This window comes from Virgibacillus sp. Bac330, assembly GCF_003667845.1.
GTDB lineage: Bacteria > Bacillota > Bacilli > Bacillales > Amphibacillaceae > Virgibacillus > Virgibacillus chiguensis.
The window spans coordinates 2,595,212-2,652,882 of the sequence record NZ_CP033048.1 but is presented as its reverse complement, the minus strand read 5'-3'; the positions used below and the strand labels follow the sequence as shown (position 1 = coordinate 2,652,882).

Annotated in this window: 58 protein-coding genes and 1 pseudogene (2 of these 59 running past the window's edge); 32 read left to right on the top strand and 27 right to left on the bottom strand. The window is 36.0% G+C overall.

Annotated elements, in window-relative coordinates; genetic code table 11:
* Positions 1 to 199, top strand: partial view of a class C sortase gene (locus tag D9780_RS12310; protein WP_240458679.1) — the 3' end only. It extends 644 nt beyond the left edge of the window; 199 of the gene's 843 nt are visible here — the last part of the coding sequence; its start codon lies off the left edge, out of view; its stop codon occupies positions 197 to 199.
* The gene (locus D9780_RS12305; RefSeq protein ID WP_121640285.1) at positions 196 to 915 is read left to right on the top strand and encodes a class C sortase; all 720 of its coding nucleotides are present in this window, start codon (positions 196 to 198) and stop codon (positions 913 to 915) included. The genes D9780_RS12310 and D9780_RS12305 overlap by 4 nt, the downstream gene beginning before the upstream one ends.
* 308 nt (positions 916 to 1,223) lie before the next feature.
* On the opposite strand, the gene D9780_RS12300 is transcribed toward D9780_RS12305, so the two are convergent.
* The 12 genes from D9780_RS12300 to D9780_RS12245 form a co-directional block, all read right to left on the bottom strand.
* The gene (locus tag D9780_RS12300; protein ID WP_162985864.1) at positions 1,224 to 2,312 is read right to left on the bottom strand and encodes a non-hemolytic enterotoxin subunit C; all 1,089 of its coding nucleotides are present in this window, start codon (positions 2,310 to 2,312) and stop codon (positions 1,224 to 1,226) included.
* A gap of 100 nt (positions 2,313 to 2,412) precedes the next feature.
* A complete protein-coding gene (locus tag D9780_RS12295) occupies positions 2,413 to 3,603 on the bottom strand; it encodes a non-hemolytic enterotoxin subunit B (protein ID WP_121640283.1) in 1,191 nt (396 codons plus the stop codon).
* Between the two features lie 29 nt (positions 3,604 to 3,632).
* Positions 3,633 to 4,754 carry a non-hemolytic enterotoxin subunit A gene (locus tag D9780_RS12290; RefSeq protein ID WP_121640282.1) on the bottom strand — a complete coding sequence of 374 codons (1,122 nt, stop codon included), beginning with the start codon at positions 4,752 to 4,754 and terminating at the stop codon, positions 3,633 to 3,635.
* Positions 4,755 to 5,510: 756 nt separating this feature from the next.
* Positions 5,511 to 6,293 carry an ABC transporter permease gene (locus D9780_RS12285; protein WP_121640281.1) on the bottom strand — a complete coding sequence of 261 codons (783 nt, stop codon included), beginning with the start codon at positions 6,291 to 6,293 and terminating at the stop codon, positions 5,511 to 5,513.
* Positions 6,286 to 7,221, bottom strand: a complete 936-nt coding sequence (locus D9780_RS12280) for an ABC transporter ATP-binding protein (RefSeq protein ID WP_121640280.1) — start codon at positions 7,219 to 7,221, stop codon at positions 6,286 to 6,288. The genes D9780_RS12285 and D9780_RS12280 overlap by 8 nt, the downstream gene beginning before the upstream one ends.
* Positions 7,218 to 7,817 carry a TetR/AcrR family transcriptional regulator gene (locus D9780_RS12275; RefSeq protein WP_121640279.1) on the bottom strand — a complete coding sequence of 200 codons (600 nt, stop codon included), beginning with the start codon at positions 7,815 to 7,817 and terminating at the stop codon, positions 7,218 to 7,220. Before D9780_RS12275 ends, D9780_RS12280 begins: the two co-directional genes overlap by 4 nt.
* 490 nt (positions 7,818 to 8,307) lie before the next feature.
* Entirely contained in the window at positions 8,308 to 8,817 is a 510-nt protein-coding gene (locus D9780_RS12270) for a QueT transporter family protein (protein WP_121640278.1), read from the bottom strand.
* A gap of 136 nt (positions 8,818 to 8,953) precedes the next feature.
* Positions 8,954 to 9,709: a 3-oxoacyl-ACP reductase gene (locus tag D9780_RS12265; protein ID WP_121640277.1), complete on the bottom strand. Its 756-nt coding sequence runs from the start codon at positions 9,707 to 9,709 to the stop codon at positions 8,954 to 8,956.
* Between the two features lie 24 nt (positions 9,710 to 9,733).
* Positions 9,734 to 9,955: a DUF2829 domain-containing protein gene (locus D9780_RS12260; RefSeq protein ID WP_121640276.1), complete on the bottom strand. Its 222-nt coding sequence runs from the start codon at positions 9,953 to 9,955 to the stop codon at positions 9,734 to 9,736.
* Between the two features lie 127 nt (positions 9,956 to 10,082).
* Positions 10,083 to 11,141, bottom strand: a complete 1,059-nt coding sequence (locus D9780_RS12255; protein ID WP_121640275.1) for a non-hemolytic enterotoxin subunit C — start codon at positions 11,139 to 11,141, stop codon at positions 10,083 to 10,085.
* A 211-nt stretch (positions 11,142 to 11,352) separates the two neighbouring features.
* A complete protein-coding gene (locus tag D9780_RS12250; protein WP_121640274.1) occupies positions 11,353 to 12,552 on the bottom strand; it encodes a non-hemolytic enterotoxin subunit B in 1,200 nt (399 codons plus the stop codon).
* Positions 12,553 to 12,578: 26 nt separating this feature from the next.
* The gene (locus D9780_RS12245; protein WP_162985863.1) at positions 12,579 to 13,703 is read right to left on the bottom strand and encodes a non-hemolytic enterotoxin subunit A; all 1,125 of its coding nucleotides are present in this window, start codon (positions 13,701 to 13,703) and stop codon (positions 12,579 to 12,581) included.
* A 757-nt stretch (positions 13,704 to 14,460) separates the two neighbouring features.
* On the opposite strand from D9780_RS12245, the gene D9780_RS12240 reads away from it, so the two are divergent.
* Complete coding sequence (locus D9780_RS12240) at positions 14,461 to 15,486, top strand: NAD-dependent formate dehydrogenase (RefSeq protein WP_121640272.1); 1,026 nt, start codon at positions 14,461 to 14,463, stop codon at positions 15,484 to 15,486.
* A 397-nt stretch (positions 15,487 to 15,883) separates the two neighbouring features.
* On the opposite strand, the gene D9780_RS12235 is transcribed toward D9780_RS12240, so the two are convergent.
* A complete protein-coding gene (locus tag D9780_RS12235; protein ID WP_237342776.1) occupies positions 15,884 to 16,201 on the bottom strand; it encodes a TM2 domain-containing protein in 318 nt (105 codons plus the stop codon).
* A gap of 394 nt (positions 16,202 to 16,595) precedes the next feature.
* Here D9780_RS12235 and D9780_RS12230 point away from each other — a divergent pair, with 394 nt between their 5' ends.
* Entirely contained in the window at positions 16,596 to 17,036 is a 441-nt protein-coding gene (locus D9780_RS12230) for an OsmC family protein (protein ID WP_121640271.1), read from the top strand.
* A gap of 344 nt (positions 17,037 to 17,380) precedes the next feature.
* On the opposite strand, the gene manZ is transcribed toward D9780_RS12230, so the two are convergent.
* The 4 genes from manZ to D9780_RS21135 are packed head-to-tail and all read right to left on the bottom strand — an operon-like array spanning position 17,381 to position 20,008.
* Positions 17,381 to 18,232 carry a PTS mannose transporter subunit IID gene (gene manZ / locus D9780_RS12225; protein ID WP_121640270.1) on the bottom strand — a complete coding sequence of 284 codons (852 nt, stop codon included), beginning with the start codon at positions 18,230 to 18,232 and terminating at the stop codon, positions 17,381 to 17,383.
* 21 nt (positions 18,233 to 18,253) lie between these two features.
* Positions 18,254 to 19,066: a PTS mannose/fructose/sorbose transporter subunit IIC gene (locus D9780_RS12220; RefSeq protein ID WP_121640269.1), complete on the bottom strand. Its 813-nt coding sequence runs from the start codon at positions 19,064 to 19,066 to the stop codon at positions 18,254 to 18,256.
* Between the two features lie 21 nt (positions 19,067 to 19,087).
* Positions 19,088 to 19,576: a mannose/fructose/sorbose PTS transporter subunit IIB gene (locus D9780_RS21140; protein WP_162985862.1), complete on the bottom strand. Its 489-nt coding sequence runs from the start codon at positions 19,574 to 19,576 to the stop codon at positions 19,088 to 19,090.
* Positions 19,577 to 20,008, bottom strand: coding sequence for a mannose/fructose/sorbose PTS transporter subunit IIA (locus tag D9780_RS21135; RefSeq protein WP_162985861.1), 432 nt, complete (start codon positions 20,006 to 20,008; stop codon positions 19,577 to 19,579). It abuts the gene before it with no gap.
* Between the two features lie 849 nt (positions 20,009 to 20,857).
* Between D9780_RS21135 and D9780_RS12210 the strand changes: the two genes are divergently transcribed.
* The 4 genes and pseudogenes from D9780_RS12210 (at position 20,858) to D9780_RS12195 (ending at position 24,107) form a co-directional block, all read left to right on the top strand.
* On the top strand, positions 20,858 to 21,544 hold the full coding sequence (locus tag D9780_RS12210; protein WP_121640268.1) for a hypothetical protein: 687 nt from the start codon (positions 20,858 to 20,860) through the stop codon (positions 21,542 to 21,544).
* Between the two features lie 100 nt (positions 21,545 to 21,644).
* Positions 21,645 to 21,746 (top strand): annotated as a pseudogene (locus D9780_RS12205) (LacI family DNA-binding transcriptional regulator); the annotation flags it as partial.
* 284 nt (positions 21,747 to 22,030) lie between these two features.
* The gene (locus D9780_RS12200) at positions 22,031 to 23,446 is read left to right on the top strand and encodes a M17 family metallopeptidase (RefSeq protein ID WP_121640267.1); all 1,416 of its coding nucleotides are present in this window, start codon (positions 22,031 to 22,033) and stop codon (positions 23,444 to 23,446) included.
* The gene (locus D9780_RS12195) at positions 23,418 to 24,107 is read left to right on the top strand and encodes a copper homeostasis protein CutC (protein WP_121640266.1); all 690 of its coding nucleotides are present in this window, start codon (positions 23,418 to 23,420) and stop codon (positions 24,105 to 24,107) included. Before D9780_RS12200 ends, D9780_RS12195 begins: the two co-directional genes overlap by 29 nt.
* Positions 24,108 to 24,305: 198 nt before the next feature.
* Here the strand turns inward: D9780_RS12195 and cydC are convergent, their stop codons facing one another.
* From cydC to D9780_RS12175, 4 genes are read right to left on the bottom strand one after another with little or no spacing between them, the layout of a single operon-like run.
* On the bottom strand, positions 24,306 to 26,057 hold the full coding sequence (gene cydC, locus D9780_RS12190) for a thiol reductant ABC exporter subunit CydC (protein ID WP_121640265.1): 1,752 nt from the start codon (positions 26,055 to 26,057) through the stop codon (positions 24,306 to 24,308).
* Positions 26,054 to 27,778: a thiol reductant ABC exporter subunit CydD gene (gene cydD / locus D9780_RS12185; RefSeq protein ID WP_121641489.1), complete on the bottom strand. Its 1,725-nt coding sequence runs from the start codon at positions 27,776 to 27,778 to the stop codon at positions 26,054 to 26,056. Before cydD ends, cydC begins: the two co-directional genes overlap by 4 nt.
* An 11-nt stretch (positions 27,779 to 27,789) precedes the next feature.
* Positions 27,790 to 28,809 (bottom strand): cytochrome d ubiquinol oxidase subunit II, encoded by a 1,020-nt coding sequence (cydB, locus tag D9780_RS12180; RefSeq protein WP_121640264.1) that lies wholly within the window; start codon positions 28,807 to 28,809, stop codon positions 27,790 to 27,792.
* Positions 28,790 to 30,193 carry a cytochrome ubiquinol oxidase subunit I gene (locus D9780_RS12175; protein WP_121640263.1) on the bottom strand — a complete coding sequence of 468 codons (1,404 nt, stop codon included), beginning with the start codon at positions 30,191 to 30,193 and terminating at the stop codon, positions 28,790 to 28,792. Before D9780_RS12175 ends, cydB begins: the two co-directional genes overlap by 20 nt.
* A gap of 781 nt (positions 30,194 to 30,974) precedes the next feature.
* Between D9780_RS12175 and D9780_RS12170 the strand changes: the two genes are divergently transcribed.
* Both D9780_RS12170 and D9780_RS12165 read left to right on the top strand, forming a co-directional pair.
* Positions 30,975 to 33,047: a peptidoglycan D,D-transpeptidase FtsI family protein gene (locus D9780_RS12170; RefSeq protein ID WP_121640262.1), complete on the top strand. Its 2,073-nt coding sequence runs from the start codon at positions 30,975 to 30,977 to the stop codon at positions 33,045 to 33,047.
* Between the two features lie 153 nt (positions 33,048 to 33,200).
* On the top strand, positions 33,201 to 33,710 hold the full coding sequence (locus D9780_RS12165) for a GrpB family protein (RefSeq protein ID WP_121640261.1): 510 nt from the start codon (positions 33,201 to 33,203) through the stop codon (positions 33,708 to 33,710).
* Between the two features lie 186 nt (positions 33,711 to 33,896).
* Here D9780_RS12165 and D9780_RS12160 read toward each other — a convergent pair whose 3' ends face one another.
* Positions 33,897 to 34,079 (bottom strand): hypothetical protein, encoded by a 183-nt coding sequence (locus D9780_RS12160; protein WP_121640260.1) that lies wholly within the window; start codon positions 34,077 to 34,079, stop codon positions 33,897 to 33,899.
* Positions 34,080 to 34,352: 273 nt separating this feature from the next.
* Between D9780_RS12160 and D9780_RS12155 the strand changes: the two genes are divergently transcribed.
* Both D9780_RS12155 and D9780_RS12150 read left to right on the top strand, forming a co-directional pair.
* Positions 34,353 to 35,813 (top strand): SulP family inorganic anion transporter, encoded by a 1,461-nt coding sequence (locus tag D9780_RS12155; protein WP_121640259.1) that lies wholly within the window; start codon positions 34,353 to 34,355, stop codon positions 35,811 to 35,813.
* Positions 35,814 to 36,017: 204 nt separating this feature from the next.
* Positions 36,018 to 36,434 carry a universal stress protein gene (locus D9780_RS12150; RefSeq protein WP_073008598.1) on the top strand — a complete coding sequence of 139 codons (417 nt, stop codon included), beginning with the start codon at positions 36,018 to 36,020 and terminating at the stop codon, positions 36,432 to 36,434.
* Positions 36,435 to 36,656: 222 nt separating this feature from the next.
* On the opposite strand, the gene D9780_RS12145 is transcribed toward D9780_RS12150, so the two are convergent.
* The gene (locus D9780_RS12145; RefSeq protein WP_121640258.1) at positions 36,657 to 37,793 is read right to left on the bottom strand and encodes an NAD(P)/FAD-dependent oxidoreductase; all 1,137 of its coding nucleotides are present in this window, start codon (positions 37,791 to 37,793) and stop codon (positions 36,657 to 36,659) included.
* A 195-nt stretch (positions 37,794 to 37,988) separates the two neighbouring features.
* On the opposite strand from D9780_RS12145, the gene D9780_RS12140 reads away from it, so the two are divergent.
* From D9780_RS12140 to D9780_RS12125, 3 genes are all read left to right on the top strand, one after another.
* A complete protein-coding gene (locus D9780_RS12140; RefSeq protein ID WP_121640257.1) occupies positions 37,989 to 38,918 on the top strand; it encodes a manganese-dependent inorganic pyrophosphatase in 930 nt (309 codons plus the stop codon).
* A gap of 210 nt (positions 38,919 to 39,128) precedes the next feature.
* Positions 39,129 to 39,668: a GNAT family N-acetyltransferase gene (locus D9780_RS12130; RefSeq protein WP_121640255.1), complete on the top strand. Its 540-nt coding sequence runs from the start codon at positions 39,129 to 39,131 to the stop codon at positions 39,666 to 39,668.
* A 78-nt stretch (positions 39,669 to 39,746) separates the two neighbouring features.
* A complete protein-coding gene (locus D9780_RS12125) occupies positions 39,747 to 39,899 on the top strand; it encodes a small acid-soluble spore protein P (protein WP_073008587.1) in 153 nt (50 codons plus the stop codon).
* Positions 39,900 to 39,912: 13 nt separating this feature from the next.
* On the opposite strand, the gene D9780_RS12120 is transcribed toward D9780_RS12125, so the two are convergent.
* Positions 39,913 to 40,281, bottom strand: coding sequence for a MazG nucleotide pyrophosphohydrolase domain-containing protein (locus tag D9780_RS12120; RefSeq protein WP_121640254.1), 369 nt, complete (start codon positions 40,279 to 40,281; stop codon positions 39,913 to 39,915).
* A 237-nt stretch (positions 40,282 to 40,518) separates the two neighbouring features.
* A complete protein-coding gene (locus D9780_RS12115) occupies positions 40,519 to 40,809 on the bottom strand; it encodes a MazG-like family protein (protein WP_116277416.1) in 291 nt (96 codons plus the stop codon).
* Between the two features lie 571 nt (positions 40,810 to 41,380).
* On the opposite strand from D9780_RS12115, the gene mscL reads away from it, so the two are divergent.
* The 13 genes from mscL to D9780_RS12050 all read left to right on the top strand — a co-directional run bounded on the left by mscL (position 41,381) and on the right by D9780_RS12050 (position 50,457).
* A complete protein-coding gene (gene mscL / locus D9780_RS12110; protein WP_121640253.1) occupies positions 41,381 to 41,773 on the top strand; it encodes a large conductance mechanosensitive channel protein MscL in 393 nt (130 codons plus the stop codon).
* A gap of 17 nt (positions 41,774 to 41,790) precedes the next feature.
* Complete coding sequence (locus tag D9780_RS12105) at positions 41,791 to 42,390, top strand: GNAT family N-acetyltransferase (RefSeq protein WP_121640252.1); 600 nt, start codon at positions 41,791 to 41,793, stop codon at positions 42,388 to 42,390.
* Positions 42,371 to 42,907 (top strand): DUF4269 domain-containing protein, encoded by a 537-nt coding sequence (locus tag D9780_RS12100; protein WP_240458677.1) that lies wholly within the window; start codon positions 42,371 to 42,373, stop codon positions 42,905 to 42,907. The genes D9780_RS12105 and D9780_RS12100 overlap by 20 nt, the downstream gene beginning before the upstream one ends.
* A 243-nt stretch (positions 42,908 to 43,150) precedes the next feature.
* Positions 43,151 to 43,582 (top strand): spore coat protein, encoded by a 432-nt coding sequence (locus tag D9780_RS12095; RefSeq protein WP_121640250.1) that lies wholly within the window; start codon positions 43,151 to 43,153, stop codon positions 43,580 to 43,582.
* 151 nt (positions 43,583 to 43,733) lie between these two features.
* Entirely contained in the window at positions 43,734 to 44,288 is a 555-nt protein-coding gene (locus D9780_RS12090; RefSeq protein WP_121640249.1) for an SLOG family protein, read from the top strand.
* 203 nt (positions 44,289 to 44,491) lie between these two features.
* On the top strand, positions 44,492 to 45,460 hold the full coding sequence (locus tag D9780_RS12085) for a nuclease-related domain-containing protein (protein ID WP_121640248.1): 969 nt from the start codon (positions 44,492 to 44,494) through the stop codon (positions 45,458 to 45,460).
* Between the two features lie 241 nt (positions 45,461 to 45,701).
* Positions 45,702 to 46,373, top strand: a complete 672-nt coding sequence (locus D9780_RS12080) for an SIMPL domain-containing protein (protein WP_162985860.1) — start codon at positions 45,702 to 45,704, stop codon at positions 46,371 to 46,373.
* Between the two features lie 111 nt (positions 46,374 to 46,484).
* Complete coding sequence (locus tag D9780_RS12075; RefSeq protein ID WP_162985859.1) at positions 46,485 to 46,850, top strand: DnaJ family domain-containing protein; 366 nt, start codon at positions 46,485 to 46,487, stop codon at positions 46,848 to 46,850.
* A 223-nt stretch (positions 46,851 to 47,073) separates the two neighbouring features.
* Positions 47,074 to 47,553, top strand: coding sequence for a GNAT family N-acetyltransferase (locus tag D9780_RS12070; protein ID WP_121640245.1), 480 nt, complete (start codon positions 47,074 to 47,076; stop codon positions 47,551 to 47,553).
* A gap of 154 nt (positions 47,554 to 47,707) precedes the next feature.
* Complete coding sequence (locus D9780_RS21130; protein ID WP_162985858.1) at positions 47,708 to 47,878, top strand: hypothetical protein; 171 nt, start codon at positions 47,708 to 47,710, stop codon at positions 47,876 to 47,878.
* 227 nt (positions 47,879 to 48,105) lie between these two features.
* Positions 48,106 to 48,612 (top strand): GNAT family N-acetyltransferase, encoded by a 507-nt coding sequence (locus D9780_RS12060; RefSeq protein WP_116277426.1) that lies wholly within the window; start codon positions 48,106 to 48,108, stop codon positions 48,610 to 48,612.
* A 269-nt stretch (positions 48,613 to 48,881) separates the two neighbouring features.
* Positions 48,882 to 49,424, top strand: a complete 543-nt coding sequence (locus D9780_RS12055) for a GNAT family N-acetyltransferase (RefSeq protein ID WP_121640244.1) — start codon at positions 48,882 to 48,884, stop codon at positions 49,422 to 49,424.
* Between the two features lie 103 nt (positions 49,425 to 49,527).
* On the top strand, positions 49,528 to 50,457 hold the full coding sequence (locus tag D9780_RS12050) for a phosphotransferase (RefSeq protein WP_121640243.1): 930 nt from the start codon (positions 49,528 to 49,530) through the stop codon (positions 50,455 to 50,457).
* A gap of 257 nt (positions 50,458 to 50,714) precedes the next feature.
* On the opposite strand, the gene D9780_RS12045 is transcribed toward D9780_RS12050, so the two are convergent.
* Positions 50,715 to 51,068, bottom strand: a complete 354-nt coding sequence (locus D9780_RS12045; protein WP_073008544.1) for a carboxymuconolactone decarboxylase family protein — start codon at positions 51,066 to 51,068, stop codon at positions 50,715 to 50,717.
* Positions 51,069 to 51,563: 495 nt separating this feature from the next.
* Between D9780_RS12045 and fosB the strand changes: the two genes are divergently transcribed.
* Entirely contained in the window at positions 51,564 to 51,983 is a 420-nt protein-coding gene (gene fosB / locus D9780_RS12040) for a metallothiol transferase FosB (RefSeq protein ID WP_073008541.1), read from the top strand.
* Between the two features lie 497 nt (positions 51,984 to 52,480).
* Here the strand turns inward: fosB and D9780_RS12035 are convergent, their stop codons facing one another.
* Positions 52,481 to 52,891 (bottom strand): DUF6376 family protein, encoded by a 411-nt coding sequence (locus D9780_RS12035; protein WP_121640242.1) that lies wholly within the window; start codon positions 52,889 to 52,891, stop codon positions 52,481 to 52,483.
* Between the two features lie 355 nt (positions 52,892 to 53,246).
* On the opposite strand from D9780_RS12035, the gene D9780_RS12030 reads away from it, so the two are divergent.
* The 3 genes from D9780_RS12030 to proB form a co-directional block, all read left to right on the top strand.
* Entirely contained in the window at positions 53,247 to 54,011 is a 765-nt protein-coding gene (locus D9780_RS12030) for a hypothetical protein (protein WP_121640241.1), read from the top strand.
* A gap of 851 nt (positions 54,012 to 54,862) precedes the next feature.
* Entirely contained in the window at positions 54,863 to 56,287 is a 1,425-nt protein-coding gene (locus D9780_RS12025; RefSeq protein WP_121640240.1) for a DHA2 family efflux MFS transporter permease subunit, read from the top strand.
* A 453-nt stretch (positions 56,288 to 56,740) separates the two neighbouring features.
* Positions 56,741 to 57,671, top strand: partial view of a glutamate 5-kinase gene (gene proB, locus D9780_RS12020; protein WP_121640239.1) — the 5' portion only. The gene runs 161 nt beyond the window's last position; the window shows 931 of its 1,092 coding nt (coding positions 1-931); it begins with the start codon at positions 56,741 to 56,743; the stop codon falls past the right edge of the window.

Here is a 57,671-nt window from a genome sequence, read left to right as displayed (position 1 = left end):
TTATATGTTGAATACTCACCGGATGCTAGTAAAAGGCAAACGTGTACCTTATGATGAAACAAAAGCAGAAGAAACAGAAACAGTAACGGATACGTTTAACTATTGGTATATTGCAGGTGGTGTTGGCCTAATAGTAATTTTAATCCTTGTTTGGTGGTTGAAACGTCGTAAAAATAAGAATAAGGTGGAAAGCTCATGAAGGGAAAAAAAGCAATCATCTTATTATTTCTAGCAGGTATTTTAATTTTTTTATATCCGCATGCAGCCAAACTCGTCAACAGTTACTTACAAAAACAACAAGTCGACCAATTTCAGGCTGGCTTAGAAGAAAAACCCCAAGAGGAAATAAACAAGCTTATGGAAAAAGCTTCTGCATGTAATAAAGAAATCTTTTATGATAGTTCTGGTTTTCGTGATCCATTTCTTGATAATGAAGAAAAGCTGGCTGAATTCAAAAACTGTCTAGGAATTGGCGATGATGAGGTGTTTGCAGCTATTGAAATTCCGAAACTAGGAGAGATGATTCCCATTTTTTTAGGAGCTACAGAAGAAACCCTAGATAAAGGGATTGGGCAAATTGAAGGCTCTTCATTGCCAGTTGGTGGTGAGAGCAATCATACCGTGTTAGCGGGGCACCGAGGTATGGGAACGAAAGCCATGTTTCGTAATGTTGATGAATTAAACAATGGCGACATTTTCTATATCCATACTATGACCGATACGTTAACTTATCGTGTGTATAGTCAACAAGTCGTTGCTCCTGATGAAACCGACCCACTTGAAATTCAAAAAAATCGGGATTTAGCTACTTTATTCACCTGTCACCCGTATCCTACGGACCGGGAAAGGTTGTTAATACAAGCCGAGAGAGTGGAAGACAAGGAAAAAGAGAAACAAGCAGAAGATAAGGAATAAGATTTTCTTAACGTTATTATTTGGTACTGTGATTCTTCCTATTCGAGTGTTAACGTAATCAGCTATTTAACAATTTTAAAATGGAGATGAAATAGTATGCTTTGCACTCTATTGATATGTTCCGTTTACTATGTTGCTAAACGTGTGTTTTTATTCTTTGTTCCACTAAAGTATAGGAAAGTAAATAATGTAAGGCTTATCGTGTAAAGAGATAACGATTTTTTGCCAACTAGAATCGGGCATTAGCTATGTTTTAAAGCTATAAAAAAGGAGCAGGCTTGGCTTCTCCTGCTCATACACTTTTTCAGTTATTTTGCACTGTCTAGAACATCGTTTTGATTTAAACCTTGATTAATAGCATCAGCAAATTGCTTCAATTGATTCCAACTTTGCTTTGCTATTTGCAAGTCCTCTTTCAATAATTCAAAATCTTGCTCTTCCATGACAGACACATTGTCTAATAGATTGTTATACTTTGCACCCATAATATGCCAATTATTAGACATGCTTTGTAAAGAAGTAATTGCCTTATCAATGGTACTTGCCATATTTGTAAACTTACTTTGGATATCTGTTAATACTGCTATCTCTTTTTCTATCCCTGAGATTTTTGCTTCTAAATTAGCAATTTGTTCTTCAGCTTCATTTTTTTCATCAACTGCATTTTTAATCATTGGACCACCTGCAAGACATAAGATCCCTGTTGCGCAAAGAAGTGAACCAGCCGCTATTTTTCCATTCGCTGCATTGATAACATCATTATAATAAGCGATTTGTTTTCGCATTAATGGGATGTCTGCATTTGTTGTGGCGAGATTAATTTGTAACTGGTTAGCGTTATTTTTAAAACTTGTTACATCCTTATTCATATTGTTTCGAAATGTAATTAAATTCTTTATTAAATAATCTACTTGTTTATTGCTTGCTGAGATGTGTTCGTATAATTGTTCAATTTCTGATTGTAATTTCTTTGCGTCTTTTTTATCGATAGCAGCTAATATATTTTCATGGTGGTGTTGAAAAGTAGTATTAAAATCAATTGTTTGCTGAATGGATAGTCTCATATCTGGCTTTACTTGATCAAACCATTGATTCGCATTATCTTTGGCTTCTTTTAAATTGTTTTGCATATGATTCTTTAATGAATTATCAATAGACTGTAGATCATCCAACTTAGGTAGTTGTTTGGTTTTAATATATTGTGCATAACTATCAATAATTGCAATATTAGCGCCAACGTTCTCAATGGATTTTTGGAATTCTTCAGAAACAAGATTTTCTGCTGCGTTGTTTGCTTGTTCTTGAGCGAAAACGACTGGCTTTGGAACAATATAAGTTATGGTAAATACAGCGAGTATAATGATGACAAACCATTTGTTTATATTTTTTTTATTCATATACATCACCCACCTTATTTTGGCGGGAAGGCTTTCTTCTCCCCGCCAAGAGTAAAAACAGCTGACCTTTACGACAACCCTCTAACGTTACGTCTGTTATCTACAGATTATCGACAACTTTGGTATCTTCTACATATAACTTCTCAGCAAATTCTTTAATATTTCCCCAACTCTTTTTAGCAATAGTTAAATCTTCTTTTAGTAAATCAAAATCGTCTGGAGACATAATAGCAATATTGCTTAGCAAACTTTTATATTTTGCATCCATTGTATTCCACTGTGTTGAAATGCTTTGTAAGGAATCAATCGCTATATCGATTGTCTCTGTTAAATATTCCATTTGCTGTTTTATGCCTGTTACACCTGCAAGTTGAATTTGTGCATCTGTTACTTTTCCTGTTAAGTTCTTAATTTCCGCTTCTGCTTCATCAATTCCTTTTTTCGCTAGAACAACGCCTGTTATGCCTCCGCCAGCTAGTCCTACTCCACCAGCAATAAGCCCTATTCCTAGCGGGGTGCCAGCTCCAGTAGCAAGAACTGCTATGCCTCCAACAATAATAAGAGGACCTGCGGCAGTAGCGACAGAAGAAGCTATTAAAATATTATTATACTTGCTAATTGCTTCATAATATGTTTCAATTTGCTTCTGTAAAAGTGGAATACCTGCATCTTGACTTGCAAGCAGCGTGGATAGTTCATTGGTATCCCCTTTTAAATTTTGTGTGTCAGACTGTAATTTCTGCCTAAACTCCTTTAAATCGACGATTAGTTTATCGACAGCGGCTTTATTATCAGAAACGCTGTTGGCTAACCGGCTTAATCTGGCAGCTAAAGCTTTGGTATCTTTGTTTTCAGCCGCTTCTACTAATCTATCATAATACCCTTCAAATTTATTGTCATAATTAATAATATTTTGATTGGTAGTAATTAATTGCGGCTTTAAATCATCCAACCACGTTTTGGCATTTCCTCGAGCATTCTTTTGATCACGTAAGATCTTTTTTTGTAATGGATTATCCACGATATTGACATTGTTAAAGTTAATATCGGGTTGTTTAATAACAGTTAGCGCGTATAAATCCATGACTAGTGCGTTAGACCCAGTTGTTTCTAATGCATCTCGAAGTCCGTCTGGACCTAGCTCAAATTCTTTATGCTGATCGACTTGAACTGGTTGTTGTTTTACAGCTGTTTCTGCATAAGCGTAGGATGGAGCTATATTGCTAAAAATGACTGTTGCTGCCATTGCAGATAATAAAATTGGTTTAACTTTTTTTGTTTTCTTTGTCACTATTGTTACCCCCTAACATAGAGCAAGTTTTATTTAATGCTTGTTGTAAAGGCCTCAAATTGCTTAGTTTGTTTATTCATATCATGGACAATTGTTTGCAAATATTTTAGTTGATTCTGTAATTCCTTATTGTCTATTTTTCCAGAAATAACTTCTTGTTTTAGATTTGTGAGTAGGCTGTTGAAGGTTGCGAAGTTATTGGCTAAGTTGTCAAAAACAGCTACCTCTCTTTTTACCATTTCTGCAAAGCCTAAAATTTGATCTTCTACAACGGTAACTTCTGTTGCTTGGCGCTCAGCATCCGTTAATTTCTTAAATAAAGCAGTAACTTCTTGCTGTTTTTGTTGAATAGTAGAAGCGGATTCTTTGGTTTGAAAATCACGAGCATTCATAATTTCTTTACCGATTGCTTCCACAGATGCAACATCAATGGTTTTATTTTCACCGCTTGTTTTTACTAAATCATAAAGTTGTTGACCAAATTTAAATGAAAAATCATACACTTCATTTGGGTTGTTCAATATTTTGATTAGCTCATCTTGAATTTCAGCAAGTAATTCTTTTATTTGCTGTCTTAACTTTGTTGCTTCGCCATTTTCACCATTTAACGATTCAATTGCCTTCTCTGCTTTTTCAGAGAATGATTGGGCATCAGCCAATATAAGATTTTTGTAAGCGTTTAAATCATTTGATGTTCGTTCCAGAATAAATTGTGTATTTTCAAAGTTGTTTTCAAGTCGATTAAATCGATTTAAAAAGTTGGATTTAGCTTGTTCACTTTCGTTAATTTGCCCTGCTAAATCATATAGACTTTTGTAATACTGATCTACTCTTTGCGTTAGTCCATACATATTTTCATTAACGTAGATGAGTTTTGGACTATATTCATCTAACCATTCATGCACGTTTCTTCTTGCTATTTTTTGGTCATTTGTAAGGCTACTCATGTTGTTCACGGCAAGATTTGGTTGTTTTAATATGACGAGTCCGTAAGATTCTAGTAAAGGGTATTGGGAACCTAAAGTTCGAATCCAATTAGAAAATGTCACACTTCTTAAATCATCATTTGATTTAGCAAAAACATTTTTCGGTACAAGACCACTAAAAATGATAGCTAAAATCATTAAAGTTATAAGTATTTTTTTCTTCATGAAGAAAACCTCCTTTTATCATGGAAATCTACTAATATAATTCTTCATATGGCTAATATGAAATAGTTTATTGAATCAGATATGGAAATGAAAGGTGTATAATTAATCACCTTATGAAAGTATTTAATTGTGGATTATTTATACAAACCTTTTTTCCGTTAGGATATATTATTATCAAGTAACAATTGGTGAAGATAGCTCATCGCAATATATTTTCATTTGTTTTTTCTTTATTTATCAAAGAATGGTATAGAAATATATTGGTTTGCAAATACTTCACATGTACATGGTTTGATGTAAAAGTTCATTGAAACTGTGTTGCTTTCACTCCCTTTCTTTATTGCTTGTCCATACTATACAATGACTTAAATTGTAGCGTCAACCTTATTTAAGTGGTTGTTTTTACCAATTTAACACTTGAAAATAGGTAGTGGTGTATATTTTTTAACATTTTGTGGTGTGAATACGAATATTCAGTTACATTTTTGTAACTAATTTTACATTTAAGTTACAAAATGATTTCAAAAAATATGGTGTTTTTTTGCGAAAAGCCGAGTTTTGTAAACATTTATTATTTCTCTCTAGTGGATACTATGATTTTTTGTTTTTCCAAAAAGCAAGTAGCTGCAAACGTAATATATTACGATTGTAGCTACTTCATCCTTTAAAGAAAATCAATGTTTGTGATGTATGATATACGTATTAACGATAAGAATTTTTTCCTACGTATTTATATCAGCACAGTTGTCAATTTTATTAGCATTGATCTGCTAATCGCCACCAAAGCATCGTACTTAGTAATCCAAACGCACTAGTGAAGAGTAAAATAATTAAGCTTAGTCCTTCAACGATCGATGCTTTGTTGCCGGCTGCTCCACTAGCAAGGGCGGGGATAGACCATGGGAAATACGCACCGTATCCTGCTACTGCAACAATTTGCGCTAAGATGAGTGTGAAAATCATAAATCCAAGGGGAGATAAGTATCCGCGACCAATACTTGCAACCAAAGCGACGGGTGTAGAAAGAAGTACGGTCAATGTGGCACAAACTGCAAAGACGATGATGCCTTCAGTCACTATTCCCTTTGATTCTTGCGGTAAATCAAGCATCATTCCTACAAGTAGTCCAACCAATAAAACAAATAAAGATAACATAAGACACCAAATAAAGGATGTTAAAAACTTTGCCAATACAATGGTACTTCTAGATAGTGGTAGAGCTAATAAATCTTTTATCGTTCGATCGGAGTATTCTCTGCCAAAGATCCAACTTATAATAAAACCGAAAATAATTAATCCGCCAATGGAAATTGCTTGTGCAAGTAAGCTAAGATAAGAGGGCCAATCCGCTGACCCCATTATTTGTGCTTTGGTAGAAATAAAACCAAGACTTTCAGCAAAATCCGGATGCTTTAACACGAACATGAAAAAACCACCAATAAACGGTATGAGCATAAATGTAAGCAAAGTTATTAAAGGGATTTTTGAGTGGAATAATTTTTTAAATTCGACGGAAATGCTGACGAAAAGTTTATTCATGTTGATCGCCTCCAAATTCTCGAATGGTTCTTAGAAAATACCTTTCTAAATCCTCTTTTACTACTTGTAGCAATGTTGGTGGGTACCCAGCATTTACAAGTAATGTCGCAATTTTCCCAGGGTCATGTACTGCATTTGCTTCCTTCATTTGAAGTGGTGAGTTTTCTTCATTATCCGTAGAAACCTTATAACCTGCTGTCAATAGAGTGTGTTTGATTGCTAACCTATTTTTTCCATCAAGTAGTAAAGTTTTGTGCAACTGTTTTTCCAGTTGTTCACCAGGTATTTTTTTGATTAGTATGCCTTGATGTATGATGGCTATATTTGTAGCTATTTTTGAAATTTCATCCAACTTATGGCTAGAGATGAGAATGGTTACGCCTTTGTTTTGGGCTAATTCCTTCAGAAGTTGACGAACTTCAACGATGCCAGCAGGGTCTAATCCGTTCGTTGGCTCATCTAATATTAAAATAGGAGGATGGTGAAGTAGCGCTTTTGCTATTCCAAGTCTTTGGTTATTTCCCATAGATAGGTGTTTTGCTTTTTTAGCAGCGTAGGCTTCTAACTGTAAGTTTTTAATAATCCAATCGACACAACTTCTGTCTTTAATCCCTCTTAGTTTGCAGATAACGTCAAGGTTTTCTCTTACCGTTAACTCTGGATAGGAATAGGGTGTTTCCACCATATAACCGACATGACGCCAAATGTCCTTATTTTTAGAATGAACTTTTTCTCCATGGAGGTAGCATGTTCCAGAAGTAGGTGTGATCATACCTAATAGCATTTGGATTGTTGTCGTTTTTCCAGCACCGTTTAAACCTAAAAAACCATAGATTTCGCCTTTCGCAACAGATAAATCAACGTTATTAACTGCAAAGGTTTGCCCATATGCTTTTGTTAGATTTTCTGTATAAATAACGTCATTCATGTCTCAACCTCCTCTATAATTTGTAGAGCGATCCCTTTAATTAAAAGCTTTAGAACTTCATCAAATTCTTGCTCGCCGATTTCTTCCCTGTACATCATGCTCATGAAAATGGATCTTAATGAAGCTGCGACAACACGCTTATTTACATGGTCTTTTATCTTTATATAAGAAAAAACTTGCTCCATAAACATATCATCTAATGAGTGGTGATTCATAATGAATTCTGGCGGTACTTTTCTCATGAGGTACTCTAATTCTTGCTGTTGAATAAGATTCATCAGAAAAGATTGTCTTACATTTTGATATAACTGAAAAATGAAATCAGTAAACTGTTCCACTCCTATGTTAGCTTCTTTCTCAAGTCTGTTTGCTAATTCTTTCATGAGTGATTTTTGATAGTCTTCTAAGACGTAAAAAAACAGGATTTCTTTTTGGGGATAAAATTTATAAAAGGCGCCCTTTGATATGCCGGCTATTTGGACAAGGTGATCGACGGTCGTTTTCCTAATACCGTACTTCCCAAGGCATTCCTTTGCAGCCTGTTGCAGTTTTCCTCTAATTATTTCTTTTTCGTTATTGGAGAAAGCGGTAGCCAAAATTTATACCTCCTTGCGTACTATGTGACTGAAATTGTTTGTTTAGTCATATAGTACACATTAGGCTTTTTGTTGTCAACACAATGCTGTGAGAATAACGGCATTCGAGGCTAGCCTTTGTTCATGTCTAGGAAATTATAAAATTTAGCAGCTGTGAATAAACTTACTAAGTTATTTAGCCACGTCCGGCTCCAGCGCCAGAAACTAGGCGACTTCACTCCCTTGTCCTACGATAAGTTATTATCAATGTTTAAAGTCGCTAGTAGGTTAGTTAAAACAGGACAAAATTTGCATTTCAAACTATCGTCCTAAGCTTTTTTTGGAAGGAATTACAACGAATCAAAACTTTACAGATAGAATAAATTATGGAGCTAGCGTATCTTTGTATTATTGTAGATATCATCCTTTTAAATTTATTCTGCGCCTATTTAAAAAACAAGCCTTTCATTTAGGAAGGCTTGTTTTCGTAAAAGGAATCTTAAGCTGTCTATTATTTTGTAAAATCTACTCTCTTTGCTAACAAGTATATCACTATTCCACCGATCGTCATGGATAATAGTTCCCCGATACCGACGGTTAACCATGTATAAAAGAAAGGCAAGTCAAATAGGAGCGTTAATTGTGCTGCAATTGTGAACATGGAGACAGCAAAAATAATAGTTGTTGTAGCTATTTTTAGTAGGGCATTTTTCATCTGCTGGGTTACATGTCTACAAAAAATTAACACAAGAAAAGTAGAAATGCTACCAATTGGAACATCCAGAAACCAAGTAGGGGACATGAAATTGGCAATAACAACTCCGAAAGTGACGGCAATAACGTAACGCTTATGATACAATGCTAGAAAATTAAACATTTCAGATAAACGAAACTGAATAGCACCAAAACTAATTGGAGCGAGAGAAATGGTAACAATCACATAGAGGGAACTAATAATGGCAATTTTAGTTAGCTCGGAGATCATCGTTGGTGAAGAAGTTTGGGATATTAACTTATGCATTTATATGTCTCCTTTGTAAAATAGCATCTAGCTATTTTAGTAATAACTGCAACCAAAGAAGGAAGTGTTGCAGTACATCTTTGTTTTGTTTGCTACACTATTATATTAGAACGAAACAGCTTGCGCAATGATAGAATTATTTATTGGTCCATCCGCCGTCAATAGGAATAACGACACCATGCATATAATCAGCAGCCCTACTTGCTAAAAAAAGCGTGAGCTCGCCTACTTCTATGGGGTCTGCCCATCTCCCGGCAGGTGTCTGATTCGCTACCCATTCGGCGATTTTTCCATCTCCAGAAAAATCGGCTTTGTTCATTGGCGTTTTAATCGCACCTGGTGCAATTGCGTTAGCTCGAATTCCTTTTCTACAATAGTCATAATCTAATTGTTTGGTATAACCTATAATGGCATGCTTAGAAGCTGTATACGCAGCACCACCTCCACCAGCGACAAAGCCTGCAATGGATGACATATTGATAATAACTCCGCTTTCTTGCTGAAGCATATAAGGAAGTACAAAGTTGGTTACAAGGTAGGTTCCTTTTACATTTGTATCCATAACCTTATCCCATAACCATTCTTCTGTTTCTAATGTAGTTACATATCCATCCAGTATCCCCGCAGTATTTAGTAAAATATCAATGCGTTTAAATTTATGTAATGCGTATTGCACAGCTCTTTGAACAGACGCTTTATCGGTAACATTTCCTATCGCATAGGTGAATTGTCCGCTATATTGTTCTTCCATTTCTGCTAAGTTTTTTTTCGCTTTATCGAAGACAAATACATTAGCGCCATTTTTTAGAAAACAGACAGCTTGCGCTTTTCCTATACCCGAAGCGCCACCAGTGATAAAAACAGTTTGTCCTGTATATTCATCAAACTTCATATACAACCTCCAAAAACAATCATATTATTCAATGATGTTCCAGTCGTCAGCAAGAATATCACATACAGTAGGGGTGAACATAGTATAGCCTTCTCCAGAGACATTGATTAAAAAGTAAGGGTTAAGCTTTTTTCCCTCGTGCTTACTTTCTCCAACGAGCTTCACATATAATTCAGCACCATGCCATCCACTGCGAATTACTTTCTTACCAGATTTTAATTGAGGTAATACTTCTTCAAATGTCATATGTGTTTTTCTCCTTTAATTCTGTTATCGCCACTTTGAAGTGAGGGAAAAAACCCTCACTGCTTACGTGTAATAAAGTGACATCAAAGATTTTAATAGAAATAAATGTGTGTATCGTGCTATTGTTCTATTTTAATGCTTGAGCTAGGTTTTTGGCAAACTGTTTAATTTGCTCCCAACTTCTACTTGCAATTTGCATATCCTCTCTTAAAAGATCTAATTCTGCTGGATTTAATATACGGACATCATCTAGCAGGTTTTGGTATTTAGAGTTCATGAGGTACCAGTAATTTGTTAAATTTTGGATGGAATCGATAGCTGTATCAATTTTTTGCACCATATTTGTTAGTTTACTTTGTATGTCTGTTATCGTAGCTATTTCTTTCTCAATTCCATCTATTTTTGCTTTAAGTTTGTCTATTTGATATTCTGCATCTCGCTTATCACTTGTAGCGTTATCAATCTCAATTCCTCCCCAAATACAGCCAATCAGGGAAGCGCACGCTAAGGAACCAGCAGCTATTCTATAATCAGTATTATCAATGACATCATTATAATAATTAATTTTTCTCTTTAAAACAGGTATATCAGCTTGTGAAGATGATGTGGCTTGGACTTCTAATTGATTAGAATTATTTTTGAAACGTTGTGTATCCTTCGTTACATTATCTCGAAATTGGGTTAAATTTTTAACTAATCTTTCTGCGTTTTCGTTTTGTCTTACAATATTATCATTAAGCTGTTCTACCTCATCACGTATCTTTGCTTTGTCTTTATTCGCCAAAGCAGCTAATAATGCAGAATGACTCTCTTGAAATACATCGTTAAAATGTCCAATACTTTCTAGAAATGTTCTCATGGAAGGCTTTAAACTTTTTGACCAATACGTAGCATTGTTTTTAGCATCGGCAAAATGATTGTTTATGTTGCGTTTTAATTCGTTACTTACAGAACTTAAGTTTGTCAAATTGGGCTTTGGTTCGTTTTGAATGGTTGTTGCATAAGAGTCTATGCTTGCTATACTAGTAGCCAATTCTTCTAAATTCTTTAATATCTTTTCTGAATCGGGTTTCATTGTTTCTGTTTGTTCAGCTGCATAAATCATTGTTTGTGGTAACGAATAGGTTACTAAAAAAATAGTTAGAATGGAGCAAATCCATATTTGTTTTATTACTTTCGTTTGCATGTTTATCACCTATTTTTCTCGGTTATAAGGTGCTGTAATCTGCTTTTAGGTTACACACTACTAATTTAAGTGGAAGATAACAGCATGAACTGCGTGTTGTTAGCATTCTTTAGATTTTAAAATATAAGCAAAAATTTAAGCTACCAACAATCAGTGGAGGAGGGTTAACCCCTGGACTGATTGTTGGTTCACTTATATTCTTGGTGGTAGTTTATTGATGATCGACAACTTTAATTTCTTCTACATATAATTTTTGCGCATAGTCTCGAATATTACTCCAACTCATTTTAGCAATAGATAAATCTTCCTTAATAAGATCAAGGTCTTCAGGACTCATAAAATCAATATCGCTAAGTAAACTTCTATATTTTGCATCCATCGTACTCCACTGCGTTGAAATATTTTGTAAAGAGTCAATTGCTAGATCAATCGTCTTGGTTAAATTATTCGTCTGCTGTTTTATTCCTGATGCTAACGCTAATTGAATTTCTGTATCTGTTAATTCTTTAGTTATAGATTTAATTTCTGACTCTGCTTCATCAATTCCTTGTTTGGCTAATACAATGCCCGCAATTCCTCCACCAGTTAGACCAGTTCCACCTGCAATAAGAGCAACACCGAGTGGTGTTCCAGCGCCTGTAGCAATTACAGCGATTCCCCCTACAATAGCTACAGGTCCTAATGATGTAGAGACAGAAGAGGCTATTAATACTTTGTTATATTTACTAATCGCATCATGGTAAGATTCAATTTGTTGTTTTAAAAGCGGTATACCTGCATCTTGGCTTGATAAAATAGAGGAAAGCCTATTTGTATCTACTTTTAAATTTTGTGTATCAGACTGTAATTTTTGTCTGTAGTCTTTTAAATCGACAATTAATTGGTCGACTTCTTGTTTGTTTTTGGAAACGCTCCTTGATAGTCTTTTTATTCTAGCTTCTAAGGCATCTTTATCTTTGTTATCTGCGGCTTCTATTAGCTTATCATAGTACCCTTCGAAACGATTATCATAATTTATAATATTTTCATTCGTTTTAATTAATTGTGGTTTTAATTGATCTAACCATACTTTTGCATTCTCTCTTGCAATGCTTTGATCCGATATGATTTTATTTTGTAAGTTATTGTCGATGATAACAACATTAGTAAAATTGATATCTGGCTGTTTTAAAACTGTTAAAGCATATAAATCCATCACCAACGCATTAGATCCTGTTGCCTGGAGTGCTTGTCTTAGTCCTTCTGGACCTAGCTCATATTTTTTATATTGATTGGCTAAGTCACTAACTTTATCTACTTGATGGTTGTTATCAGATAGATTAGCAGAAGCATAGGAAGGAGCAACGCTACTAAATACTAAAGTTGTTGCGACTGCTACTTGTAAAATAGGTTTTAAAAATTTTTTTGCCATTTGTAATCCCTCCCATTATAAAATGATTAGTATTTAACTGAAGTAGTAAATTCTTCAAATTGTCCTGTTTGTTTGTCTATTTCATCCATTATATCTTTGTAATATTTAAGTTGTCGCTTTATTTCAGCTGGAGTAATGTTGCCTTCCATAATATCTTCTTTTAAATTGCCCATAATATGATTCAGTTCAGTAAATTCATTGACCATATAATCAAAAATCGTAATTTGGCGTTTAACCATAGAAGTAAACCCAAATAATTGATCTTCTGCAATAGTAACTTCTGTTGCTTGATGTTCAATTTCCGATAGCTGTTTCATTAATGAAGTAACGGTTTTATGTTTTTGACGAATAGTAGAATAAGATTCTTTTGTATTCAGATCTTCGGAACTCATTAATGTTTTTCCTAAAGCTTCAATAGACGCTACATCTACCGTTTTGGTTTCCGCACCCGTTTTCACCGTGTTGTAAATCTCTGTACCTAGTTTAAAAGAGAAATCATATACTTCGTCCGGGTTATTAAGTATTTTTACTAGTTCATTTTGAATATCTTCTAAATTTGCTTTGATAGCTGATCTTATTGTTGCGGCTTGGCTATCTCCGCCGTTCAATGAAGCAATTGCTTGATCTGCTTTTTTGGAGAAGTTGTTGCTATCTTCTACCAATAGGTCATAATAAGCTTGTAAATTCATGGAAGTTCTTTCCATTTCGTATTGTACATCATCCATGACTGTCTGTAGTCGGTTATATCGACTTAAAAAGGAATTTTTAGCCTGTTCGTTACTATCTATTTGTTCCGATAAATCATAAAGGCGGTCGTAGTAATAATTGACTCTTTGTGTTAATCCTTTCATATTTTCATTAATGTAAATGAGTTTTGAACTGTATTCATCTAGCCATTCACGAACGTTATTCCTTGCTATATACTGGTTATTGGATAAGCTACTCATATTTTTGACGTTTAGATCTGGCTGCTTTAAAATTACTAATCCATAAGCTTGAAGCAGTGGGTATTGAGAACCTAATGTTCTTATCCAATTGGAAAAAGTCACGCTCCGCAAACTCTCTTTTGATTGTGCAAATGCGCTTTGGGGTATAAAGGCAGTAAATAGAACAACAAGAATCAATAAACATGATAGTATTTTTTTCTTCATAAAAAACGCTCCTTTCAAGTTGGCGGTTTCTGGATTAACGTAAAAAGATATTAAATATACAGTAATCATAAGTAATCACAAAAGTATCGTATTATAATCTTATTAACTACGAAACTTCTATTTGTGTAGTGAATCACTTAACAATTTTTTTTGGTTGAAGAATGGTATTCAGAAATATTAATTCAATTAATTAATTGAAACGGAAATATTTCGAAAATTAACGTTAGTGAATAAGAAAAATATTTGAGTTTTATTTCACCTCCAGTTACTATTAACCTTTGGATTTGCAAGTACACGTAATATTACAAAATAGCTAGATTGTTGATTATTTAAAAAATTGGGGAGACGAAACAATCTAATTCTTGTAAGCAAGTTCCAAAAGTTAAAACCATGTTGTATAACACTTCACATTATAACTTCATTTCACCTCTTTCTTTATCTTTTTATTGTTCAAAATTAATATACAATGGAATAAAAAGGATAGTCAACTACTTTTTGTAGGTGTATAGAACTGTTTTTTGATATTTAATAGTTATATTTACTTATGTTTTTACATATAATTACAAAATATCACAAAAAACATATACAAAGTAAAGATTTTTTTCTGTGTTTTATTGGGATTGCTTAAAATATGTAGAAAGAAAATAGTGAGTAGGATAAAAGTGGATATTTGAATGAAAATGTTTAATAAAAGTAAAAAAGTGGTAAATCTAACATATGAATCAAATTATATAATTTATACGAGGAGGAGTTACAAATGAAGATCCTAGCACTTTTTCCAGAAGCTACAAGTGCTACACAATTATTATCCAAAGAAAAGACATTGGGGCTAGATGAATTCCTAAAGAATACAGAGCACGAATTAACAATTGTTACAAGTGATAAAGAAGTGGACGATTACATTGAAGAGGTGGATGTAGTCATTTCGTCACCATTTCTTCCAGCTTATATTACGAAAGAAAGAACAAATAAAGCGAAAAACTTAAAGCTAGCTATTACGGCTGGAATTGGATCAGACCATGTCGATCTTGATGCTGCCATAGACAAAGGGATTACAGTAGCCGAAATACCTGGGAGTAATAATGTAAGTGTAGCGGAGCAAAACGTTATGGAAGCACTGTTACTACTAAGAAATTATGAAGAAGGACATAGACAAGCTGAAGAAGGGGAGTGGGATTTACCTAAAGTAGGTGCTAAAGCACATGACATGATTGGTAAAACAATTGGTATTTTTGGATTTGGTCGTATTGGCCAATTAACGGCAGAGAGATTAAAGCCATTTGAGGTTCATTTGCAATATAATGATCCTTATCGTAAAGAAGATATAGAAGAGAAGCTAGGAATTAAATACGTTGATTTTGATACTTTAGTAAAAACATCTGATGTAATTATTATTCAATCACCGTTAACAAAGGATACGAAAAATAAATTTGATAAAGACGTCATTTGTAACATGAAAGATAGTGCTGTACTTGTAAATTGCGCTAGAGGTGGAATTGTAGAACGAGATGCCATTGCAGAGGCAGTTAATCGTGGTAAAATTCGATATGGTGGTGATGTTTGGTATCCACAACCGGCACCAAAGAACCATCCTTGGCGTTCTCTTGAACAAACAGGTCTTACTGTCCATTATTCAGGTATGACTGTGGAGGCTCAGGAGAGAATACAAAAAGGCGTTTTTAAAATATTAACAAGCTTTATGGAAAATAATCCAATTGAAGAAACCTATTTAATTGTTGCCAATCATAAGGTAGCCAATAAAAGCTATCAAACCCAAAACTAAGTTTCTAAGAAAGAACAGCGTTAATAAATGGTGATAAATAGCCATCCGTAGTTTTAATGCGGGTGGCTTTGTTTACTCTATAGTAAGTTGAAGGTTGTACTAATGTTTACCGTATTGTAGGTTGTCATGAATTGTCTTGCAGAGAACTCATTTATTAGAATAGGCATTGCACGTACAGGAGAGTTTCTATTCGAGCTGAAAAGATTTGGAGACAAAGATGTTTTTTCAAAGTTTCAAAGAAAGTCGCTGTAAAAGAAAAATAAAGGAGACGGCTTGGATTGCCGTTCACCTTTATTTAAGTATAGGAAAGCATGAATTTTTTAGAGTTTTGACGCTTTATTGTCATAAAGATTTTGGCGATAGCCAAGTTTTATGAAATGTAAATGAATGACATCATTTAACGTAAATTTCGAATGATTTCTTGCTCAATACGTTCATTTTCTTTTTCGACCATACCTGGAACTAAGAATAGATCGATGAAAAGCCATATGCCCACGATAATAAGAGGGATAAACCCAATAAGAATGATTGCTGTAAGCCCACCTACAACACTGAGTATAAGTTGCGTAATAGCAGTCCCTTTTTTGTCAAGGTAGAATCGATGTATACCTAAGGTACCTAAGAAGATAAGTAATACATACGCTAAAAGCATGTTTTTACCTTTTCGGTTCAATTCTGAGCTTACGAGTAGTTTTTCGTGATCTGTTAATGCCAAATTTCTCTCCCCTTTAAGATCTTTATAAATGCTTATATATTATAACATGAAACGAGCTATTATTTTAAATGTTTTTCCGTGTTTTTCCATATTTTTTGTGGCAATGGATTAATGATATAGGAAGGGGAAATCGCTTTAAAATGTCTCTAGCTTAAAAAGAGACTAATGAATATTTAAAGACGAAAAGTATAACCCCATCCATCTTTCCGAGGGGGGAATAATAAAGCATGATAAAAAAAATCGAATGCTACTAATTCGATCCTTTTTCTCTTGTTTTTTTCGATAGACAACGTAAATATTTGGATTTATAGTATAATTAAAACTCTAGATATAGCTTAAAAGATTGTGAGGTAGCGAAGTTTAGGTGTTTGTTATTTTTTATGGAGGTGTAAACATGGCAGAACATCGTTTTCATTTAACGGCAACGTGGCCTGGTGGAAGAAATTCAAGCGGTTATATTACATCAGGAAATTTACGGACTAAAGTATCCATCCCGCCAGAAATGGATGGGCCAGGTATTGGGACGAATCCAGATGAGATGTTGTTAGGAGCAGCGGCAACTTGTTATCTTATTACACTTGCTGCCATGATTGAACGTGCTGCGCTTCCTTTAGAAGAAATGAGCTTAGACTCAGAAGGAATTGTTGATGTTACACGAGGTGTATTTACATTTCAAAAAATTGTTCACCGACCAAAGGTTACCCTAAAGGTAGAAGCGACCGAAGAACAAAGAATTCAGCTGCAAAAGCTTGTTGAACAAGCAGAGAAAAGCTGTATGATCTCAAGAGCTATACAAGGAAATGTAACAATAGAACTAGAGGCAGATCTAAACTAACATATAGAGATCCTCGCTTTTTGCTAGAGGTAAAAAACTGATTACGGGTGAATAACCGATTGGAGGATACATCATGCTCCAGGAGATGTGAACATTTTTGAACGAGGTATTGTAAGCTTCTTACATCAAGTTTCAATAACTTATGAAATAAAGGTTTGTAGCAATTTTTTAAATGAGAGAAACAAAAACCACTATGGATCGAACTTCCGAGCAGCTTTTACGACTTCTATATAGGTTCGTCACGAAGAGAAGGGCCGACGAAAAATGGGTTTGCTACTTAACGTCGGCCTATACTCGTTCTGCTACGTTAGTGAACTATACCCCGGTTCTTTGTTCCGTTTACATTAAGCTAAAATCCCTCCCCAATACCCTAAAATACCAACGACAAACATACCTAAAATAATGGTTATAGGGCTTACTTTTTTTCTTAGTAGCCACATGACGAAAAAAGTTAATAACAGTGGTACTAAACCTGGTATCAATGAGTCTAAAATGTCTTGTACGGTTTGTACATCAACTTTATTGGTTTCTGGATTTTTTATTTTTGACACAACGACTGGTATATTAATTGTCGTCCATTTATTAACTAACGCTCCCATGATAAATAATCCTAAAACAGAAGATCCTACGGTTAATTTTTGTAGTAATCCACCGTCCATGTCTTTTATAATGTCCATTCCTTTTCTGAAACCGTAATCTATCCCCCAGTATCTAAAACCCATGCGTAAGACATTCCATAATAGAAAAAATAGTATAGGACCTAACAAATTTCCATTCATAGCGATACCCGCGCCTAAAGCAGCGATAACGGGGCGAGCTGTCCCCCACCAAACAGGATCGCCAACACCAGCAAGAGGCCCCATCATCCCAACTTTTAATCCATTAATCCCAGCATCATCAATGGAAGCACCTTTTTTCTTTTGTTCTTCCATTGCTGCTGTAACTCCAACAATTGGTGCGGCCATATAAGGGTGTGTATTAAAGAATTCTAAATGTCGTTTCATTGCTTGCTTTCTCTCATCATTATTTTCAGGATACAGTTTTTTGAAAAATGGGATCATCGTAAATAGGTAGCCAAGGGCATGCATCCTTTCAAAGTTCCAAGACCCTTGCCACAAATTTGAACGCCAAAATGAACGCTTTATTTCCTTTTTTGTGATTAGTTTATCTTTATTGGTTAATATGTCTTTCCCCATATTACTTCCCCTCCAATCCTTTTAATCTAGTTCATCATCCAGGTCGTCGTCAGCGGAAATAGTTGTGTTGGTACCAGCTATTTGGATATTATTTTGATTAAACTGTGGACTTAATTGTACAAATAAAATGGCTAGAACTAAGCCAATAATACCTAATCCAACAAGGTTAAAATCTGTAAACGCCGCAATGGTGAAGCCTAAATATAAAAATGGCATAAGGGACCCAGTTCTCATCATATTAATAACCATAGCGTAACCAACTACGACAATCATTCCACCAGCGACATTTAAGCCACCAGTAATAACTTCTGGAATAGCATTTAAGAAAGATTGCACCGCATTTGTTCCTACAGTTAAAGCAACAATTAGTGCAGGTATAGCTACGCGAAGGGCTTGAACCAATAATGCTGAAATATGAAGGAAATCAACCCTTCTAAAGTCACCCTGTTCTGCAGCGTGGTCACCAGCATGTTGAAAAAATATAGTAATAGTCCGCACTAAAATGGTTAACACTTGTCCTGCAGCAGCAAGAGGGATAGCTAGTGCAATCCCCGCACCAATATCTTGATTACCTGCAATAACGAATATCGTTGCAATGATAGAAGCTAAAGCAGCATCTGGAGCTTGAGCAGCTCCAATATTCATCCAACCTAGTGCTATCATTTCTAATGTACCACCGATGATGATACCTGTAGTCATATCTCCTAGTACCAAACCTATTAATGTACAAGCGATTAATGGGCGATGGGTTTGAAATTCATCCAAAACGCTTCCCATACCAGCTATACTAGCAAAAATAAATACGAGGATAATTTGCATAACTGATAAGTCCATTGCCTAGTCCTCCTTTCAGAATTATAGATTTTGTTTGTCTAAAAGCTTCATCATATCTTCTTTGGGATCATTAACTACGCCTCTTACATCAAGTTCAACATTTTTTTCAGCAAGTCTCCTAAAGCAGTTCGCTTCTTCTTTGTTTAGAAAGTTAGATTTATTTACTTTCACTTTACCTTCTTTATATGAAATTCCTCCGATGTTAATAGATGTTAATGGAATTCCTTTTTGAATAACTCGTTCAACGTCAAAGGGATTAGTAAATAGCAACATGACACGGTCATTTTCGTATTTAGGGTTATTATAAACCCGTATCAATTTGTCAATACTTACTACGCTAGCCTTTACTGAAGGTGGAGCTACTTGCTTTAATAATGTTTTTCTTACTTCGTCATTAGCGACTTCATCATTAACTACAATGATTCTGGTAACGTTTGCATGTTTCACCCAGACCGTAGCTACTTGTCCGTGAATTAAACGATCATCTATTCTTGCTAGCCCTATAATCATTTATAATTCATCTCCTTCTAAGTCATCTTTTTCGATGTTATTTTTATTCAATTTTGAAATCCCATTTTTACCAGCAGCTATTGATATTTCAAGTAATTGTTGCAAGGTTTTTGAGTTTCTAGTTATCAAAGTTTCTAATAACATTGGAATATTAACGCCTGTAATAACCTCAATGTGTCGATTTTGCAAAGCTATTTGAGAAGCTGCATTAAATGGAGAGCCGCCAAGTAAATCAACCATTATCAAAACACCGTTAGTACAATCTAATTGTTCGCATAGCAGATGATATTTTTTTATTAAATCTGCGGTGTTTTCTCCAGGTACAAAGTTAGTGGGTAGTATATTTTCTTGTTTACCCATAATCATCTCCGCTGTTTTTAGCATTTCCATTGCTGCATTTCCGTGAGTACAAACGATGATCGCGCTATTCATAATCTCACCTCCTTTTTGGTAAAATTATACATTTAAAAACTGGGTATGTGTGAAGTAGATTGTGAATTTCAATATATTGTAAAACATTTATTACATAATGGTCAAAACGTTTGCGCTTCTGATCTACAAATGTAAAAATATGTTATTATATACATATCTATGCCATGTTATTGAATATTGTTTTTATGGTATGATTGTCCATGATAGCTCTTTATAATTTGGGAGTTGGACAGGACTACCATTTCCTTATTAAAAGGTTTTTTATCCTAGTTAAATATCCTAATATTCCTAATCTTCTCTTAAAATATTTTTCTTAAGATTGTTTACGCAACGCTAGTTTTAATGATGGTATTTGGGAAGTGTGGAAAAGCCTTGAATTAACAGCATTATTTTTTATCATTTTATTCGTTTAAGATGGATTGAAGTTATTTCTCGTTAAGAAGAAAAAGTTAAAAGTAATCGATAATTATATTGAAAAGCTTTTTACAAAGACTTATTTTGTTATAAGATAAGAAAATAGGTACTTTCGGATAATACAAGAACGTAAAAGCAGCGTCTGGCTCCATCTCTCAGTAGCACTAGTTACTTCACTGCATGTCCCACGCTAAGTCACCATCGGTTTATTATTAAAAGGAAGGAGGTTAAAAACGAGTTTGTTGCCAAACATTTCCATCGCCCTGTTGTAGTAACATGACTCCTTTAACTTTAGCTGATTTGCTAGAGCTCTTTCGTTGCTAACTGGGGGTTGGGATCATTTGTTTAATGTTTGACTAGTAACTATTTTTTTAGAACCTTTTGTATGAGTACTGTTAGTGAGGTCTTTCATTGAATAAGGGTAGGAGGCTAAAAATGATGTCTATTAATGTTATTTTGGAAGAATTCTTAAACGAACAGAAACAACGGTTAAAACCAAAAACATTTCGTGATTATGAAAGTGTGGTGTCGTTATTTAGAATCTACTTAAATGATTACGCGCATAACTACTTAGATGATGCGAATTTGGAGTGTTGGGAGAAAGAGATAGAAGAGGATATGGAAAGCTTTACGCGTATATTTGGAGCAAAACAATTGTCTAGTAAAGTTTTTGGCGAGTTTTTAGATTACTTTATTATCCGTAAAGTGATGAGTAGCGAAGATTTTATGAAAAAAGCAGTTCGTGTTATGAAAAAGTTAGTCAAATGGTTATATGATAATCAATATATTCAACAAGCTGTTTATGCAGAATTGAAAGAATATTTCTCAGAGGCGAGTAATTTGCCTACTGTTGAAAAAGTATCCGATCTTATTTACGAAGAAACAAAAAAATCACCACAAGTAATGTATGAAGAAGAAGAGGAAGGGTACTTTTATATTGACCACATTGAAAGCGGGAAGCTGTGGCTACAACCATTGTTTGGTGGGGATAAGGTAATTGGACCATTGTCTGTACCAAAGAAAATAACAGATTTATGTGAGGAAGGCTGGCAACTAAGTGGAGTAGTCGGAAGAAATCAGGGGAAATGGTATTTTATTGAAAGTGGTAACGTCTATCGTTAAAGAAGATACGAATATTTTTTACACTACAGGAAAGAAGAGTAGTGTTTTTCTAAAGCTATAAAGATTAAAAACAGTGTAAAACTGTAGGTAGTATAGCTATTTGGTAACGATGAAGGATATTGCAACAATGGCAAATGTGTCAAGATCAACGGTTTCTCGCGTGCTAAATAATTCAGGCTGTGTGAGTGAAGAGGCTAGAAAAATGTAGAGGAATGAATTGTTCCACTGAAACTTGTTGATGAACAAGCAGTTAAAGGTACGATTGCTCTTGCAGTGAAAAATAAGAGAGTAAGAAAGCTATTAAGAAATATAAGATAATAAAAGACGGCTTATGTGCGTTACGCTACTGGGTCGTCTTTTTTTGTACTATTGGGGAATAAAATTCTATATTCTAAGTATAAGCAAACCTAAAGGCTATTGTCATAAAATATTCAGTAATGAGCCAAGTTTCTCTAATCATTTAAACTTGTACGGGGAGGTTAGAAAATGGAAATTCATGTTTGTCCTCTAGAGCCTAGTCAGCTTTTTAAACATTCATTTGTTGAAAAAGCGTCTTTTGGGGAGATGAAATTATTTTATACGGAAACAACGATCTATTTATTGGTTTGTATCTGTCCGGTAAATAAAAATATGGAAGACATCCGACATCTTGGTGGAGAAATACGAAAGAAGATAGATAAAGAATTTTTGTCTCAAACAGTTACCATCAATTTTAATGGCTTGTTTAAAGCGTTGGAAGATGTAACAGAGGAAAGTGATATCGCAAGTTATGTTACCGCTTTTATGGAAGGATGGTATTTGGCTGGTTATCGCTTTCAGTACTATAAGCGGAATCGTTTAGAGATGGACTATGTGCTAGAATATAATTATTCATCTTATAGCGCATATGTTGCATTGGCGAAAACGAAAAGTGATGCTGTATGTTTAGCTAGAGACTTATGTAATGAGCCTCCTAGTAAACTGACGCCAGAAGTTTATGCAAGCAAAATAGTAGAGATTTTTAGAGATACAGATGTAGACGTGGCTATTTTGGATACTGTTGATCTTACGAAACATGGTTTAGAAGCTATTAAAACGGTCGGAAAGGGAAGTGTTCATCCACCTAAAATGGTCGTTCTTACATTGAACAACACAGTAGGAAAGCATGTAGCGCTTGTCGGTAAAGGAGTGACCTTTGATGCAGGAGGTGTTAATGTGAAAACAGGCACTGGACTTTGGGAAATGAAAATGGATATGGGGGGCTCAGCGGCTGTCGTAGGTGCGATGAAGCTTTTATCTGATTTGAATAGCTCTGTATACGTTACCGCAGTTATTCCATTAGTAGAAAATGTAGTAGGGAAAAATGCATACTTGCCGGCAGATGTAATCTCTTATGCAAATGGAATGCATGTGGAAGTAGGTAACACGGATGCAGAGGGTAGACTAATTTTAGCCGATGGTATTTTATACGCTCAAGACGTAGGGGCGGAAACTATTATTGATATTGCTACACTCACAGGCTCTATTGGTCAAGCTTTAGGGTTAAAAACAGCGGGTGTTTTTACTAATGACGAGAAGGATTTGTGGACATATAAAGAAATTGGCGAAGAAACTGGGGATCATGTATGGCCTATGCCATTAATTGAAGATTATAAAGCCTATTTGCACAGTGATTATGCCGACTTAAATAATAGGAGTGCTTCTAAATACGGCGGTTCGATTACGGCAGCTATTTTTTTGCAACAATTTATAAAGCAACATATGAAATGGGTACATATTGATATGGCAAATACGGTGCGACCTTGGAAGGTGTATGGCTATCATGTCGAAGGGGCTACTGGTTTTGGAGTCCGATTATTAACCAAATTGGTAGAAAAGGAGTTTGAGAGACGAAATGCAGTTGGAATTGATTGTACAGAATAAACACGATGCATTACAAGCGGAAAAGCTAGGAGCAGATCGATTAGAGCTTGTTTCGGCGATACAAGAGGGTGGTTTGACACCAAGCTTTGGAATGATAAAAACAGTCTTACGAAGTGTGCAAATACCTGTTCAAGTCATGATACGGCCACATAGTCATGATTTCTATTATCAAGAAGAGGAATTTGCAGTTATTTGTGAAGATATAAAGGCACTGGAGAGCTTGCAATGTAATCGGATTGTATTTGGTGCACTACATGAGGATCTTACAATTAACGAACGAATGCTTCATGATCTCATTGAACGCTTTCCGGGAGTAGATATTACGTTTCATCGTGCTTTTGATGAAGTGAAGGATATGTATGCAGCGTACAAAACGTTAGTAAAGTATAAAGATCATGTAAAACGTATTCTAACATCTGGTGGAAAGCAAAGCTGTGAAGCAGGAAAAGAACAGCTCGCTCATTTAGTTCAGTATTCTTATGAAACAGGAGGACCTATCATTATGCCTGGTGCAGGCCTCACTCCGGATAATATTGCTGAAGTCAAACAGACAACAAAAGCAGAGCAATATCATTTTGGTAAAGCAGTTCGTGAAAGACAATCATTTGCAAACGCGATTTCAGCGCAAGCAGTGGAGAAAGTGCTATCGACTTTGAAATAAAAAGCAGTTACTTGTATTAGAAACCTTTATGGCTCGTATTGGGGCAGCCACCATCTAATATGAACAGCACTTGTAGGTGAGTTATTTCATGCGAAATTAAGCCAAAACGATAGCTATTGCTAAGTATCCATGCAAAAGCTATCGTTTTTTAAAACTAAAAAAGGCTTCAGTTATTATTTATAACTGAAACCTTCTAAACTAAATTTGCACCATTTTACGAATTGATGGTGGGACGTCTAAATAGTATAAATTTTGATATCGCTGTGAAGTGCTTAGTAGTTTTTGGTGCGAACCTTGCATTTGAATATAGCCGTTTTCTAAAAAGACAACTTCATCCATACGCTGCATACCAGCTAAATGATGTGTAATCCAAATAACGGTTTTATCATCAAGCGTTAAAAAAATGGTTTGTAACAAGTCAGCTTCTGTTTTTGAATCTAAGCCGACTGTCGGCTCATCGAGAATAACGACAGGAGAGCCTTTTAATAATATTCTTGCTAATGCTACTCGTTGTTGTTGACCGCCACTAAAAATTTGTCCTGATTCTTCCATCATCGTGTTATAACCTTTTGGCAGGCTCATAATATAATCATGGAGCTGCACCTTTTTAGCCGCTTCTACAATCTCTTGATCCGTTGCTTTTTGGTTGCCGAGTCGTAGGTTATTAGCAATCGTCGTGTTAAATAAATGAGGTCGTTGATTTAAAATCGATACGATTTCAAATAGAGAATCGCCGTAAGCTGTTGCATCGATGCCGTTAAGTGTAACATTTCCTTTTGTTGGTGCATAAGAACCACAAATTAGTTGGATGATACTTGATTTTCCAGCACCACTTTTTCCCAACAAAGCTAATTTCTTTCCTTGAGGTATCGAAATGGAAACATCTTTTAAAATTTGTTTGGCAAAGCCCGGATATTGAAAGGCAACATGATCAAGCTGAATATCAACAGAGTTAGATGTTTCTGGTAAAGATATGTTTGACTCAGTAGTAACCTTTTCTTGATCTGTTTCTTCGAGCGTTTCTAATCTTGTTAGCGATTCTGTGTATTCTGGAATTTGTTCTAGGGCTTCAGATACGGGCAAAAAAGCTTCTGCAATAGCCAATGTAACTAAAACGAAAGCAGCAATTAATGTCACGTGCATATTTCCTTCAGCTACCATCGAACTTGACCAGTACACCATGGAAATCACCATCGCACCAATGATGAGCTGAAGAAATAAGTCGCGAATTCGTTGCTCACTTTTAACGCGTCGCTCAACAATGGCAACAGCTTGATCTTTTTTTGTATCATGCTTCGTAAATTCATCTGGTTTTCCAGCAATCATCCAATCTTTAATGCCAAGTAATCCATCTGTTAATATATGATATTGATCATAGCGCCCCTGTTTTATTAAAGCTGTACGTTTTCGACTAGTCCACAAAGAAAACAACGGAATGAACACAACGATAAAAAAGAGATGTATTGCCATAAGTGAAGCAAACACCATATCAAACCAGCCTAGACAAGCAATAGCGATGCCGTACATACCAAGCGCAGTGATACTCGGTAAAATCGTACGAATAAATAAATCTTGCAAATGGTCGATATCATCTGATAATACGCCTAGTATCCTACCAGTTTGGAAACGAGAACGAATAAAAGCTGCTTGTGGCTCTAACGTTTGATACAATCTGCTACGCATATTTGCTAGTACGCGCAGAATCGTATCATGGCTCGTTAATCGAGAAAGATAGTGAAATACCGCTCGAAAAATACCAAAGGCTCGCACTGAAACAACAGGAATATAGACCATTAAAATATTTTCAGGTCTTAAGGCGGATTTGGAAATTAAGTATCCAGATGTAAACATAAGCGCTGCACCACAGGCTAGAGCTAATAAACTAATAATAATACTGGCTGCTAGCCCTTTGTAATGCATTTTTACATATGGAATAATCCATGCTTTCATTGTACTCCCTCCAATTGTGATAGCACGAGGTCATAGTATTCTCCGCGACGAAGCAATAATTCATGTGGTGTCCCCACTTCTACAATGACGCCATCTTTTAACACAATAATTTTATCCATTTGCTCCATCCAATGCAGCCGGTGCGTTGCAAAAAAGACTAATTTATCTTTAAATAATGTTGTCATCGTTTGTTTCAATTCGTATTCCGTTTCTATATCCAAATGGGCAGTCGGCTCATCTAATAACAGGATAGGGCGATTACCAAGAAAAGCTCGGGCCAATGCGACACGTTGTTCTTGACCGCCGCTAATTGCACGTGCGCCAGTACCAATTTCTTGTTCTATACCATTTGGAAAGGTATGGATTAACTTATCCAATTCTGCATCTTGAACAGCTTGCCACACATCTTCATCCGATGCATTTGGTTCATAAAATCGAATATTATCTGCAACCGACTGACTAAAAATATATGGACGCTGTGGAATGTATGTGATTTGACGCTGCCAAGCTTCTGTATTTAAGCTATCTAAAATTTGCTGATTGACGCGAAAACGCCCTTGATTAGGTGTTAAAAATCCACCTAATATATCAATTAAAGTCGACTTTCCTGCACCGCTTGCACCAACAATACCAATATTTTCAAAACCTTTTACTTGCATGGAAATGGTAGATAGAGCTTGTAAGCCGTTATCGTCATGGGAATGACTAACAGAAGAAAGCTTTAAGGTACTGTTAGCTGTCCAAGCAATGGAGTTGGTAATAACGGAATGATTCTCAGGAACAGGCTCTGCTAATATCCGATCAATTGCTTTGGCTGCTTCTTGTCCATTTAATGTTGCATGGTAGTCTGCTCCAACTTCTTTTATAGGAAGAAAAAACTCTGGAGCTAAAATTAATACGACTAATGCAATATCTAATAATAGATTTCCTTCAATGAGACGTAATCCTAACCCTACAGCAACAGAGGCAACTGATAACATCGTAAAAAAGTCAAGTGCAAAAGATGAAAGGAAAGCAATTCGTAATGTTGATATAGTGGATTTTCGGTATTCATCACTCACTTTTTCAATTGTATCTCCATGTGATTTACTTTTACCTAAAAACTTTAATGTTTCTAATCCCCGTAAAGAATCAATAAAATGATTGGATAATAAATGATAAGAATGCCATTGACGCTCCATTTTCTTATTTGCAGCTAATCCTAATAAAATCATAAATGCAATAATGATAGGAACGGTTAAAAATAAAATGATACTTGACAGTTTATCTTGAAAGAAAACGTAAATGAGTACCATTGGTGGAATAATACATGCAGCAATCATCTTGGGAATAATTAATTCTAAATAAGTACGTTGTTGGTTTGCGCCTTCCATAGCTAAATTAACTAACTTGGCTGTACCGTGTTTACTCGTGTAGCTAGGGCCAAGCGCAAAAAGCTTGGCCAATAATAGTTTTCTTTTTTCCACTCTTGTTTTTTCAGCAAACTGGAAGGTTATTTTTTTCTTTAATGTACCCATAAGATACCTTGTAACAAAGGCAATAAGAAAAAAAACGCCTAACTTCCATGTTTCTTGAAATAATTCGCCGTTAAATAAGCGAAATAACCATTCTGCTAACCATTTTGCTTGCAGAATGATGGCTATTGCTTCCACGATTGTAATGGAAATAACAATGGCAAGTGTCGGTTTTACCCCTTTGTACGTTAGTAAATGATTACGCATCATTTTCTTCATTAGTATTCTAAATGCTCCTCTTCTTTAATACGTTTACGGAATACATAATAACTCCAGATTTGATAACCAAGTACAAAAGGTAATAAAGTGACGGCTACAATGGTCATGACTTTTAACGAATAGTCTCCTGAAGCTGCATTGTGAATCGTTAAGTCAAAAGTATGATTTAAGCTACTTACCATTACACGTGGGAATAAACCGACGAATACAGACGTTACTGTGAGCGCGATAGTTAATCCGGTCATCGTAAATGCCCAACCATCACGACTTTTCTTAGCAAAACTTCCAGCTAAGACAACTGCCAATACAATAAGCGCAAAAATTGGAATTAATATGGCACCTCTCACCTCGAAAATATCTGTGTAGAAATAAGATGCAACCACAAAGGTAACTAAAGCTATACCAACAGCGTAAACAATTTTTTTGGCAGTTTCACGAGCTCTACTTTGTAGGTCACCTGTAGTTTTCAACGTGATAAAGAATAGCCCGTGTAAAAAGCAGAGCAATGTAATTGCAATTCCACCAATTAACGTATACGGTGTGATGTAATCAAAGACAGAAGCGTAAATATTCATCTCACTATCAATTGGTAAGCCTGCCATCAATGCGGCGAACACAACTCCCCATAATAATGGGTTCAATAGGCTACTAATAAAGATTGTCCAATCCCAAGTGTCCCGCCATTTAGGATTATCTAGTTTACTTCTAAACTCAAATGCTACTCCGCGCCCTATGAGCAAGAGAAGCATGATTACTAGTGGCATGTATAAGCCACTGAACAAAGTGGCATACCAATTTGGAAATGCAGCAAACATCGCCCCACCTGCTGTAATTAGCCAAACTTCATTTCCGTCCCAGACAGGACCAATTGTATTAATTAATACCCGACGTTCAACTGGCGTTTTAGCAACAAAACGCATCGCCATGCCAACACCAAAGTCAAAGCCTTCCAAAAACAAGAATCCGACAAACAATACAGCAATTAAAATAAACCATACCTCACTTAGCATAGGAACCATACCCTTCCTCTCCAAAAGGATCTGTTGTTAGTTTGACATCTTTTTCTTCTTCAACAGGGCCTTTTTTGATTACTCGAACGAACAAGTAAGCCATCACAAGTGCAAGGATCAAATAGATGGCACTAAATGAGATGAGTGAGAACAGGACTTGCCCAGCGGTTACGTTTGGTGAAACTGCGTCTTGTGTTTGCATTTCTCCAAATACGACCCAAGGTTGTCTACCAATCTCTGTCATGATCCAGCCGGCTGTTCCTCCAATAAACGGTAAAGCAATTGCCCAAAGCATCGTTTTTAAATACTTTCTGCTTTGTTCTAGCTTTTTACGTTTTACTAAGTAAGCACCATATAGTCCTAATACGATCATTAACCCGCCTGTGAACGTCATAATACGGAAGCTCCAGAATGTTGTTTTAACTGGAGGGATATAGTCTCCTTCTCCATACAACTCTTCATATTTGGCTTGGATGGATTTCATTCCTTCCACGCTTCCGCTAAATTCGCTATAGGAAAGATAACTTAATATATATGGGATATTGACTTCAAAGGAGTTTTCTTGATTTTCCGTATCAATGTTAGCAAACACTGTCCATGGAGCAGGATCAGCGCTGTCTTCCCACAAACCTTCTGCTGCTGCCATCTTCATTGGTTGTGTTTCTACCAAGAATTGCGATTGAGCGTGACCAGTAAAGGCAATACCTAAACCGGAAATAATTGCAACAACTAAAGCGATATGAAATGATTTTTTAAAGAAATCTGTATCTTGTTTTTTAAGCAATTTCCAAGCACTTACACCTGTAATTAAAAATGCTCCTGTGGCTAATGATCCAAATACAGTATGTGGGAACTCCACCCATACTTGACCGCTCGTAATTAATGCTAAGAAGTCATTCATTTCGGCGCGACCATTGTTAATTTCATAACCGACTGGATATTGCATAAATGAGTTAGCGACTAATATCCAAAACGCAGAAATAATCGTTCCAATAGATACAAGCCAAATACATAGGAGGTGTACTTTTTTAGAAAGTCTTTTCCAACCGAAAATCCATAATCCTATAAAAGTAGATTCCATAAAGAAAGCTAATAGTGCTTCAACTGCGAGTGGTGCACCGAATACGTCACCGACAAAGCGAGAATAGTTAGACCAGTTCATCCCGAATTGAAATTCCTGTAATATACCGGTAACGACTCCGACGGCAAAGTTAATAAGAAATAAGTGTCCCCAAAACTTTGCCATTTTTTTGTACTTTTCTTGCCCTTTTACAACGTACAATGTTTCCATGAGTGCAACTAAAAATACTAAACCAATGGATAAAGGCACGAAAATAAAGTGAAAAATGGTTGTAGATGCGAATTGGATTCGCGATAACATAATAACGTCCATAAAGGTTCTCCTTCCTCCCATTCTGTGTGGGGTTAAGCTTTTTTCAGTAGATCTCATAATCCGATTAGTAGTGGAATGTGTCTCTTGTTTAAACATCCCCGTATGGAGTGAGCCAAATGTATTATGCTCCGTACGTCTCGTAATGTTCGCTATTGAACAATTTAAATAATGACAAGCATTCTGTTTATGAAGATTGATTTTATAACCATTTCAGATGTATGGAAAGCTTTGCAAAATAAATGTATGTGATCGATAAGACCTATGTTCGGTTGCAAGCGCAAAAAATAGTTTCCAAAAATATCATGCGAGCAAAATTTAGTTAATGAGAATATCTCTAATATAAGGATGTCTTGACATTAATCTCTCGCCTGCATGATTGTATCCTACTATGAAAGCAAAAATGGAACTTTATAAACAGAATTAGCCCCTTTATACTATGACATTTGGACCTCCTGTTAATACTATACAATTAAAACCTAGTTTGTAACGAAGGAAATATTGAATTTTTTGTAACGTACTTTCGACAAAATTGTTAATGATTGTATTCTGTATTAACAGAAGAGTTGCTTTTGGGTCACTCAGTAAAGGTGTAAGTGATGAAAAAATAACAGCCACTATTTTAACGACGTGTAATTAACACATGCTTCTAAAAGGAAATTATTGGTTGATGGTGTATTTGTAACGTGATATGATCAATTCAAAAGGCATAACAAGTGGAAATTTTAAAATAATTGAAAAGGGCATTCTTTACAGGGGAATAATTTAATTAAGGGGGAAAGCAATGCGTAAGGGAATAAAGAAAAAAGAACGGAAGGATAAGCTGCCATTTCGATTGAATTTGTTATTTTTTATTATGTTTATTATGTTTGCAGCTTTAATTTTTCAGCTTGGTATTGTGCAAATTCTGAAGGGCGAAGAATTTCAGAAAGAGATCGATCGCACGGTAAATGATACAACGAAAGTGCCAGTGCCACGTGGGCAAATATATGATAGAAACCATCAACTAGTTGTTGGAAATGAACCGCGATATGCCATTACTTATACTCCGGCTAAAAGAACGCAGGCGAAAGAGAGATTAGAGGTAGCTGAAAAGTTAGCTAAGCTCATTTCCGTTGAAGTAAAAGATGTTGCAGACATTAATGAAAGATTGAAAAGAGAGTATTATTACTTGAATCATAAAAAAGAAGTAATAGAAAGACTTACGGATGAAGAAAGAAAGAAATTAGATGATACAGAAGAATATGATCTTGCCCTAGAACGAATAAAGAAGCACGAGATGAATGACTTGTCAGAGCAAGATAGGTTAATTATTGCTATTAAAAAGGAATTAGATAAAGCATACGCATTAACGCCACAGATTGTTAAGAATGAAGGTGTAACTGCGGAAGAGTACGCTGAAGTGTCAGAAAATTTAAGTGATTTACCTGGCGTCAATGCGATTGCAGATTGGGAGCGTAAATACCCATATGAGGAAACTTTTAAAAGCCTTGCTGGTAAGATTACATCTCAAGAACGGGGACTGCAAAAAGAAAAACTGGAATACTATTTAACTAGAGGATATAGTCGGAATGATCGCGTTGGAATTAGTGGGATTGAAGAATATTATGAGCACGCTTTACGAGGTAGAAAGGAGCAAGTACAATACACTACGACGAAAGATGGTACCACAATAGGTTCAAAAGTAGCTGTGGAAGGAATGGCTGGGAAGGATCTTATATTAACCATTGATATGGATTTACAAAAAAAAGTAGATGAAATATTACAATCAGAGTTACAGAAAACCATTCAAAAGCATCCTTATCAGCATCAGTACATGTCAGATGCGATGGCGGTAGTTATGAATCCAAAAACAGGAGAGTTACTCGCTGTCAGCGGTGTATTGTATGATAAGGAAAAAAATAAATATAATAACGCTCCATATAAAGCAATTCATGATGCGCATTTGCCAGGATCTTCTATAAAAGGGGCAACCGTTTTAGCAGGTTATGAGTCTGGCGTTATTTCTCCAGGGCAAGTATTTCATGACAGGAAAATAAAGATTGCATCTGGTGCTCCGAAAGGATCTTATAATGATTTAGGTTCAGTAAATGATTTTGATGCACTACGTCGTTCATCAAACGTATATATGTTTTATATTGCATTAAAAATGGGAGGGGAACATCGTTATCCATTTCCCAATGGAGAAAGCGCTGCATTTGATGTAGCAGCATGGGATGAAATGCGTAGTTATTTTCAACAATTTGGTTTAGGTAGCCGAACCGGTATCGATTATCCTGAAGATCCAAAAGGAGTAATTGGCGATAAACAATTTCAACCAGGTTTATTGATGGACTTTGCCATTGGGCAGTATGACAACTACACCGCATTACAGCTAGCACAATATGTCTCCACAATAGCAAATGATGGCAATCGTGTTCGCCCTCGTTTAGTAAGGGAAATTCGTAATCCGTCGCCAACAGAAGATCAATTAGGTTCTGTTTATGAAAGTAAGGGTACAGAAGTATTAAATCGTATTGATATGAGTAAATCAAATATTGAACGTATTCAAGAAGGATTTAGGCAAGTGTTCAATGAATCACAAGGAACATCTGTACGTTTTTTCGGAACATCCAAGTATCGAGGTTATAAAGTTGCTGGAAAAACAGGAACGGCTCAAAACGCTTATTATGCCGATGGAGAAAAGAAGGCTGATACAGAAAATCTCACGCTTGTTGGTTATGCACCTTATGATGACCCTGAAATGGCTTTTGCTATTATTGTACCTCACACTGGGATTGTTAATGGAAAACATCAGATTAACCAAACAATCGGGCAACGGATTATAGATGCTTATTTTGCTGATAAAGAGGAATAGTTTTCGGTTATTAAACAGTAGCATACGCGCAATATATGTTTTTCGAATGAATTAGGGGAAGGTGTTAACAGCTTGCCTAAGAGAGTGATATATGCAATGAGGCTTCTCATTCACAGGAGCCTCATTATAATAACGGGAAGAGGAGATAAATCGATGCGCGAAGTAGTAGTTATTCCATATCAAAGTCAGTGGCAGCAACTTTTTGTACAAGAAGCAACAGATATAAAAGAGTTATTTCAAATGGAACTAGTTACGATACATCATATTGGCAGTACAGCTGTGCCGGGTTTAGCTGCTAAACCAATTATAGATATAATGCCAGTAGTAAAGTCCATTGAGAAAGTAGGTGAGTATATAGAAGGTATGGAAAATCTAGGGTATCATGCATTAGGTGAATATGGTATAGAAGGAAGAAGATTCTTTATTAAAGGTGAATACAAGCGGATGCATCATGTACATATGTTTCAACAAGGAGACCGTCATATTGAACGGCATATCGCATTTAGGAATTATTTAATCCACCACCCCTCGACTGCTATAGAATATGGAAACTTAAAACTGACTTTGGCTAAAAAATACCCAAATCAAATCGAAAAATATATGAGCGGAAAAAATGATTATGTAAAAGATGTAGAGCAGCGGGCATTAAGTTGGTATAAATAATAAAAAAGAAATGGAAAGGTGTTATGCTTGCTACTATTATCTTGTACGCGGTAGGGGATCAGGATAGCTCGGATGGGGTGAGTAACCATCGATTAGGAAAACGGCTACCTGATCTATGCAGTTTTTTCTTACTGCTGCCTGTTCGTAGCCCATAGATAGAAAGATGTGACAAAAAGCTAAGTTTTTCTAAAACTGCTTGCAATCGATATCAGCTGGAAGCAATTCTGTTGTTTGCGGTATTACACCATATACAGGAGAAGTACGTTCTAAATCATAATCAGTAATTACATCCTGCAACCAAAACCAACATAATATAAGTACAATCATTGTAAAAATAATTACTGCAAAAACAGCTATTTTTCCTTTCATAACAATTTCTCCCCCAATGTATCTTCATGTTCAATGGTATTAAATATAAAGTTAGCTTACCAAACCTTTATGTGCATGTAAATATGTTAATTAGATTACTTTTAACAAATGAGGTAGTATAACAAAGTAAATCAAAGTAAAATAAATATAGATGAAAATGTACCCGCTTTCTTTCGTGTTTAGTGAAAGATAATCTTATGCTATAATGCTAAGGTTATTTACGGATCAAGCTAGAGAGGCTTGAAGAATACTCATAGAAAGAGGTAGAACTATTTGATAGTACAAGATTGGAAGCGGGAGTGGTTTGGTAACGTTAAAGGGGATATTTTAGCTGGAATTGTGGTTGCCTTAGCATTAATTCCAGAAGCAATTGCTTTTTCTATTATAGCTGGTGTGGATCCGATGGTTGGATTATATGCATCCTTTTGTATCGCAGTAGTGATTGCTTTTGTCGGAGGGCGTCCAGGTATGATTTCCGCTGCAACTGGAGCAATGGCTCTTCTAATGGGAGGATTAGTTGCTGCGTATGGGTTAGATTATTTATTAGCAGCAACCATTTTAACTGGTATTATTCAAATTATTTTTGGGGTTTGCAAGCTTGCTAAAGTGATGAAATTTGTTCCCAGGTCAGTAATGGTTGGTTTTGTAAATGCGTTGGCAATCTTAATTTTCACAGCGCAAATCCCCCATTTTCAAGGTGAAAGCTGGGTGATGTTCGCGTTGGTAGGCGTAACTTTAGCGATTATCTACCTATTACCAAGAATTACGAAAGCAGTTCCGTCAGCTCTAGTGGCAATTGTGGTCGTAACAGCTATTGTTATTTTCGGTGATATTCAAGTTGGTACGGTTGGCGATATGGGAGCACTAACGCAAGAGTTACCTGCATTTTTAATTCCATCTGTTCCATTTACGTGGGAAACATTCATGATTATTTTACCTTACTCCTTTGCGTTAGCTATTGTCGGGTTATTAGAATCACTACTCACATCAAGTATTGTAGATGATATGACAGACACAGAGAGTGATAAAAATAAAGAAAGTCGCGGACAAGGTATTGCCAATATTGTTGCGGGTTTCTTTGGCGGCATGGCAGGTTGTGCGATGATTGGACAATCAGTTATTAACGTCAAGTCTGGTGGGCGTGGGAGATTGTCCGCTCTAGTAGCAGGTGTGTTTCTCATGTTTCTTATCATTGCGTTAGGCGGGTTAGTAGTGCAGATTCCTATGGCTGCTTTAGTAGGAGTTATGATTATGGTATCTGTCGGCACATTTGATTGGAGCTCTGTCAAGCATATACATCGAATACCGCGCACAGATGCCATTGTTATGCTTACAACGGTAGCTGTAGTGGTTTATACACATGATTTATCTAAAGGCGTACTTGCAGGTGTTGTTCTTAGCGCCATTTTCTTTGCGGCTAAAATTTCCCATGTAACTGTACAGAGTAAACGAGTAAATGGAGAAAACAAGCGCATCTATTATGTGGTAGGACAGCTTTTCTTTGCTTCTGTCAGTGATTTGCCAAGTAAGTTTTCGTATACGGAGAATATTCAATGTGTAGAAATTGATTTGTCACAAACCCATTTATGGGACGACTCAGCAGTAGGCGCATTAGATAAAATAGAAGCCAAATTCGCTCAACAGGATATTCGTGTGGAAATCACAGGTTTAAATGAAGCAAGCAGAAATTTAAAGCAGAGAATTGGCGGTGTTTCTAACGCATCTGGACATTAAAACAATTTAAAGTATAAGTGAAACTTACGATGAGCCAAGTTTTTTAAAAGAAATAGCGTATGTAACCGAAATCTGTAGTTCAGCAAAGTGCGTTATTCTCTATACAATAGTGTTTATAGTATAAGAAGAAAGATAACGTTTTTCCGCTATAAAGATTTGGTAATAATCCGAGTTTTTCTAAAAATAATATGTGAGGTGAAAGCTTTGTTTCAAAATATTTTATTAGCAGCAGACGGATCTTCTCATTCGGTGAGGTCTGCTGAGTATACTGTGGAAATAGCTAAAAAGTTTGCTTCTAAAGTAGAAGTGGTATATGTGGTTGACGGTGAGACTGCAAAAGCAGATGTGCTACATGCTACAGATCATACGCAAGTAGAAAAAAATAGGCAAGAAAGGATGCAACCTGTAACAGAGGTGCTACAAGAAGGAGAAATAGACTATACGGTTACTGTTTTACATGGGGAACCAGGTCCGAAAATTGTAACTTATGCCAATGAACATGATATCGATTGTGTCATTTTAGGAAGTCGTGGTAGGAATAACCTACAAACGTTTTTGTTAGGTAGTGTCAGTCACAAAGTTGCTAAAAGAGTGGAATGCCCTGTGTTAATTGTAAAATGAACGAGTTGCTAGAATTTTAAGTAAGGTCGGATGGGATCAATAGATTATCTTTGATTTCATCCGACCTATTTTATTCCTAAAAACTCGATTCGTTCAAATGCATTAAGGTCCTACTTTTGGAATTCTAAACAATGAGTGGGGATGAAAGAAAACCTCATGCATTGATATTACCTATTTTACAAAAAATGTGTAAAAATGTTGTCATGATTTTCCCAATGTATATTAAGGCAGGTTTCTCATAGCGTTTCGTACATCATAAGGAGATAAGTCAATCTCTGGTTGTATATTCATTGCTAAACATGCTAGTTGAGATCCAATAAATGGTCCCATCGTCAGACCTGTTGATCCAAGTCCATTTGCTAATAGCAATCCTTGAAAACCAGCGAGAGCCCCAACAACTGGTAGATGTCCTGGCGTTACAGGACGAAAGCCAACTCGTGCTTCTACAATTGACGCATCCTTTACGTGTGGTGCGAATTCCATCGCTTTTGTAATTATTTCATGCATTCCACCGACAGTTACCCGCCAATCGTAACCGACATTATTTTCATATGTTGCACCGAGGACAATTCGATTGTTTGGAAAGGTGAGCATATATTGGTTATTGGGTGGCTTTACAACGGGTGCAGTAGACAAGTCTACATTTTGGTTTGCAAGTTGTACGTGTAAAATTTGTGCTCGTTGCGCTTCAACTTGAAAAGAAACTCCTAAAGGAGAAAGTAATTCACGCATCCAAGCACCTGTTGCAGCAATAACGATATCTGCTTTTATCTCTTCTCCATTCTGTAGAGTAACTCCTGTAATACTTTGTCCAATGTTTTGTAAGTTTGCTTCTCCTTTAATTAGCTTTGCGCCGTGCTTTTGTGCTCCTCGAAGAAGTGCATCACGGAGTTTTCTTCCGTCAACACGTGCTGCTCCACTAACATAGACAGAACGGTAGCTGTCGTCTAATAGAGGAAACTGTGCTTTCGTTTGTTCGGAAGATAATAGCTCTATATCGCCAATTTCGGGTGCATCTGCTTTTCGTTTGTCTGCTCGTTCTTTCATTGCGATTAATTTTTGCTCATCTCGATGTAAATGTAATGCCCCAACTTGTTGATACCCAGTTTCATTTTCACCATCCTTAGCAAGCGATTTCACTAAGTTTGGGTACATTCTAGCACCTGCTTTGACCAATTCATACCATGCCCTATTTCTTCGTTGGGACAGCCACGGGCAAACGATCCCTGCTGCTGCGTCTGTCGCTTGTCCTTTTTCTTTACTATCAACAATGGTGACATCCCAATTGCTTTTGGTAAGGTAATAAGCAGCAGAAGCACCAACAATGCCACTGCCAATGATAATTGCTTTTTTTTTCATTAAAGATATTCCTTTCGTTTTCATACTGTATCTAAAAATAATATTCTATACCATCATAAAAATAAGTGTGAAAAAAGTAAATCCATGGCTATTCTTTACGACTATTCTAATGAATTTATATTAAATTGCTATTCAAGCTAAATGAATTTTGATAAGCTAATAGTGGTAAAAGCTAATTAGAAGGAGAAATGATTGATGGCAAAGACGATAATTTTTGGACATAAAAACCCAGATACAGATGCAATTTGTTCTGCAATCGGATATGCGAATTTAAAACAGCAATTAGGAATGGATGTGGAGCCTGCTAGATTAGGTGCAGTTAGTAAAGAAACGCAATATGCACTTGATTATTTTGCAGCAAAAGCACCTGCGCTAATAGAGGAAGTAGAGCCAGGAACGAATGTAATTCTCGTTGACCATAATGAATTTCAACAAAGTGTAGCGAATATTAAAGATGCTCGTATTACGGAAGTGGTTGACCACCATCGAATTTCCAATTTCGAAACAAGTGAACCGTTATATTTCCGTGCTGAGCCTGTTGGATGTACAGCTACTATTTTAAATAAGATGTATAAAGAAAATGCGGTTGCTGTTCCAAAGCAAATTGCTGGTTTATTATTATCAGCTATTATTTCTGATTCTTTACTTTTGAAATCTCCAACGTGTACACAAGAAGATATCGATGCGGCTCATGAATTAGCAAAAATTGCTGAAGTAGATGTGCATACGTATGGTCTTGATATGCTAAAAGCAGGTGCAGATTTAGGAGATAAGTCTATTTCCGAATTAATAACCATGGATGCAAAAGAATTTTCTATGGGTGGTGCAAAAGTAGAAATTGCCCAAGTAAATGCTGTTGATACAGAACAAATCTATGCAATGCAAGCAGAAATTGAAGCGGAAATTTCCAATATCATTAAAGAAAAAAATCTTGATTTATTTTTATTCGTTGTTACGGATATCTTGAACAATGATTCAGAAGTACTTGCTGTTGGTAGTGGGAAAGCGAAAGTAGAAAATGCATTTAAGGTTGAGCTTGACCAGCGTAGCCGTGCGTTGTTAAAAGGAGTTGTCTCACGTAAAAAGCAAATCGTAACAGCATTAACAAATGCCTATGAGAAATAAATAAGAATGCATAAGGGAAAAGGAATATACGCAAATAGACTAAATAAAAAAAGATATTATGCTCCACATGGGCATATATCTTTTTTATTTAGAAAAGCTTCTTATAAAGTGTATGTTAGTTTGGATGATGCATATGAAGGGGAACATCTGAACGCAAAAAAATTCTATTTTTTGCGTTCATGTCAATAAATAATTTTAGGGAGAATCTGTATGAAAATAAGAACAGAAAGATTGTTGATACGTAATTTTGAATGGGGTGATTGGCAAGAAGTGTACCACTATACGTCCCAAAGCTCTGTTATGAAATATATGCCGGAAGGATTGCTGTCAAAAGAGGAAACACAGAATTGTATGAAACAGAACATGGGTAAATCAGCCAAAAAATTCCCAGTAATATTAGTTAATACAAACACTTTAATCGGCCACGTTGAATTTTTCGAATATTTCGGCAACCACACGTATGAGATAGGGTGGGTATTTAATCCCAAATATCATAATAAAGGTTACGCATCAGAGGCTGCATTTGCAATGCTAAAATATGGATTTGAAGAGCTACAGTTACATAGGGTGGTAGCCACTTGCCAGCCAGAGAATGTTCCTTCATATCGTGTCATGGAAAAGATTGGTATGAGGAGAGAAGGCTACTTTAAAAAATGCATTCCTCATGAAGACGAATGGTGGGATGAATATGCGTATGCTATTCTGAGAGAAGAATGGAAAGGTAGCTCAGCTTCTTATTATCCTAGATAAATTTTTATGCGTATTTATCAGGAATAAACTGGGCGCTTCCTACAAATGCTAACTGTAACGAAAAGAGGAGGGATTTCCATGGGAGGTAAACCAAAAGGTCCAAAACAGCAATCACACCCTGACTTACCTGAAAGCCCCAGGCAACCTTATGGAGAACCGTTAGCTGGCTCTAAAAAGGTGAAAAAGGCAAATCATTCAAGTCAAAAGCATAATCCACATCATGGGTTATAAAGTGAAAACTGAATCAGTGGGAGGTTTTTTCATCCCACTGATTGTTAAAGCTTTTATTTGCCTCATCATTAAAATAACGATCGGAGAGTTTCTTCTTATGTGACTGAAACACATCTTCTAGCGGGATATTATACTTATTTGCAATCACGATTAAATTACCCAACACATCCCCTAATTCTTCAGTTAACGCTTGTTTATTTTTCTCATAAGTTTCCTTCATTTCATCAGGTCTATCCCTTCCTATCTCAAGGGCTCTTATAGCACGTGCAACTTCACCCGTTTCTTCTGCTAAAAAACCGATACGAATAAAAATGTCTAATTCGGACCAGCCCCTACTTTCATAATATTCCTTTACCCATTGTTGAAATTCAATAACATTCATTCTCCTCTAACCTCCATTTTTACTACTAACAGTTTAACAAAAAATGAAAGTATTATATAATTTTATTTAGCGATGAATGAGTAGAGGTATAAAGGGAAAAAGGTAGCCATATAGGTTTTTATGGAACACCTTACTCGATTAAAAACCTATTTAATGAATATTGGAAAATGCAAAAAGCAGTAAAAATAGAAGTTATTTTACTAAAGCACTTAGTAAATAATAAATTGCTCTGCTCTTTTACATTTTACGTTGCCATTTGTCCATTTTTGTTATTATTAATTCTTGTAACTCATTTTCATTTTCAGCTACTTTATAGAATAAGGCTAAAGTTACAAGAATGACATCTACACATTCTTCTTTTACTTCATGAATACCTAATTGTTTATATTCACTTCCATTTGCTTTTAAGTAAGATAATATTGCTTGTGATGTTTCTCCAACCTCTTCTGTTAATTTTAGTACCATTTGCTCCAATGTTTTTGGTTCTTTTTCACTTAGTAGCTTAATCTGTTTCAATAATTGCTCCATAGACGTATAGTACCTCCAACTTTTATAATGGTTCTATTCAATTTAAGTTATCATTTATGATATATATGGGGGCAGTTTTTGATGAATAATGACAATAGACAACTATTGTTTTTATAAGATTCCCCCTACTCTAGATGAACTAGATCTTTTTATGCAATATCTATTATATAGTAAAAAAAATTTGTAGTGTTTGATTTCTTTTTGGATATAGACTCTTTTGAGTGTATAAGGTATGTAAAGTAAATTCCCTTTAGATTTTGAGTCATAGTATTTGCATCTATGATACGCCTGTAAAACATAATACAGTAATGTGGCATGTTTTGCGGAATAAGCTATCCCCATGTAAAAATATGTCATTACCAATAATCAGTCTTTTTGTAATGTCCTCCATTGCCAGCAGTCCTATGATTTTATTGAGCTAGCAGCTACCAAAAGTATTACCAAAAACCCACTAGTAAAAGAAATTGTTTGCTAGGGTCTACATGACAGTTGTTCTTTCTTAACAGTTATACTTTTTAATTACTTTTTGCTATGATTAAACGTATAAATTGGCAAGAGAGGGTGCTTCGTTATGTGGAAAGATTTTAAAGAATTTGCGTTTAAAGGAAATGTGGTTGATTTAGCTGTAGCCGTTGTAATTGGAGCAGCATTTAGCGCCATTGTAACCTCCTTAGTAGAAAATATGATTACACCAATTATCGGCATTATGATGAATGGCATCGATTTTAGCAATTTATCAATCACCTATAAAAGTGCGACTATTAATTATGGGTTGTTCATCCAATCCATTGTTGATTTCTTTATTGTTGCAGGTTCTATATTTCTATTTATTCGGTTATTAATGAAATTTAAGCGTAAAAGAGAAGAAGATCCTGTAGAGGAAGTACTAGAAGTGAACGCCCAAGAAGAATTATTAAAGGAAATAAGGGATTTATTGAAAGCGCAGAGAAACAATCAGAAATAGATATTGGAGGAGATTATTTGGAGATTAAAGTCTATCATCCTAAGTATGAAAAAGGGTGGTTACAATGTAGGGTATTGGCATTTCTATCAACAGCTTACTATGATAATGTCTTACAAGAAAAAGAAAACTATAAGCACCCGTCTATTGAATTGGTGGCTATCCATCAAAGTAAAGTAGTTGGGCTGATCGATGTAGAATATGAGACGGAAAAGAATCAGGTATGTACAGGTGAACGGGGGCTTGGAGGCATGATTTGGCATCTTGCTGTACACCCTGATTATCAGCGGCTTCAAATTGGACAGCATTTATTACACCGAGTCGAAAACCTTGCCATTGAAAAAGGTTTGACCTATTTGGAAGCATGGACAAGAGACGATAACTGGGTTGTAGACTGGTATAAGAAAAATGATTTTCGCCCCGTTTATGCTTATTTGCATGTTTTTATGGAAGGTAAAAGTGAAATGCAACATGTAAAAAGTGAGATTAAAGCGCTTCGTCCTGTTCAAACTTGGGCTCATTACAATGGGGAGAACGAGGAATCTATTCGGCAAACATTTGAGCGAGTGCATACATGCACCGGTTTGGAAAAGAGGTTAGATGATGCTAAACGTTTATGAAAGGCTTCTAACTGGCGATAAACAGCAAAAGCAAGCGTATGAAGTAATCATGCATTTAAATGTACTGCATGATTTAAAAGCATATAATCCGATTTTATGCGGTACATTTCCGTTAGGGATTCACACTTCTAAGTCAGATTTAGATATCATTTTACATTCTAAAGATTTGCGGTGTTTGGAACAGAAGATCAAGCGGTTATATTCGCACCATGAATCATTTACATCAAAACATAAAAATATTCGCGAACGGGAAGTGTTGAAAGTGAATTTTATTTATCAATCATTCTCTTTTGAACTTTTTGCGCAAAATCAGCCAGTCAATGAGCAATACGCCTACTTGCACATGATTATTGAAGAAAAAATATTGTTAAAGTATCCTGAATGGAAACAGAAAGTGATTCACTTCAAACAATCAGGGGTGAATACAGAGGCAGCTTTTTGTAAACTACTAGGGCTAGAAGGGGACCCCTTTGAAGCGTTAATTCAATATGGGAAACAAAATCATATTATAGCATAAAACAGGGGATTTTTATTTATATTTTGCTTGACTCTCTATATGACGCTATAGGGAAATATATATTATGGTTTACAGTAATTAGCTTTGGTTTTTACTACATTTATGTTGTTGATGTAAATGAAAACAAACAGGACTAGTCTTTTTTTACAACATATTTTAGCTTTTTAGGTGATTGACTTATACAAAAGGGTGATACTTGCCATAGGTTATTAGTGAACCTATAACAGGAAAGGAGAATTTTTCATGTGGAATCATCATGGGAAGTGTTGTCCCCCAAAGCAGGTCGTTCATCCAACAAAATATGATTGTGTAAAACAATGTAGTGAAAATGTTGTAGAGCATATTCACCCTTCGCATACAACGGTGCAAAATCATCATACGACAATTAATAAGCATGTATTTCCTCATTCTACTTCTGTACAAAATACAAATAGCAGTGTAGATGTATACGGTGGGTCTTTTAATGTGCCATCTCAAGTAGGAGGGGCAATGGCACCAGGAATGGGAAATGGTCAAGTAGCAGGAGCAATGGCGCCAGGAATGGGAAATGGTCAAGTAGCAGGAGCAATGGCACCAGGAATGGGAAATGGTCAAGTAGCAGGAGCAATGGCACCTGGAATGGGTTACGGCTGTCATAAGCCAAAACATTGCCAACCACCACATAAATGGTGTTAACTTAAAATGAGAGCTGGCATAGTATATGTCAGCTCTTTATTATCCCAAGCAGAAGTGTGTTATCGTATTGTTAGTACCTTCACTAATTTGATGTCATCGTATAAAGCTATTCTTTAGTGGAATAAAGATCCAATAAGTAGGAGCGTATAAAATGAAAATTTTAACCGTAACAGGATATAAACCAATGGAAATCAATATATTTAAAGAGGATGATGAACGGATTACATATGTAAAGACCGCAATAAAAAAGCGTTTAATACCGATGATCGAGGAGGGCTTGGAATGGGTCATCCTATCTGGACAAATGGGTGTGGAAATGTGGACTGCAGAGGTGATATTGGATTTGCAAGATAATTATGATGTTCAATTAGGAATATTTCCACCGTTTGAAAATCAGGACAGTCGCTGGCCGGAGCCACTGCAAGAGAAGTACCAATCCATCGTTGCAGCAGCTAATTTTTATAAGCCCGTATATCGAGGCGATTATCGAGGAGCCTACCAGTTTAAAGCAAAAAACTTATGGCTAGCGGATAAAAGCGATGCCTGCTTATTACTTATGGATCAGGAGTATCCAGGAAGTACACGCTTCTTTTATGAAATAGCTAAACAATCTTTACCAGATCATTCCATTTATACGATTACACCGGCGGATTTAGACGATGTTGTTGAAGAAATTAGGATGGCTAATCCTGATTACTGGATGTAACTGTAAATTCGCTGAAGTTCACAAGGAAATCGCTTGAATTTATATGGAAGTCGCTGGAGTTCACAAGAAAATTGTTTGAAGTTCACCACTTTTTCGCTGAAGTTCACAATCTAAGCGTAATAAATTTAAACTTCTTGCAGGTTTTTGAAGTATGTTATCGAATCTGTTATTTTAGTAGTAACTTAAATAAAAGGAGTGATCGATTGATAATAAAGCCATTGCAAGCTCCACATTATCTTTTACAAATGGAAGCATTAGCACGAAGAATTTCACCTCATCACATATTAAAAGAGAGCATTACAAGTAAAGCGAAACGATTGCGAGCAGGTTATATAGGCGAAGCATCCCTTGAATATTATCTCCAATTTTTACCCTACCATAATTTCTTCATCTTCTATAATATTCGCTTGAAAGATGAACACGGCTATTTTCAAATAGACATTCTCGTTGCCTCTACGAAGTTTCTCTTCATTCTGGAAGTGAAAAATATTAAAGATCATGTAATTTTTGATGACATGGGACAAGCTATTCGCTTTGTAAATGAAAAAGAAGAAGCTTTTACTCATCCAATATACCAAATAAATTTACAACACACGAGATTGCTTCGATGGTTGCGACAATACAACCTTCCGCCAGTCCCACTTGAAAAATTAGTCATTTATACTCACCCCAAAACCATTCTTAAAAATCTCACAAACGATCCGACGATTTCAAAACATATTATTCAAAAAGAAAAGCTACTTGAAAAGGTGGAGCTATTTCAAGAAACATATACGCAATCTTGCTTATCTGAAGAAGAACTGCTTCGTTTATCCTCTCTCCTAATTTCTTCCCATACAACAAAAGAGGTTGCTGTTATGCAGAAGTATGCGCTGACAAAGAATGAGCTTCTTCGAGGTGTATTTTGCTTTAACTGTAAGAAAAGCAAAATGTACTTTCATTATGGGACGTGGCGGTGCAGTAGCTGTCATCAGCAATCAAAAACAGCTCATCGACATGCGCTTTCTGATTATGCTTTATTGATAGAACCGTATATAACGAATCGCCAAGCTCGAGAGTATTTAGAAGTACCATCTTCCCATATGATGAAACGATTACTTATGAAAGAAAAAATGAGCGCTGTTGGAAATACTAGTGGCAGAAAATATAAGGTAGAAGTTTTACGATTCTAAGAGAGAGCAGGATACAAATTCTGTAAATTCGCTGAAGTTCACAAGGAAATCGCTTGAATTTATATGAAAGTCGCTGGAGTTCACAAGAAAATTGTTTGAAGTTCACCACTTTTTCGCTGAAGTTCACAATTAGTAAAACGAATCCGTTTAAACTTCCTTCCTCTCTTTTTCATCTTTACGTTAATGTCCGCATAACCTTTAATGATTGTTATAAAGTATCATGAAAGGAGTGGCCGTACACATGTATCCCAACTATTATCAAATGCCTACAAGAACTGAGTCCGTCTCAAATAGGACAATGAAAGTGTATGGAACAGGAAAAGTAATGGTGGAGCCAAACATTGCTTCGGTTCAATTAGGAGTCGTTACTGAAGATCCTTCCCTGACGAAAGCGCAACAGGAAAATGCGCGCATCATGGATCAAGTAATTCAATCTTTAAATGAATTAGGTGTACCTCCACAAGCAATACAAACCTCTTCCTTTACTATCCGACCTATTTTTGACTATAAAGATGGAAAGCCTGTAAATCAACGGTATCAGGTTATGAACACGCTTCAAGTTATGCTTACAGATTTTGAAGCAATAGGAGCTATTATTGATAGGACTGTCCTAGAAGGAGTAAACCGCGTATTTGATATTCAATTTTCAACTGATCAGCAAGCAGCCGCTTATGATCAGGCTTTGCAAAGTGCTTTAGAGGATGGAACTCGCAAAGCCAGCACCATTGCCCAAAATTTCCATGTAGTTCTAGATACCATTCCGCTTAAAATTATAGAACAAACCTCACCATCTCCAGTAGCTTATAAAGCCTTTTCTGCTACTGCTGAAAGTACTACGACCCCGATTCAAGCCGGTCAAATAGAAGTAGAAGCAAATGTGGAATTGTTATATCGGTATGCATTTGTCCAATAAAAAAAGCTTTTATTCTCAAATATTTTCCCTGTTTTTCGCTTTTGTGAAGCAGGTTATTTATGGAATATGTCGAATACTATAATAAAATCAAAAGTGAAAAGAGGGATGTGGATGGATAAAGAATCGAAAAATGAGTATGAAGTGAATGAGCGAATTCAATATACTGATCCCATTAGTGAAATGGTTAAACGGGCAGAAAGGGAAGGACAATTTGAAAATTTACCAGGAAAAGGAAAGCCGCTAAAATTAAAGGGTGACAATTTTAGTCAAGAACAGCAGTTATATAAAACAATGAAGGATAATCACGTATTACCAAAATGGATCGAATTAGCTAATGAAATTGACGTGTTAAAAGAAGAACTAGCTATTTTGCATGTAGAAGAAAGGAAGGCCAAAATAAAACTTACGAATAAAAAAATTAAACAATACAATCGCTTGTGCCCGCCTTCTTTACAGCGAAACAAAATACATGAATAAAGCGATTTTTGAAATCAAGCAAGAAATGATCACAAGTCTAAAAGATGGAACAGCTTTTTGAATGGCCCGGAAGAGGCGTAAGCGGGGTTCTGCAACGAACGTTTAGGGGTCTAAGCAGTATGAGAAGAGAGCTTCGACTTCACTGTGAAGTATGGTTCACGCACATATAAAAACAATAGGCTAAAAACGATTTGCCTAATTTATACATACGAGGAGACTGAGCATGAATTTTAGCATACGCAAGATGGAAGAAGCAGATATTGAATTTGTTCAACAAGTAGCAGTAACAAGCTGGCACGCCACGTATGAAGGAATTATACCTAAAGGTACTCGAGATACATTTTTAGCTGGTGCTTATAGTAAAGATATGTTGCTTAGACGGTTAAAAAGATCGCATTTTTTCGTTGCTGTAGTAGACGCAAAGGTGATTGGATTTGCAAATTTTTCTCCTGTTACAGATAAAGGAACAATGGAATTAGCTGCTATTTATATATTGCCAGAATATCAAGGGTTGGGAGTAGGTACAGCACTATTAGAAGCTGGAAAACAAATAAATCGCAATGCAGCAATTTATATTCAGGTTGAGAAAGAAAATAAGCAAGGCACGCGTTTTTATGAACATAAAGGCTTTAAAAAAGTAGAAGAATTCACGGAAGATTTTGCTGGGCAACAATTGCAAACAGTTCGCATGGTGCTTTCATAAAGAAGCAAATGATAGTTGTAAATACTTGTACAGTATGATTACCATTCAGTCCCCATCGTTTGTACTTGTCCCTTCAGGTTTATAAAAATAAAGCCGAGATCCTTTGCACCTTTTTATGACGACGTATAAAAATGGTAGAAAGGAAACGATTAAAATGAAAATTTATCGTTTTTCAACCGCGTATGCAAAGCAAGTTACAGCACATGAATCAAAAAATCTAAGCATTACACCGTTATTAAAACTTGATAAAGCGCCCATCCAAATGAGTTGTCTATATCTAGAAGCTGGCGGTGTTGTTGGTGAGCATGCTGCTTCAACAGATTAGCTTCTTTTTGTAGTTGAAGGAAGTGGGGAAGTAAAAGGAGCTGAAGGATACTTTCTACCTGTTCAAAAAGGAGAAGCTGTATATTGGGAACAGAATGAACGGCATGTAACGCAATCAGAACATGGGTTAACGGCTATTGTCGTTGAAGCGGCTATACTGAATCTATCTCATGATATATGCGCTGAAATGATAGAAAGAAATGAACACTATTAAAAGGAGGTAAGAAGTTGCAGACACGTCAAGCAAATATAGATGATGCCGCATCTATAGCTAAAGTTCATATAGATAGCTGGAAAACAACGTACAGCGGAATCGTGCCAGATGAATTTTTACAAACTTTAACGTATGAGCCAAAAAAATGGCGCGAGCAAATAGTAAATCAACCAATCCATATAGCTGAAGATAAGGACGGCTATATGGTTGGTTTTGCTACAGGTGGCAAAGAAAGGACAGGGAAATATGCTGGATATGATGGTGAACTTTATGCTATTTATCTTTTAGAAGACTACCAAAGAAAAGGAATAGGGAACATGTTGTTTCAAAAGGTTGTGGAACAGCTCTATAAGGACGGTGTAAATACAATGATTGTCAAGGTATTAGCGGATAATCCAGCGAAACATTTCTATGAAGCTATGGGTGGAAGCTTGCTCCAACGCACAAAGTTGCATGTTGGAGGTCATGAATTACCAACGCTTGTATATGGTTGGAAAGATATAAGTATTTTTACACAATAAGAGTATAAAATTGAAAGTTTTATAGAATAAGTAAAGCTACAACTTACACCATAAGCCTCGTTTTCTAAAAAAATACACCTTTTAGGAGCATGAGTCTTGAGACCCCACAGTGAAAAATTTTTGTGAGCGAAGAGGCTCAAGTAGCCCTGAGGAAAGCGTACGCTGCAGTGGAAAGTAACGGGTGCAAGAGCAGATACAAGTTTTATGAATGAATCAAATTAAGAAGGCGAAAAAGTAATGCCTTAACATACTATGCGAGGAGGTATGAAATGCAAAATAATCTTTCCATTCGGCCATTAAACAAGGAGCATCAAGCACTGCTAAGGAGTTGGTTGTGTGACCCTTCTGTTTTACAATTTTATGGAGGGAGGGATAAATCCTATACAATGGAAATGATAGAGGATAAATTCTATAAAAATAATGCATTAATATCCCGCTGCATTATATATTGTAATGAAATTCCAATTGGTTATTTGCAGTATTATCCAATTAATAGCTGTACAAGTAATCTGATGCCTATTGTAGGTTCAAGCGCTTACGGTATGGATCAGTTCATTGGTGAAGATAATTATCGAAATAGAGGAATTGGAACGGAGCTTATAAAAAAAGTGACAGTATTTCTCATTGAAGCGTACGGTGCGTCCAAGGTTGTCCTTGACCCACATGTAGAGAACGTTAGGGCGGTAGCCTGTTATGAAAAAGCAGGATTTCAACGTGTGAAAAAATTATTGCATTATGCGTTTCATGAAGGGAAATATCATGACTGTTGGCTATTGACGTATGACACTGATAAAAAAGTGCATCGTTCATAGTGTGGTGATATTTATTTCAAATTGCTTGTAAGCTCTTCAAAATTAGAAAGCTAGATAAGTCCTATAATTGGGATAAACGACATTTAAAAGAGGGGGAATTGATTTGCAAAGTACAAAAGTATTAGAACGCTTTCAAATAGCTGTTGATAAAGAGCCCAAAAGTATTTACCCTTTTTCTCCCGTTTACCATGTCCCATATAAAGGAAAAGACGTTATTGTGAAGAAAACGCAAAAACCACTCGAACGTGCTGAAGCATTAGCGAAATACACACGATTTTTACGAGCAAACGGCGTTCCTATTGTTACACCGATAAAAATGGACACAAATAACCCGCAAGAACTGGAAGATGCGTGTTACGTTGTGTACCCATTTATCCATGGGAAATCGTATACAGCGACACACACACAAATATATGCATCGGGTTGTTTATTAGGGCATATTCATGCGTTATCACCAAAAGGAGAATTATTTCAACTTCCAGAATATGCTGTGTATGATTTCACGAATGAAGAAGTAGAGGAAAGTGTACGAGCGATTACAACTCATGTTAAACGGAACCGTGTTACTTTTCCTATTACTCAGTTAGAAGAAAAATTACTTTCCTGTGTAACCAAACAATCTTGTTTGAAGGAACTTCTCTTGCCCCATGTTTTAACACCGCATGATTATAAAGCGAATAATCTAGTCTTTACACCTGAACCTTATTTGATTGATCCCGACAATGCTGCAAAAGTTCCGCGTGTTTTTGATTTAGCTTTAGCATTATTATTATTTCATAATGAATTATCATCTGCACCTGATTACGTATTTACCGTAGAACAATGGAAGACGTTTTTATCTGGCTATTATCAGTTTGTACAAGTAACAGAAGTAGAAAAAAGAGTGTGGGAAATGGCTTTAGAGCATGTGTTTTTAGACGAAGTAATGTGGCTGATGGCGGAAGTTCCTGAAGACTGGGAAAAGCCATCGCAACGTCAGCTCTTTTTAAGTGTTGTTCATTTGCTTTTACATAGCCAACCATATGAAATTTGAGAAGGACAAGAGTAACTTTTTCGTGAAAAATGTTAAGCCAATCGTTTTCTGCATACTACTCACCATGATGAGCATGTTGCTAACAACCTGCACGGAGGATTTTGTGTAAAAGTAAGTAAATGACTATTCTAGTAGAGCGTGTAAATAGGAAGCTAACCATTGAAGGAGGAGAATAAGATTACTTCTTAGCAAAAGCCAAGAGAAAGTTACCACATGCAAGCCAAGCGACAACGATTGTGGCAACTCTCTGTATTTGCTTAGTTTGAAAGTTCGTTAATGCACTCTAGAACAAGTGTTACTGCTTGGCTCATAGATGCTCCACCACCAAATGCTGCTGTAACAGCTGCCGCTTCTAAAATTTCCTGCTTTGTACAACCTTGGTCCAAGCATCCTTTTGTGTGATAAATAATACAATACTCATCTTGTGCATGTAAGCTGATACCTAGACCTATTAACTGCTTTGCTTTAGCAGAAAGCTCTCCTTCTTGAAAGCAAGCTTCTGTAAAATCATGATACTTTTTCGTAAATGCAGGCATTTGTTTTGAAAAGATGTCTACACCCTTTTTGTACGCTAATAACGTCTGTTCAATCGAATTTCGATGAGGTTCCATATATTACTACTCCTTTTTCGCTATAGATGTATAAAATTTTGGTATATCGTATAAGAAAAACTACAGCTTTTGCTATGAGATTTGGCGACAGTTTTTCTAATAGTTATATGTTATTAGTATGACCAATTAAACAGCGAATATTTGCGAGAATTTGTTTGGTTGTAGTTAAAAAAGGGAATGAATTTTTAATGTATAACAACAAAATTTCATTTAATTGTAATTTGCGATAAACTAAAGTATAAATGGGAGGGTTTATGATGAAGAAATTAATCCGAAAATTAATTAAATATGGACCAGTCATATATCCAGTAGTGAAGAAATACCTTCATAAACGAAAATCGAATAAAACCTATTATGGTGAATAATACTATGCACTTCTTCCTGCTAAATATAAGACAAGTTATTCTGTCAAATGGTGACTTGCTCTTTAAAATTATTGTGCTTTAAGTCAAATAGACCACAATCACACCATATACATAGGAACGGAGGGAGAAGATGATGAAGGGAATAAATCACGTTTTATTTTCTGTTTCCGACTTAGAAAGGTCGGTTGTATTTTATGAACAAGTCTTCGGGGCAAAGCTGTTAGTTAAAGGGAGGAGCACTGCATATTTTGATTTGGATGGGCTGTGGCTTGCGTTAAACGAAGAAAAAGATATTCCGCGGCAAGAAATCCATCAATCTTATACACATCTTGCGTTTTCCATTGATGAAGCAGAGTTTGACAGAGCATATGATTTATTGTGTAGGTTAAATGTGAATATTTTGCAAGGAAGAGAAAGAGATGTGAGGGATAAAAAATCCATCTATTTTACAGATCCTGATGGGCATAAGTTCGAATTTCACACAGGTACTTTAGCAGATCGGTTAGCTTATTATAAAAAGGATAAACAGTATATGAATTTTTTTGAATAATTTTTTTAACGTTTTTAGCCAAGAAGTCTCCATCTTCAAGCGTGTGAAGGGTGAAATCCCAGCGGTAAGGTGGAGATGAATTGGCTTTCGGTCAAGTACGTCTTTAGACGTGCTAATTGACCGAACGCATGTTACCATAAGAGCATGAAGTGTTCTTTGAAAACTGGTAATGCGAAAACCAAGCGAATCCTTCCATGCGTAAAATATCCAAGGTACGAAAGAAACTCCGATTCGTCGGACATCTAGGGCAGGAACTTCCCGAAGTAACGCTCATGGAGACGAAAGGTTGCTTTCGTCGTGGAAATGAGAAGCTCCCACTTCAAGCGAAGCTAAGTGGTGAGTAGTTCACAACGAGACGGAATTAGTGAAAAGCCAAGTTATTTTGTACATCACTAATTGAATGCTCCTTAAATAGGCTATTCGCATGTAGTTATAAAGCTTCCAAAATATGATTTGAAACTTGTTTTGAAGCCTTCATGTAGAAACAGTTTTCCCGACTACAGTTCCAGTTGTTCAATTTGGTTTTGCAACGATTGGATATTTTCAATCGTACGATAAAGCTCTGTATCTTTAATCTGTTCAACTGTTACCTCCCCTTGATCCATTAAATCGTTCGTTGTATCTAATAATTGTTCACTTCTACTTTTTAATTCTTCGTGTATGTCTTCAGCAATGGTAGGCGGGTCGATATCAATAAAGTCAGTTATTGTAGTTTGTAGATTTTCCAGTTCTGTTCTTAGTTCATCTGCTTCTAAAGTAGAAGCTTCTTCTAGAAAAAGGTTTAAATCATTAACGTAGGCAGTTGCTTCCTCTGCATAATTTAAAGAATTCGTCGTTTCCTCTAATAGGGCACAACCACTCAACCATAACAAGGATAGACTTAACAAACCGAGCGTTACTTTTTTCATATTTATTCCAACCTTTCTTTAATTCGCTATAAGAAAGCATTAAATTTTTAGGATTAATAGCAAGTTTTTCTAATCCGTATCACACAATTCCGGGAATTATTTCTGAAGTAAATGGGAGGCATTTACAATAAGTTGAATTTTAAACAATTAAAAGTATTTATTGTATATTCTATTCTAATTACCGTTGAAAATAATTTCGCTTTCCTTAGCGAGTGTGGAAGTATTTGCTGCTCCTTACCCTCTATTACTAGGTACGAATAATACATCCAGAAGGTTTCAAGTAATTGGTATAATTGTAGCTGACTAATTTGGCAAAACTACATATTTGAGAGCACTAAAACAAAGGATGGTTCGTATGCAAAAAAGAAAATGTGTATCGATATGTGTGATTTTGCTTTTGCTTTTAACAAGTGAACAAGCAATAGCAGCTTCTCTTCATGAACCTTTAACAAAATCCAGTTCAATCGATAATAAAGAACGACAGCGTTATAATGAAATGTTATTGATGTATACGGCGAAGGAAATGGGCATTCAAGTAGAAGGGAAATCTAAGACAACATTACAAAAAGAAGTAGAGCAGTCAATCATAGAACAAGCTAGGAAAGAATATGCCATTCAGCCAGAAGGAAGAAGTAAAAGAGAGCTACTAGAAGCGATTCATTATACGCAGGTGGTTCAAAAAGCAAAACAGCTTGGTTTAAAAACAACTGGAAAATCGACAGAACAATTAATGACAGAAGTATTTGATAAACAATTAAGGAAGAAAGCCAACCAATTGGGGGTTGTATGTGAAGGTAAAACGACAGAACAATTAAAACAAGCATTAATCCAATTTGAGGTAGAGGTAGAAGCAAAGCGATTAGGAATAAAGCAACGTGAAAAAGGCATAGATCAGCTAATTAAAGAAGTACATGAAGCTAAATTATACCATACTGCAGAACAATTAGGGTTACTTACAATGCATAAAACTCCTGTTGATTTAATGGAAGAAATTATTGTTAACCATGCAACAGAAGCAAAAAAATTACAGTTATACCCATTTCAAAATGGGGAACTTCATAGCTACCTTCACTTTAAATTTGAACTAGAGAATCGCTTTATAATATTTACAAACAAGTAGAAATTTTTTGTGAATGAGATGAGATTGAGTAAGTATATGTCGTATGCATTGCCCTTTAAAGGTATGTTTCCCATATTTTTTTTGTGCTATAGAAAAGTATAACGTTTTAAGGTTTATAGTATAAGAAAAACTACAACTTTCTCTATAAGACTTGGCGACAAGCTAAGTTTTTCTAATGGATTTTGTATAGGCTAAGTAATTCACATCCAACTATTTATGGTTACTGATGTCTTGTCAATGAATGCTACTGTAAAGATAACTTTGCGCTACTAGTATCACTCCTGTAATTTTCGATTTTATACTTTTAAACCATAAAACGTATTGGTTTGTATCATTTTTATCCTATGGTATGATGTTAGTTATGTCACATAGTAAGTAAATGTTGATTGTAGTTAAGTTTTCCCTAATAAAAGTGCGCTTGTTTCAAAGAATTGAAAGGTATGTGTTGGGTAAATCGAAGTGTGAGGTAATAACTTCTAGGATGCTTTATTTCTTAAGCTTCCTTTAGATCATACCTTTGCACCCATAGGAAAACATAGGACAAACAACAGCGTGGTTATCTTACACTAAAGGAAAGTTAGGGTTTAACGGGGAAAACGACCATGTTTTTCGTCATAAATACTTGAGAATAGCCAAGTTTTTTAAAGAATGAGGATAAATTAAGTTTTTTAAGCTACTAACAAGCGGTTGGATGAAAAGCCCCTCACTGCTTGAAGGTTCACTTTATTGTATAAAGAATTTTTTCTTGCTGAATAGACACACAAGTATTTCACGTGCTCCATTATTCAGGAGCGAGCAAAAGAACTCGTGCCTATGAAAAATAATTTTTTATGCATGAAGAAAGGGGAGGTATGGTGACTTTAGAAAATACAACAACAAATAATCCAAGAGAAGTAAATAAAGTACCACTGCTTATTGTTTTAATTTCAGGTGCATTTGTTGCCATTTTAAATCAAACTTTATTAGCAACTGCTTTGCCAAAGATTATGCAAGATTTACAGTTAGATGCCAATACTGTTCAGTGGTTACAGTCTATATTTATGTTAGTAAATGGCATTATGATTCCAATTACGGCATTTTTAATTGAACGATTTACGACAAGAGGACTCTTCCTAACAGCACTAAGTATATTTGCGGTAGGTACGCTTATATGTGCAATCGCGCCTAACTTTTCTGTGTTAATGGTTGGGAGAATCGGTCAAGCAGCGGCAGCAGGCATTATGATGCCATTAATGCAAACGATACTATTCCTCATCTATCCAATTGAAAAAAGAGGTACAGCGATGGGGATGTTCGGTATGGTGATTGCTTTTGCGCCAGCTATAGGGCCGACATTGTCTGGATGGCTAGTAGAGCACTTTCCGTGGAGAAGTGTATTCTATGTCGTATTGCCAATTATTATGATCGACATCGTTGTTGCCTATTTCATCTTAAAAAATATTACGAAACAAACATTTCCAAAAGTAGATGTGATATCGATTATCTTGTCTACATTGGGCTTTGGTGGTTTATTATATGGATTTAGTGTGGCAGGTAATAGCGGTTGGGGAAGCGTACAGGTAATTATATCGTTAGTTGTTGGTGCCATTACATTAACCATGTTTATTTTAAGGCAGATGAAATTGGAACAACCTATCTTAGAATTTCGCGTATTTCGTAATGCTGTTTTTTCTTTAACAACAGCGTTAGGAATGGTTACTTTTATGGCAATGATTGGCGCAGCAGTTATCATTCCTATTCTTGCACAAAATATGCTTGGGTTTACCGCCTTGGAATCTGGTTTAATGATTTTGCCTGGTGCCATTGTTATGGGAGTAATGAACCCAATTACTGGAAGATTATTTGATCGATTCGGTGCCCGTTGGTTAGCCATTATTGGTCTGTCTATTGTCACGATAACGACATTTATGTTTACAAATATATCTATTAATACGTCATTTGGCTATATTGCAACAGTAAATGCAGTTCGTATGCTTGGAATAGCCATGGTCATGATGCCTGTTACAACGGCAGGATTAAACCAGTTACCATTCCATCTTATACCGCATGGAACGGCTATGAATAACACGATGCGCCAAGTTGCGGGAGCTGTTGGAACAGCTTTGCTAGTAACAGTGATGACAAATGCTGCATTACCAGATCAAGGTATTCAAGGAATGATTCATGGAGTAAATATTTCATTTATTGTAGCTGGAGTGTTTGCGTTTATAGCACTTGTCTTATCTCTATTTATCAAAACGGAATCAAACAAAGGGTCGGTTAAACTTAGTAGATAAAGAGAGTTTTAGATGATACTTTTTCGTCTAGAAGCAATCAAATAAATAAAATAGTTGACATTCTTCGCTTTTGTATCCATAATATTATAAAAACAAGTTGAACGGTAAAAAAGGATTAGTATGTGGGTGATTCAGTGCCAGAGATGGGGAGTTAGAAGCTGGGAGCTTTCCACGCTTGAAGCCACAGAACCTGCCTTTTGAGTCCCATGAAAAATGGGCGCTATATTCGGCGTTATCGAAGCAAGCGGGATGTTATTCTAACATCTAACATAGGTGGTACCGCGGAAGAAGCTCTTTCGTCCTTGATTTAGAGGGATGAATAGGGCTTTTTTCACTATAGGTTAAAATTTCTAAGGTTTATGATAAGTAAAACAACGGTGTTAAGATCATGTTATATATCCATGTGATAGATACATATAAAATATAAAAGATATGGGAATAGGAGCATGTAAAGTGAGGAAACAGAGAGTTGTCGTAAAAATAGGAAGTAGTTCGTTAACAAATGCACATGGTGAAATGGATGAGGCAAAGTTAACGGAACATGTGGCAGCGATTGCCAAGCTTCGCGAATCAAACCATGACGTTATTTTAGTTTCATCAGGTGCAGTGGCCGCAGGTTTTCCGCAAATTGGCTATGCATCAAGGCCTGTAACCTTAAAAGGAAAGCAAGCTGCAGCAGCTGCAGGACAAGGGTTGTTAATCCAATCATATATGGAAAAATTTTCAGAATATGATTTGCGAGCTGCACAATTATTATTGACGAGAGACGATTTTAAAGATCGAGAACGATATAAAAATGCGTTTAATACGTTAATGGAACTATTAGAACGGCGAGTTATTCCAATTATTAATGAAAATGATACGGTATCCATCAAAGAACTTACATTTGGAGATAATGACATGTTATCAGCTTTAGTTAGCGGTATTGTTCATGCAGACCAGCTCATTATGCTGACCGATATTAACGGCATCTATGATGGAAATCCGCGTCAAAATCCAGCAGCTAGAAAATATGACTATCTTGCCCAAATTACAGAAGAAATGGTTGACCAGACAGATCAACATGGGTCGTCAGTAGGTACTGGAGGAATGAAATCGAAGTTGGAAGCTGCAAAGATGGCTTTATCATTGGGAGTTAGTGTGTTTATCGGAACTGGTAACGGCGCTGAAAAATTATCGCATATCATGGAAGGAAGTGGAGATGGCACTTATATCTCTAATCCTGCTAAAGGTTCGATTACGACCAATAAGCAATGGATTGCACTTCATTCAGAGCCAGTAGGTCAAATTTACGTGGATAATGGTGCAGAAGAAGCCATTCTTTATCAAGGAGCAAGTTTATTAGCTGCAGGGGTCCGAAGAGTGCAAGGGCAGTTTAAGGAGG

What these genes read in the sequence shown, in the direction of transcription:
- D9780_RS12120 (WP_121640254.1), bottom strand. Translation starts at nt 40,281, where the DNA reads ATGAATGTTATTGAATTTCAACAATGGGTAAAGGAATATTATGAAAGT.
- D9780_RS12045 (WP_073008544.1), bottom strand. Translation starts at nt 51,068, where the DNA reads ATGGAACCTCATCGAAATTCGATTGAACAGACGTTATTAGCGTACAAA.
- D9780_RS12165 (WP_121640261.1), top strand. Translation starts at nt 33,201, where the DNA reads ATGCGCGAAGTAGTAGTTATTCCATATCAAAGTCAGTGGCAGCAACTT.
- D9780_RS12115 (WP_116277416.1), bottom strand. Translation starts at nt 40,809, where the DNA reads ATGGAGCAATTATTGAAACAGATTAAGCTACTAAGTGAAAAAGAACCA.
- D9780_RS12030 (WP_121640241.1), top strand. Translation starts at nt 53,247, where the DNA reads ATGCAAAAAAGAAAATGTGTATCGATATGTGTGATTTTGCTTTTGCTT.
- D9780_RS12230 (WP_121640271.1), top strand. Translation starts at nt 16,596, where the DNA reads ATGGCAGAACATCGTTTTCATTTAACGGCAACGTGGCCTGGTGGAAGA.
- D9780_RS12260 (WP_121640276.1), bottom strand. Translation starts at nt 9,955, where the DNA reads ATGACATTTGAAGAAGTATTACCTCAATTAAAATCTGGTAAGAAAGTA.
- D9780_RS21130 (WP_162985858.1), top strand. Translation starts at nt 47,708, where the DNA reads ATGAAAATTTATCGTTTTTCAACCGCGTATGCAAAGCAAGTTACAGCA.
- D9780_RS12305 (WP_121640285.1), top strand. Translation starts at nt 196, where the DNA reads ATGAAGGGAAAAAAAGCAATCATCTTATTATTTCTAGCAGGTATTTTA.
- D9780_RS12145 (WP_121640258.1), bottom strand. Translation starts at nt 37,793, where the DNA reads ATGAAAAAAAAAGCAATTATCATTGGCAGTGGCATTGTTGGTGCTTCT.
- fosB (WP_073008541.1), top strand. Translation starts at nt 51,564, where the DNA reads ATGATGAAGGGAATAAATCACGTTTTATTTTCTGTTTCCGACTTAGAA.
- D9780_RS12055 (WP_121640244.1), top strand. Translation starts at nt 48,882, where the DNA reads ATGCAAAATAATCTTTCCATTCGGCCATTAAACAAGGAGCATCAAGCA.
- D9780_RS21135 (WP_162985861.1), bottom strand. Translation starts at nt 20,008, where the DNA reads ATGAATAGCGCGATCATCGTTTGTACTCACGGAAATGCAGCAATGGAA.
- D9780_RS12195 (WP_121640266.1), top strand. Translation starts at nt 23,418, where the DNA reads ATGCAGTTGGAATTGATTGTACAGAATAAACACGATGCATTACAAGCG.
- manZ (WP_121640270.1), bottom strand. Translation starts at nt 18,232, where the DNA reads ATGGGGAAAGACATATTAACCAATAAAGATAAACTAATCACAAAAAAG.
- cydD (WP_121641489.1), bottom strand. Translation starts at nt 27,778, where the DNA reads ATGCGTAATCATTTACTAACGTACAAAGGGGTAAAACCGACACTTGCC.
- D9780_RS12210 (WP_121640268.1), top strand. Translation starts at nt 20,858, where the DNA reads ATGATGTCTATTAATGTTATTTTGGAAGAATTCTTAAACGAACAGAAA.
- cydC (WP_121640265.1), bottom strand. Translation starts at nt 26,057, where the DNA reads ATGAAAGCATGGATTATTCCATATGTAAAAATGCATTACAAAGGGCTA.
- D9780_RS12220 (WP_121640269.1), bottom strand. Translation starts at nt 19,066, where the DNA reads ATGGACTTATCAGTTATGCAAATTATCCTCGTATTTATTTTTGCTAGT.
- D9780_RS12125 (WP_073008587.1), top strand. Translation starts at nt 39,747, where the DNA reads ATGGGAGGTAAACCAAAAGGTCCAAAACAGCAATCACACCCTGACTTA.
- D9780_RS12265 (WP_121640277.1), bottom strand. Translation starts at nt 9,709, where the DNA reads ATGAAGTTTGATGAATATACAGGACAAACTGTTTTTATCACTGGTGGC.
- D9780_RS12245 (WP_162985863.1), bottom strand. Translation starts at nt 13,703, where the DNA reads ATGAAGAAAAAAATACTATCATGTTTATTGATTCTTGTTGTTCTATTT.
- D9780_RS12160 (WP_121640260.1), bottom strand. Translation starts at nt 34,079, where the DNA reads ATGAAAGGAAAAATAGCTGTTTTTGCAGTAATTATTTTTACAATGATT.
- D9780_RS12290 (WP_121640282.1), bottom strand. Translation starts at nt 4,754, where the DNA reads ATGAAGAAAAAAATACTTATAACTTTAATGATTTTAGCTATCATTTTT.
- D9780_RS21140 (WP_162985862.1), bottom strand. Translation starts at nt 19,576, where the DNA reads ATGATTATAGGGCTAGCAAGAATAGATGATCGTTTAATTCACGGACAA.
- D9780_RS12200 (WP_121640267.1), top strand. Translation starts at nt 22,031, where the DNA reads ATGGAAATTCATGTTTGTCCTCTAGAGCCTAGTCAGCTTTTTAAACAT.
- mscL (WP_121640253.1), top strand. Translation starts at nt 41,381, where the DNA reads ATGTGGAAAGATTTTAAAGAATTTGCGTTTAAAGGAAATGTGGTTGAT.
- D9780_RS12100 (WP_240458677.1), top strand. Translation starts at nt 42,371, where the DNA reads ATGATGCTAAACGTTTATGAAAGGCTTCTAACTGGCGATAAACAGCAA.
- D9780_RS12140 (WP_121640257.1), top strand. Translation starts at nt 37,989, where the DNA reads ATGGCAAAGACGATAATTTTTGGACATAAAAACCCAGATACAGATGCA.
- D9780_RS12130 (WP_121640255.1), top strand. Translation starts at nt 39,129, where the DNA reads ATGAAAATAAGAACAGAAAGATTGTTGATACGTAATTTTGAATGGGGT.
- D9780_RS12285 (WP_121640281.1), bottom strand. Translation starts at nt 6,293, where the DNA reads ATGAATAAACTTTTCGTCAGCATTTCCGTCGAATTTAAAAAATTATTC.
- D9780_RS12250 (WP_121640274.1), bottom strand. Translation starts at nt 12,552, where the DNA reads ATGGCAAAAAAATTTTTAAAACCTATTTTACAAGTAGCAGTCGCAACA.
- D9780_RS12080 (WP_162985860.1), top strand. Translation starts at nt 45,702, where the DNA reads ATGTATCCCAACTATTATCAAATGCCTACAAGAACTGAGTCCGTCTCA.
- D9780_RS12070 (WP_121640245.1), top strand. Translation starts at nt 47,074, where the DNA reads ATGAATTTTAGCATACGCAAGATGGAAGAAGCAGATATTGAATTTGTT.
- D9780_RS12035 (WP_121640242.1), bottom strand. Translation starts at nt 52,891, where the DNA reads ATGAAAAAAGTAACGCTCGGTTTGTTAAGTCTATCCTTGTTATGGTTG.
- D9780_RS12025 (WP_121640240.1), top strand. Translation starts at nt 54,863, where the DNA reads ATGGTGACTTTAGAAAATACAACAACAAATAATCCAAGAGAAGTAAAT.
- D9780_RS12075 (WP_162985859.1), top strand. Translation starts at nt 46,485, where the DNA reads ATGGATAAAGAATCGAAAAATGAGTATGAAGTGAATGAGCGAATTCAA.
- D9780_RS12270 (WP_121640278.1), bottom strand. Translation starts at nt 8,817, where the DNA reads ATGCATAAGTTAATATCCCAAACTTCTTCACCAACGATGATCTCCGAG.
- D9780_RS12300 (WP_162985864.1), bottom strand. Translation starts at nt 2,312, where the DNA reads ATGAATAAAAAAAATATAAACAAATGGTTTGTCATCATTATACTCGCT.
- D9780_RS12280 (WP_121640280.1), bottom strand. Translation starts at nt 7,221, where the DNA reads ATGAATGACGTTATTTATACAGAAAATCTAACAAAAGCATATGGGCAA.
- D9780_RS12240 (WP_121640272.1), top strand. Translation starts at nt 14,461, where the DNA reads ATGAAGATCCTAGCACTTTTTCCAGAAGCTACAAGTGCTACACAATTA.
- D9780_RS12175 (WP_121640263.1), bottom strand. Translation starts at nt 30,193, where the DNA reads ATGGACGTTATTATGTTATCGCGAATCCAATTCGCATCTACAACCATT.
- D9780_RS12090 (WP_121640249.1), top strand. Translation starts at nt 43,734, where the DNA reads ATGAAAATTTTAACCGTAACAGGATATAAACCAATGGAAATCAATATA.
- D9780_RS12255 (WP_121640275.1), bottom strand. Translation starts at nt 11,141, where the DNA reads ATGCAAACGAAAGTAATAAAACAAATATGGATTTGCTCCATTCTAACT.
- cydB (WP_121640264.1), bottom strand. Translation starts at nt 28,809, where the DNA reads ATGGTTCCTATGCTAAGTGAGGTATGGTTTATTTTAATTGCTGTATTG.
- D9780_RS12095 (WP_121640250.1), top strand. Translation starts at nt 43,151, where the DNA reads ATGTGGAATCATCATGGGAAGTGTTGTCCCCCAAAGCAGGTCGTTCAT.
- D9780_RS12170 (WP_121640262.1), top strand. Translation starts at nt 30,975, where the DNA reads ATGCGTAAGGGAATAAAGAAAAAAGAACGGAAGGATAAGCTGCCATTT.